At 60.9% G+C, this 56745-nt stretch carries 55 protein-coding genes and 2 tRNA genes (1 of these 57 only partly in view); 39 read left to right on the plus strand and 18 right to left on the minus strand.

Going from position 1 to position 56745, the window contains the following annotated elements; translation table 11 throughout:
* Positions 1–122: 122 nt before the first annotated feature.
* Entirely contained in the window at positions 123–842 is a 720-nt protein-coding gene (locus LVY71_RS03510; RefSeq protein ID WP_235098216.1) for an SDR family oxidoreductase, read from the plus strand.
* A 69-nt stretch (positions 843–911) separates the two neighbouring features.
* Here LVY71_RS03510 and LVY71_RS23030 read toward each other — a convergent pair whose 3' ends face one another.
* The 4 genes from LVY71_RS23030 to LVY71_RS03525 all read right to left on the minus strand — a co-directional run bounded on the left by LVY71_RS23030 (position 912) and on the right by LVY71_RS03525 (position 4665).
* The gene (locus LVY71_RS23030) at positions 912–1238 is read right to left on the minus strand and encodes a DUF1330 domain-containing protein (RefSeq protein WP_502797530.1); all 327 of its coding nucleotides are present in this window, start codon (positions 1236–1238) and stop codon (positions 912–914) included.
* A gap of 59 nt (positions 1239–1297) precedes the next feature.
* Positions 1298–3031, minus strand: coding sequence for an MFS transporter (locus LVY71_RS03515; protein WP_235098218.1), 1734 nt, complete (start codon positions 3029–3031; stop codon positions 1298–1300).
* Positions 3028–3873, minus strand: coding sequence for a fumarylacetoacetate hydrolase family protein (locus LVY71_RS03520; RefSeq protein ID WP_235098220.1), 846 nt, complete (start codon positions 3871–3873; stop codon positions 3028–3030). Before LVY71_RS03520 ends, LVY71_RS03515 begins: the two co-directional genes overlap by 4 nt.
* 87 nt (positions 3874–3960) lie before the next feature.
* The gene (locus tag LVY71_RS03525; protein ID WP_235098222.1) at positions 3961–4665 is read right to left on the minus strand and encodes a polysaccharide deacetylase family protein; all 705 of its coding nucleotides are present in this window, start codon (positions 4663–4665) and stop codon (positions 3961–3963) included.
* A 276-nt stretch (positions 4666–4941) separates the two neighbouring features.
* Here LVY71_RS03525 and LVY71_RS03530 point away from each other — a divergent pair, with 276 nt between their 5' ends.
* Positions 4942–5916: a LysR family transcriptional regulator gene (locus tag LVY71_RS03530; RefSeq protein ID WP_235098224.1), complete on the plus strand. Its 975-nt coding sequence runs from the start codon at positions 4942–4944 to the stop codon at positions 5914–5916.
* Between the two features lie 635 nt (positions 5917–6551).
* On the opposite strand, the gene LVY71_RS03535 is transcribed toward LVY71_RS03530, so the two are convergent.
* Entirely contained in the window at positions 6552–7274 is a 723-nt protein-coding gene (locus LVY71_RS03535) for an outer membrane protein (RefSeq protein WP_235098226.1), read from the minus strand.
* A 438-nt stretch (positions 7275–7712) separates the two neighbouring features.
* On the opposite strand from LVY71_RS03535, the gene LVY71_RS03540 reads away from it, so the two are divergent.
* Positions 7713–8669: a fumarylacetoacetate hydrolase family protein gene (locus LVY71_RS03540; protein ID WP_235098230.1), complete on the plus strand. Its 957-nt coding sequence runs from the start codon at positions 7713–7715 to the stop codon at positions 8667–8669.
* Between the two features lie 153 nt (positions 8670–8822).
* On the opposite strand, the gene LVY71_RS03545 is transcribed toward LVY71_RS03540, so the two are convergent.
* A complete protein-coding gene (locus LVY71_RS03545) occupies positions 8823–9383 on the minus strand; it encodes a TetR/AcrR family transcriptional regulator (RefSeq protein ID WP_235098231.1) in 561 nt (186 codons plus the stop codon).
* 773 nt (positions 9384–10156) lie between these two features.
* Here LVY71_RS03545 and LVY71_RS03550 point away from each other — a divergent pair.
* A complete protein-coding gene (locus LVY71_RS03550; protein WP_235098233.1) occupies positions 10157–11260 on the plus strand; it encodes a lipid II:glycine glycyltransferase FemX in 1104 nt (367 codons plus the stop codon).
* Between the two features lie 304 nt (positions 11261–11564).
* On the opposite strand, the gene LVY71_RS03555 is transcribed toward LVY71_RS03550, so the two are convergent.
* On the minus strand, positions 11565–12779 hold the full coding sequence (locus tag LVY71_RS03555; RefSeq protein ID WP_235098235.1) for an ABC transporter substrate-binding protein: 1215 nt from the start codon (positions 12777–12779) through the stop codon (positions 11565–11567).
* Positions 12780–12998: 219 nt separating this feature from the next.
* On the opposite strand from LVY71_RS03555, the gene LVY71_RS03560 reads away from it, so the two are divergent.
* Genes LVY71_RS03560 through badI form a run of 4 tightly spaced genes read left to right on the plus strand, consistent with a single transcriptional unit; the run spans position 12999 to position 17443 of the window.
* A complete protein-coding gene (locus tag LVY71_RS03560) occupies positions 12999–13766 on the plus strand; it encodes a glucose 1-dehydrogenase (RefSeq protein WP_235098237.1) in 768 nt (255 codons plus the stop codon).
* 15 nt (positions 13767–13781) lie between these two features.
* The gene (locus LVY71_RS03565; RefSeq protein ID WP_235098239.1) at positions 13782–14930 is read left to right on the plus strand and encodes an acyl-CoA dehydrogenase family protein; all 1149 of its coding nucleotides are present in this window, start codon (positions 13782–13784) and stop codon (positions 14928–14930) included.
* A gap of 32 nt (positions 14931–14962) precedes the next feature.
* Complete coding sequence (gene aliA / locus LVY71_RS03570; RefSeq protein ID WP_235098241.1) at positions 14963–16606, plus strand: cyclohexanecarboxylate-CoA ligase; 1644 nt, start codon at positions 14963–14965, stop codon at positions 16604–16606.
* 48 nt (positions 16607–16654) lie between these two features.
* On the plus strand, positions 16655–17443 hold the full coding sequence (badI, locus tag LVY71_RS03575; protein WP_235098243.1) for a 2-ketocyclohexanecarboxyl-CoA hydrolase: 789 nt from the start codon (positions 16655–16657) through the stop codon (positions 17441–17443).
* A gap of 101 nt (positions 17444–17544) precedes the next feature.
* On the opposite strand, the gene LVY71_RS03580 is transcribed toward badI, so the two are convergent.
* Both LVY71_RS03580 and LVY71_RS03585 read right to left on the minus strand, forming a co-directional pair.
* Complete coding sequence (locus tag LVY71_RS03580; RefSeq protein ID WP_235098244.1) at positions 17545–18021, minus strand: MarR family winged helix-turn-helix transcriptional regulator; 477 nt, start codon at positions 18019–18021, stop codon at positions 17545–17547.
* 72 nt (positions 18022–18093) lie between these two features.
* Positions 18094–19290: an alpha/beta fold hydrolase gene (locus LVY71_RS03585; RefSeq protein WP_235098247.1), complete on the minus strand. Its 1197-nt coding sequence runs from the start codon at positions 19288–19290 to the stop codon at positions 18094–18096.
* Positions 19291–19715: 425 nt separating this feature from the next.
* Here LVY71_RS03585 and LVY71_RS03590 point away from each other — a divergent pair, with 425 nt between their 5' ends.
* The 4 genes from LVY71_RS03590 (at position 19716) to LVY71_RS03605 (ending at position 25938) form a co-directional block, all read left to right on the plus strand.
* Positions 19716–20786 carry an HlyD family secretion protein gene (locus LVY71_RS03590; RefSeq protein ID WP_235098248.1) on the plus strand — a complete coding sequence of 357 codons (1071 nt, stop codon included), beginning with the start codon at positions 19716–19718 and terminating at the stop codon, positions 20784–20786.
* Positions 20783–23569, plus strand: a complete 2787-nt coding sequence (gene rbbA / locus LVY71_RS03595) for a ribosome-associated ATPase/putative transporter RbbA (RefSeq protein ID WP_235098250.1) — start codon at positions 20783–20785, stop codon at positions 23567–23569. Before LVY71_RS03590 ends, rbbA begins: the two co-directional genes overlap by 4 nt.
* A 2-nt stretch (positions 23570–23571) precedes the next feature.
* The gene (locus LVY71_RS03600; protein WP_235098252.1) at positions 23572–24684 is read left to right on the plus strand and encodes an ABC transporter permease; all 1113 of its coding nucleotides are present in this window, start codon (positions 23572–23574) and stop codon (positions 24682–24684) included.
* Between the two features lie 273 nt (positions 24685–24957).
* On the plus strand, positions 24958–25938 hold the full coding sequence (locus LVY71_RS03605; RefSeq protein ID WP_235098254.1) for a Bug family tripartite tricarboxylate transporter substrate binding protein: 981 nt from the start codon (positions 24958–24960) through the stop codon (positions 25936–25938).
* Positions 25939–26041: 103 nt separating this feature from the next.
* On the opposite strand, the gene LVY71_RS03610 is transcribed toward LVY71_RS03605, so the two are convergent.
* Positions 26042–26116 (minus strand) — tRNA-Thr (locus LVY71_RS03610).
* A 134-nt stretch (positions 26117–26250) separates the two neighbouring features.
* Positions 26251–26700, minus strand: coding sequence for a nuclear transport factor 2 family protein (locus tag LVY71_RS03615; RefSeq protein WP_235098256.1), 450 nt, complete (start codon positions 26698–26700; stop codon positions 26251–26253).
* Between the two features lie 104 nt (positions 26701–26804).
* On the opposite strand from LVY71_RS03615, the gene LVY71_RS03620 reads away from it, so the two are divergent.
* The 15 genes from LVY71_RS03620 (at position 26805) to LVY71_RS03690 (ending at position 38278) form a co-directional block, all read left to right on the plus strand.
* A complete protein-coding gene (locus LVY71_RS03620; RefSeq protein WP_235098259.1) occupies positions 26805–27023 on the plus strand; it encodes a hypothetical protein in 219 nt (72 codons plus the stop codon).
* 113 nt (positions 27024–27136) lie between these two features.
* Positions 27137–28858: an FAD-dependent oxidoreductase gene (locus LVY71_RS03625; RefSeq protein ID WP_235098261.1), complete on the plus strand. Its 1722-nt coding sequence runs from the start codon at positions 27137–27139 to the stop codon at positions 28856–28858.
* Between the two features lie 32 nt (positions 28859–28890).
* Positions 28891–29193, plus strand: a complete 303-nt coding sequence (locus LVY71_RS03630) for a UBP-type zinc finger domain-containing protein (RefSeq protein WP_235098263.1) — start codon at positions 28891–28893, stop codon at positions 29191–29193.
* Positions 29194–29275: 82 nt separating this feature from the next.
* Complete coding sequence (locus LVY71_RS03635) at positions 29276–30190, plus strand: alpha/beta fold hydrolase (protein ID WP_235098264.1); 915 nt, start codon at positions 29276–29278, stop codon at positions 30188–30190.
* A 129-nt stretch (positions 30191–30319) separates the two neighbouring features.
* Complete coding sequence (locus tag LVY71_RS03640; protein WP_235098266.1) at positions 30320–30805, plus strand: hypothetical protein; 486 nt, start codon at positions 30320–30322, stop codon at positions 30803–30805.
* A 25-nt stretch (positions 30806–30830) separates the two neighbouring features.
* Positions 30831–31490: an NAD(P)H-binding protein gene (locus LVY71_RS03645; RefSeq protein ID WP_235098268.1), complete on the plus strand. Its 660-nt coding sequence runs from the start codon at positions 30831–30833 to the stop codon at positions 31488–31490.
* 191 nt (positions 31491–31681) lie between these two features.
* The gene (gene murA / locus LVY71_RS03650) at positions 31682–32971 is read left to right on the plus strand and encodes a UDP-N-acetylglucosamine 1-carboxyvinyltransferase (protein ID WP_235098270.1); all 1290 of its coding nucleotides are present in this window, start codon (positions 31682–31684) and stop codon (positions 32969–32971) included.
* A 16-nt stretch (positions 32972–32987) separates the two neighbouring features.
* Complete coding sequence (locus LVY71_RS03655) at positions 32988–33470, plus strand: DUF2948 family protein (RefSeq protein WP_235098273.1); 483 nt, start codon at positions 32988–32990, stop codon at positions 33468–33470.
* A 111-nt stretch (positions 33471–33581) separates the two neighbouring features.
* Entirely contained in the window at positions 33582–34877 is a 1296-nt protein-coding gene (hisD, locus tag LVY71_RS03660) for a histidinol dehydrogenase (RefSeq protein ID WP_235098275.1), read from the plus strand.
* Positions 34874–35383, plus strand: coding sequence for a UPF0262 family protein (locus LVY71_RS03665; RefSeq protein WP_235098277.1), 510 nt, complete (start codon positions 34874–34876; stop codon positions 35381–35383). The genes hisD and LVY71_RS03665 overlap by 4 nt, the downstream gene beginning before the upstream one ends.
* Before the next feature lie 107 nt (positions 35384–35490).
* A complete protein-coding gene (locus LVY71_RS03670; protein ID WP_235098279.1) occupies positions 35491–35943 on the plus strand; it encodes an arsenate-mycothiol transferase ArsC in 453 nt (150 codons plus the stop codon).
* 6 nt (positions 35944–35949) lie between these two features.
* Positions 35950–37107: an AAA family ATPase gene (locus LVY71_RS03675; protein WP_235098281.1), complete on the plus strand. Its 1158-nt coding sequence runs from the start codon at positions 35950–35952 to the stop codon at positions 37105–37107.
* 132 nt (positions 37108–37239) lie between these two features.
* Positions 37240–37863, plus strand: a complete 624-nt coding sequence (locus LVY71_RS03680) for a Maf-like protein (RefSeq protein ID WP_235098283.1) — start codon at positions 37240–37242, stop codon at positions 37861–37863.
* Positions 37853–38047: a DNA gyrase inhibitor YacG gene (gene yacG / locus LVY71_RS03685; protein WP_235098285.1), complete on the plus strand. Its 195-nt coding sequence runs from the start codon at positions 37853–37855 to the stop codon at positions 38045–38047. Before LVY71_RS03680 ends, yacG begins: the two co-directional genes overlap by 11 nt.
* A 155-nt stretch (positions 38048–38202) precedes the next feature.
* Positions 38203–38278: transfer RNA gene (locus LVY71_RS03690), tRNA-Phe, on the plus strand.
* An 86-nt stretch (positions 38279–38364) separates the two neighbouring features.
* On the opposite strand, the gene LVY71_RS03695 is transcribed toward LVY71_RS03690, so the two are convergent.
* On the minus strand, positions 38365–39297 hold the full coding sequence (locus tag LVY71_RS03695) for an SDR family NAD(P)-dependent oxidoreductase (protein WP_235098286.1): 933 nt from the start codon (positions 39295–39297) through the stop codon (positions 38365–38367).
* Positions 39298–39678: 381 nt separating this feature from the next.
* Here LVY71_RS03695 and LVY71_RS03700 point away from each other — a divergent pair, with 381 nt between their 5' ends.
* From LVY71_RS03700 to LVY71_RS03710, 3 genes are read left to right on the plus strand one after another with little or no spacing between them, the layout of a single operon-like run.
* On the plus strand, positions 39679–40353 hold the full coding sequence (locus LVY71_RS03700) for a TetR/AcrR family transcriptional regulator (RefSeq protein WP_235098288.1): 675 nt from the start codon (positions 39679–39681) through the stop codon (positions 40351–40353).
* 11 nt (positions 40354–40364) lie between these two features.
* Positions 40365–41177, plus strand: a complete 813-nt coding sequence (locus LVY71_RS03705) for a crotonase/enoyl-CoA hydratase family protein (protein ID WP_235098290.1) — start codon at positions 40365–40367, stop codon at positions 41175–41177.
* Between the two features lie 60 nt (positions 41178–41237).
* On the plus strand, positions 41238–42044 hold the full coding sequence (locus LVY71_RS03710; protein WP_235098293.1) for an MBL fold metallo-hydrolase: 807 nt from the start codon (positions 41238–41240) through the stop codon (positions 42042–42044).
* Between the two features lie 10 nt (positions 42045–42054).
* Here the strand turns inward: LVY71_RS03710 and LVY71_RS03715 are convergent, their stop codons facing one another.
* Both LVY71_RS03715 and LVY71_RS03720 read right to left on the minus strand, forming a co-directional pair.
* Positions 42055–43191, minus strand: a complete 1137-nt coding sequence (locus LVY71_RS03715) for a hypothetical protein (RefSeq protein WP_235098295.1) — start codon at positions 43189–43191, stop codon at positions 42055–42057.
* Positions 43191–43982 (minus strand): thioesterase family protein, encoded by a 792-nt coding sequence (locus tag LVY71_RS03720; protein WP_235098297.1) that lies wholly within the window; start codon positions 43980–43982, stop codon positions 43191–43193. The genes LVY71_RS03715 and LVY71_RS03720 overlap by 1 nt, the downstream gene beginning before the upstream one ends.
* Before the next feature lie 283 nt (positions 43983–44265).
* On the opposite strand from LVY71_RS03720, the gene LVY71_RS03725 reads away from it, so the two are divergent.
* Complete coding sequence (locus tag LVY71_RS03725) at positions 44266–44484, plus strand: hypothetical protein (RefSeq protein WP_235098299.1); 219 nt, start codon at positions 44266–44268, stop codon at positions 44482–44484.
* A gap of 52 nt (positions 44485–44536) precedes the next feature.
* On the opposite strand, the gene LVY71_RS03730 is transcribed toward LVY71_RS03725, so the two are convergent.
* The 3 genes from LVY71_RS03730 to LVY71_RS03740 all read right to left on the minus strand — a co-directional run bounded on the left by LVY71_RS03730 (position 44537) and on the right by LVY71_RS03740 (position 47895).
* Entirely contained in the window at positions 44537–46237 is a 1701-nt protein-coding gene (locus tag LVY71_RS03730) for an MFS transporter (RefSeq protein ID WP_235098300.1), read from the minus strand.
* A 93-nt stretch (positions 46238–46330) separates the two neighbouring features.
* The gene (locus LVY71_RS03735) at positions 46331–46762 is read right to left on the minus strand and encodes a hypothetical protein (protein WP_235098302.1); all 432 of its coding nucleotides are present in this window, start codon (positions 46760–46762) and stop codon (positions 46331–46333) included.
* A 110-nt stretch (positions 46763–46872) separates the two neighbouring features.
* Positions 46873–47895 carry a Bug family tripartite tricarboxylate transporter substrate binding protein gene (locus tag LVY71_RS03740; protein ID WP_235098304.1) on the minus strand — a complete coding sequence of 341 codons (1023 nt, stop codon included), beginning with the start codon at positions 47893–47895 and terminating at the stop codon, positions 46873–46875.
* Between the two features lie 271 nt (positions 47896–48166).
* Here LVY71_RS03740 and LVY71_RS03745 point away from each other — a divergent pair, with 271 nt between their 5' ends.
* The 8 genes from LVY71_RS03745 (at position 48167) to LVY71_RS03780 (ending at position 56259) form a co-directional block, all read left to right on the plus strand.
* On the plus strand, positions 48167–49114 hold the full coding sequence (locus LVY71_RS03745) for a TAXI family TRAP transporter solute-binding subunit (RefSeq protein WP_235098305.1): 948 nt from the start codon (positions 48167–48169) through the stop codon (positions 49112–49114).
* 200 nt (positions 49115–49314) lie between these two features.
* Positions 49315–51429 carry a TRAP transporter permease gene (locus LVY71_RS03750; RefSeq protein WP_235098307.1) on the plus strand — a complete coding sequence of 705 codons (2115 nt, stop codon included), beginning with the start codon at positions 49315–49317 and terminating at the stop codon, positions 51427–51429.
* Positions 51430–51450: 21 nt separating this feature from the next.
* Positions 51451–52698: a DUF1850 domain-containing protein gene (locus tag LVY71_RS03755; protein WP_235098309.1), complete on the plus strand. Its 1248-nt coding sequence runs from the start codon at positions 51451–51453 to the stop codon at positions 52696–52698.
* A gap of 109 nt (positions 52699–52807) precedes the next feature.
* A complete protein-coding gene (locus LVY71_RS03760) occupies positions 52808–54715 on the plus strand; it encodes a propionyl-CoA synthetase (protein WP_235098311.1) in 1908 nt (635 codons plus the stop codon).
* Between the two features lie 11 nt (positions 54716–54726).
* Entirely contained in the window at positions 54727–54933 is a 207-nt protein-coding gene (locus tag LVY71_RS03765; RefSeq protein WP_235098313.1) for a DUF6494 family protein, read from the plus strand.
* 105 nt (positions 54934–55038) lie between these two features.
* The gene (locus LVY71_RS03770; protein ID WP_235098315.1) at positions 55039–55299 is read left to right on the plus strand and encodes a hypothetical protein; all 261 of its coding nucleotides are present in this window, start codon (positions 55039–55041) and stop codon (positions 55297–55299) included.
* A gap of 28 nt (positions 55300–55327) precedes the next feature.
* Positions 55328–55540 (plus strand): alkylphosphonate utilization protein, encoded by a 213-nt coding sequence (locus LVY71_RS03775; RefSeq protein ID WP_235098317.1) that lies wholly within the window; start codon positions 55328–55330, stop codon positions 55538–55540.
* A 44-nt stretch (positions 55541–55584) separates the two neighbouring features.
* Complete coding sequence (locus tag LVY71_RS03780) at positions 55585–56259, plus strand: DsbA family protein (protein ID WP_235098319.1); 675 nt, start codon at positions 55585–55587, stop codon at positions 56257–56259.
* A 346-nt stretch (positions 56260–56605) separates the two neighbouring features.
* On the opposite strand, the gene LVY71_RS03785 is transcribed toward LVY71_RS03780, so the two are convergent.
* Positions 56606–56745: the 3' end of a hypothetical protein gene (locus tag LVY71_RS03785; protein ID WP_502797531.1), read on the minus strand. Its footprint extends 166 nt past the window's final position; 140 of the gene's 306 nt are visible here — the last part of the coding sequence; its start codon lies beyond the right edge, outside the window — the gene reads right to left on this strand; the stop codon is at positions 56606–56608.

A 56745-nucleotide genomic window follows, 5' to 3' on the forward strand; every position in this document is an offset into this window, starting at 1 on the left:
CTTCAATAACGGCGTCCGGGTTCTTGCCGTTTTGTATCATTTGCTCTATAAAAAGATATAGAGCAATCGTTCTATAAATAAAATAAATGAGCTGGCAATATCCATTTGGAGGAAGGTCAAACATGACCAAGCGAACATTTTTGATCACCGGCGCCAGCAAGGGCATCGGCCGGGCGCTTTCCGAACGGCTGGCCGCCCAAGGTCACAACGTCGTCGGCTTCGCAAGAGGGGCGGACAAATCTTTTCCTGGGACGCTTTTTCCTCTCGACGTGACTGACCGCCATGCGACAGATGCCACGCTGAGGGATCTCACGGCCCGGTTTTCATTCGATGGGGTCGTGAACAACGTCGGGTTCATCCGGCTTGGACGCATCGGCGAGATCGACATCGATCAGTTCGAAGAGTCGTTTCGACGGAATCTCACGCCCGCCGTGCAGGCTGTTCAGGCCGTCCTGCCGGCCATGCGCGAAAAAAAATGGGGTCGAGTGGTGAACATCTCGAGCCTGACGATCCTCGGCGTTCCTGATCGGACAGCGTATGCGGGAGCGAAGAGTGCTATTTCAAGTTTCACGCGCACCTGGGCACTTGAACTCGCTCAAGAAGGCATAACCGTCAATGCTGTCGCACCCGGCCCCACCGAAACCGAAATGTTCCGCGAAAATACACCTGCCGGAAGCGAGGCCGAGCGCCGCTTTCTCTCCCTCATTCCATTAAAACGCCTTGGCAAGCCGGACGAGATCGCCGCACTGATCGCGTTTCTTCTGTCTGAGGATGCAGGCTTCATCACCGGCCAGACACTTTTTGCGGATGGTGGCGCATCGATCGGCAAGGCGGCGGCATAATCAGGCCCGCCGCGGCGGCTTCATCGGATTTGCGAATGCTCGGCCGCGATTTGGCGAAGGTTGTATAGGCTATGATCCCTCTGGCACGCGCGTTGCTCCTGAAGGGCTAGGCACACCGTCGATCAGCGAGAACTCCAGCGTCGCGCAACCCGACCTGAGAGGAATGAGCGCCTGGTAAGCTTCCGAGTAATAGCATCTCTCAGCTGACTCGAAGTCGGGAAACTCCGCAATGACGATGTGAGGACGGTCGGTTGCCCCCTCGAATGTGATGCTTTTGCCGCCCCGCGCGATGTGACGGCCGCCGAATTGGGCTAGTACCCCCGGCGACCGGCTTGCATATGTTTGAAAGGCTTGCCGGTCATGAATGGCAGCGCGCACAACGAAGTAAGCGGACATAAGCCTGATCCTTGATAAGCGATGAATTCATCGTTGGACGCCGGATTTCCATGCGCCGGTCAGGCGGCGTCCTTTGTTTCTTTCGCAAAGAAAATGATGATCAGCATCGACAGCGCAGCCGCCCCGATCGGGTACCAGAGCCCGGAATAGATGTTTCCCGTCGCTGCCACGATTGCGAAGGAAATAGCGGGCAGAAAGCCCCCGAACACAGCTGACCCAATGTGGTAGGGGATCGATATTGCGGTATATCGAATCCTGGTCGGAAACATTTCAACAAGCATCGTTACACCTGCCGTGAAGACAATGGCGCCAAAGGAGATCAACGCCATCAAAGTCAACAAGACCATTGGCATGTTGATTTCATCCTTATTGGCGGCACGCCCGTACCCGTGCTTAGCGGCGGTCGCGGCCAACGACGCGCCGAACTTTACGGCCTTTGCCGCGGCATCGCTGTCCGACGCGCGATAGCCCTCAATGACATCGGCCCCGATTTGAATGCGAGCAACATCTCCGGGAGCGAGCGTCTGGCTGCGATAGTTCAAGCCGGCCTTTGCCAGACTGCTGGTCACGATGTCGCACGAGCTGGTGAATTTGGCCGTGCCGGTGGGATCGAACTGGAAAGCGCACTCCTTGGGATCGGCGCTGACCACGATGGGCGCTTCCCGCTCTGCCCGTTCCAGAGCCGGGTTTGCATAGTGCGTTAACGCCTTGAACAATGGCATAGTGAACAGTGCGCCGAGCAGGCAGCCGGCAATCAGAACTTTCTTGCGGCCCACCCGATCTGACATGAGCCCGGAGACAAGATAAAGGGGCGCCGTAAGAATGGTGGCGCTGATGACCAGCAGGTTCGTTGTGGCAGCATCGACCTTCAGTGTCTTCGACAGAAAGAACATCGTGTAGAGCTGGCCATTGTAGAAAATAGTCGCGGCGCACATCATGACGCCGAATATGGCGATCAAAACCAGCTTCAGGTTATCCCATTGACCGAGCGTCTCCGAAATCGGCGATTTCGACATCTTACCTTCGGCTTTGATGCGAAGAAATTCCGGAGACTCATCGAGCTTGAGCCGTATCCAGAGAGAGAAAAGAAGGATCACGACCGAGAAAAGGAAAGGAAGACGCCATCCCCAATCGGAAAACGCGCTCTCTCCCATGAAGTACCGAAGCGGCAGCACAACCAATAGGGAAAGCAGCAAACCGCCGGCCCCCGTCGCCACAACCCAGGAAACCCTGAAGCCGCAGTCCCGCTTCGGACCATGCTCGGCGACGTAAATAAACGCGCCGCCGAACTCTCCGCCAATCGCCAATCCCTGCAGCATGCGCATGGCCACGAACAGGATCGGCGAAGCAACGCCAATCGTTTCAAATCCGGGCAACAGGCCCATGGTGAAGGTGGCGACACCCATGATCAGGATCGTCGCGAGAAACGTGCGCTTGCGGCCGATCAGATCGCCAAACCTTCCAAAAACCATGCCGCCGAACGGACGCATGACAAATCCGGCTGCGAATGAGAGCAGAGCCAGAATGAAACCGGTACTCGGATTGACGCCTGAAAAGAAATGTCGGGCAATTTCGGTGGACAATGCACCCACGAGAAAGAATTCATATAACTCGAGGACTGTACCCATCGACGAGGCAACGATGACCCGCTTTTCGACCGCCGTCATGCGACGGCGGATAACCAGCTGGTCTGCGCTCGATCCGACAATGTGCCCGCCCGACGTCGTCGCTTGATCTTTCTGCATCTCCATCCCCCATTTTTTAATTGCCTTGATGCGTGTGAAACCCGTCAATCGCGCTCCGCCATTGTCACTTGGCGCTGTTCGCCCAGCCCTTCGATTGAAAGGGTCATGACATCACCGTTTTTGAGATAGACGGGCGGCTGGCTGCCGTGACCTACGCCTTGCGGAGTGCCTGTGCACACAAGGTCGCCCGGCTCCAGCGTCATGAATCCGCTGAGATAGCTGATCGTCTCAGCAACGCTGAAGATCATGTCCGATGTGTTGCTTTTCTGAGCGATCCGACCCGAAATCTCGCATCTCAATTGCAGCGTCTGAGGATCAGATATTTCATCGCGCGTCACGATGTAGGGGCCGACAGGGCAAAACGTGTCCGCGCTCTTGCCCTTGGTCCATTGCCCCCCGCGTTCAAGCTGAAAAGAACGCTCGCTCACGTCGTTGACGACGCAATATCCCAGAACATGATCGAGCGCGGCACTGGGCGTTACCCTTTTGGCCCGGCGACCGATGACAACGCCGAGTTCCACCTCCCAGTCGCATTTGCTTGAATTGACTGGCAGGACAACGGCATCATATGGCCCCGATAGCGAACTCGACGCCTTAAGAAACACAACTGGCTCGGTGGGTATTGGCATGCCAGCTTCGATCGCGTGCGCCCTATAATTCAGCCCGATACAGACGATTTTTCCAGGCTTTGAGAGCGGCGCGCCCAGACGAGCGCCCGCGGTACCTATCGGCAGGTCGTCGATCGGCCAATCCGGTGGAGCGTTTGCAAGCGCTTCAAAAGTGTCGGGGTTGAAATCGTCGACTAGCGAAGCCAGCGATCTGATGTTGCCATCACGATCGAGCGCGGCCGGTTTCTCGAAATCCTTCTTTCCGTAACGCAGCAGCTTCACGATTGTCTCCTTGCCGCATTCAGGCTGATTGTGGTGCCGCATCTGTCCGAGCGCCCGACACGGCGATTGGCGCCGCGGCAGGCGTACTCAATTTGTGAGGGACTGGATGTCAAAGCAGACTTCTCCGCGTCTGATCGGAACGCAATCAGGAGAAAACTCCTGCAGGAATTCGTGCCCCTGAGCCTTCGCAAGCGACATGAAGCGGTCCAACTGCAGCATCGAGCGGACATCAACTCCGTCGGGGTATCCGTAAATGTCGTGGAGAACGATTGTCGTCCACGGCTTGGTCGTCAGATCCGTAAGCGCACGGTTCACCCAGGCGTCAGGGTGCTCCCAGTCACGAGGAACAGAATTGAACAAGACGCACGTGATCTTTGCGCCCCTCATCTTCTGAATGTCGGTTTTCCGGAACAGTCTGTGATCAATCAGGCCTGCGTTGCAAAACGGCCGAAACAATCGGTCGGGATGGGCCAGATCGCCAAGGGCATCGAAGGTGCGGGACACTTCTTCGTCGAAGAAGCTGTCTGTCGACGCATTCCCCAAGGATGTCCGGTGAGTGAATGAATGATTTCCAATCCAGTGACCTTCGGCACGCGCGCGCTCTACGACCGCCTTTGCTCCTGGCTTCTCAAGATTCTGCCCGATGACAAAGAATGTCGCGCGCACGTCCTGCTTGCGCAGCACGTCCAGAACCAGGGACGTCATTTCCGGTTCCGGTCCGTTGTCGAAGGTGAGAGTGATGCGCCCCATAGCTTGCCTTTGCTTCAGAATGGCGAAGTCAGGCGGCGTCAAGTCAAAGGCAAAACGTGGATCAGACCACGGGCTCGCCTCCGTTCCAGGCCACCATTGATACAGTCAGTAGATAAGCGATCTTATATTGCTATCAGCTATGCCACTTTAGGGCGCCGTACTCCTTCATCGCCAGCCATAGGCTTTAATGCAGTAACCTCCGGCGATTTGAAGCTAATCACGCCAATCGCTTCGAAGAAAATTGATTTTACGATATTCTTTCATAGATAAAATCTATGTGTATATTGACCGGAGCTGGCGAAATGGAGTCCTTGAAGCATGACCCTTACTCAACTGCGTTACGTATTGGCCGTGATCGATCACGGCGGCTTTGGACGGGCGGCCGAGCATTGTCATGTGACCCAGCCGACGATGAGCGCGCAGATCAAGAAGTTGGAAGAAGGGCTTAATGTCCTGTTGTTCGAGCGCACAGGAGCGGGTGTCCATGTGACGCCCATCGGACAGCAGATCGTTCAATTTGCGCGCGGGATGATCGAGCAAGCGCAGGCCATCAAGAGCGTAGCGCGCGGCTCTGGGGGGCTTCCAGCTGGTTCGGTTCGCCTTGGTGTCGTCACCAGCGCTGCTCCGGCGCTTCTAACGACCGCGATTCAGGCGGTACGGAAAAAGTTCGAGGGCGTGAAAATTGACGTGCATGAAGGCAGTCCGACTGACCTCATCGCGCAGCTTAAGAATTACGAAATCGATCTCATTATCGGCTCGATCCCAGCCGAGGAGCCGGGTCTCCGATGGCTTCCATTGTTCTGGGAACCATATATCGTCGCAAGCAACGGCTTCGACACGACGCAGGGGACATCGCAGTATCCCTCTTTAGAAAACAGGGCCCCACGCTATCTGCTTGATGAAGGCGCGCCTGTCGAAATTTTTGCAAATGGCGGAACGACGAATCTGGGGGTCGGACTAAGCGATCATTTGGCGTGGAAATCCGGGGGGGCGGGTAATGTTACGAGTATAGCAACGCTCGCAGCGTTGCTGAGTAGCAGTGAGTGCGCCGTCGTCGCACCGTTTACCGCAACCTTGATGATCGCGGAATCAGGTGTATCCAGAAAGCGGCTCGGTTCCCCCAATATTGGCAGGACGCTCGGCTTCGTTTGGCGGACGAGCTATCCTTGGACGCCACGCTGTTACGAGATCTACGATACCGTTCACGCAAATTTGCCCAACGGCGTAGTCGCTCTTCAGAAATTTGATCCAACGCGGATTGCCACTGACCTGAAAGAGGCCAGACTTAATTAGTCGCCACCTCCGTCCGCGTTGCGGGGAGGAAATCCGTCTCTCCGTCCATTTTTGTGCTGGATGTACGTGCGTGACATACAATTGCGTTAATCCGCTTGGGCACAAGCCCCGATGATCGTATCGGACGCCACGTTCGAAGTGAGCGCGCCAATGGTGGATTCCCAGATCGTGCAGATGGAGTCCGCGGATGTCGGCGTTCTGCTGACGATCGCAGTGCCGGAATTTGCATCGTCGTTTTCTTGCCGCTCGAATTGGAATAGCGAGAATGATGCACCGACACGATATTCCGTATAACGAGGGCAGCATATTAGCGCGTGTGCTTGAAGCGCATGGCGGACTCTAGCGATGGAAAGAATTCAAGACCGTCGAAACTGGTGAATTTGCTTGAAAGAAAGTTGGTCGGGTGCGCACGTCGGCAAACATGCATGAACGGGCAAGTTTCGCAGCGCTGTAGGAGCATCGGACCAGCGATCGTCCCTGTGTTCGGATCGGGTTGCTATCGAAACGCGCGCCGGATTGCGCGATAGGCTGATGATCTCGCTCGATGTGTCAAATTATCGAGTTACTCTGCAAGCTTTATAAAATGAAAAAAACCGGACAATTTGTCCGGGGCTTCCTTTTTGACTACGAAAAGGTCAGCGCAGCAAGCTGGACCAATCCCACTTGTAGTTGACGCCGATCTTGCCGGTGTGGACGCCGTTGACCGTGGTCGCAGCGGTGCCTGTCGGACCGAAGGTAAAGGTCTTGTCGAAGCCGAGATAGAGATACTCCGCCTTCACGCTCCATTTCGGATCGAGGGCATATTCCCAGCCCGCGCCGGCTGCGTAGCCCAGCACGAATTCGTGGCTGGAGAGGCTAGCGCCCCCGTTGTTGTAGAAGGTGTTGAAGCGGGCCAAGGCGGCGCCGCCTTTGACGTAGAGCAACGAACGGTCGTCGATGATGTAGCCCAGGCGGCCAGTCCATGCGCTGTAGAGGCCATTCGCCTCAGTCGCGGCGGATGCTGCTCCGGCAGGGTAGGCGCCTGAGCCTCGCAGGCCGAGGTAGCCGGTTTCGCCCTCGTAGCCGATCAGCCAGTTCGGCGCGATCTGCCGGTTATACCCGCCCGTGTAGCCGGCGATGACGCCCGGATTGAAAACATATGAAGCCGGCAGGCTTGCGGCGAGCGGGTCAGTGGTGCTGATGCTGTTAGCCGATGCCGCAGCGCCGACGAAGCCTCCGATATAGGAGCCTGTCCAACTAAAAGCAGGTACCGGGGGAGCCTTTCGGTAGATCGGCGCGGTGCCGAGGTCGGCTGCTGATGCGTCTTGCGCCAGACCGAGCGTCGCCCCAGCGAGAAGTGTAATTCCAAATTTTCTCATCTTTACTCTGGTGCTTCGTTGAGTTCGGAAGGTGGAACGTGCGTCTGTAATCCATCCGAGTGGATGGTCTCCTGAAGGTCGTTCCCTGACGGCGCTATGGGCAAGTCGATCGCGGATCTGAAGCACCTTCTTCTGCTTGCATCTTTGAACGATGCGATCCGCCCAGCGACACGGGTTGGCATTAATATACTAACCTAGTACATTTATCGTTGACGAGAGTCAACGATGGCCTAGAAGATATCCGAGCCTCACACATTGGGGGTCAAACGCATCGCGTGCGGTCGGAGTAAAGAATACATCGTTCTTAAGACCATCTGCGATGTTCTACTCGTCGTCAGCCAACGCATCCAAGGATCTTCCTAGTAAAAAATGGAGCACGATATGACTACTCGCAGGGACTTTATGGCGACCGCAGTTATGGCAGGTGTCGGAGGTGCCATGATTGGTCAAGCCGTTGCCGCCAAAGCAGCCGGGCCAAGCTCAGGATCAAAGCAAATGCCACGCGGACTTACATTGCTATCCATCCGTCAGCCTGACGGCAAAGAAACGCTTGGCGTGAAGACACCCGGCGGAATTCTTGATGTTGCGGCGGCCGGAAAGGCGTTCAAAATCGATGCGCCTACGACGCTTGAGGATTTGCTTTCCTCAGGCAATGTCCCGGCACTTGAGCAACTGATCGCCGCCGCAAAGGATCGGCGCGAGTTTCTGAAGGAAGAAAGCAAGATCAAGTTCGGGCGCTTGCTCACGAATCCGAGCAAGATCATTTGCGTGGGGCTGAACTACAAGGCTCACGCCGAGGAAACTGGCGCTCGTCTTCCCGCGGAGCCGGTTCTTTTCAACAAATACAACAACACTCTTGCCGCTCACAACTGCACCATCAAGCTGCCGCGGCAAGAGGTTTCGCATAAGTTCGACTACGAGACCGAGCTTGTGATCGTCATCGGAAGGAAGGCGCGCGATGTGTCCGAGGCTGACGCTTTGGGCTATGTGGCGGGATATGCTGTCGGGCACGACTTCTCGGCTAGGGATTTGCAGCTGGAAAAAGGCGGTCAATGGATGATCGGAAAGACGCTGGACGATTTTGCGCCGATTGGCCCGTATTTCGTCTCTGCCGACTTGGTCGATCCGAACAACCTGACCATTGAAACCTTCGTGAACGACGAACCGGAGCCGCGGCAATCGTCCAACACGTCGAGATTCATATTCAACCCGCAGAAAGTGATCTCCTACGCATCGAAGCTGTTCACGCTGGAGCCCGGCGATATCATCTTCACGGGCACTCCGTCGGGTGTGATCATTGGGTTACCGAAGGAAAAGCAGGTTTGGCTGAAGGCCGGCGACAAGATAACGAGCCGGATCGAGAAGCTTGGAACGCTGCGCTTCGATCTCGCGTAGAAAGACTGACGTCCTTGGTTGGCTCGGTCAGAATCACCGAGCCAACCGGCTCCCGCTAGCGGTTTGCCGTTGTGAGGCCGTCCTTAGCGGCCTTGCTGAACTCAACCGATCTGAACGCCTGGGCCAAGGTTGCGCTTTAGGCCACCATCACGTTCAGGCGACGATGTCGTCGATCAGTTCATCGATGGACGTATCGGCAATGTGGTACTCGAAGAGATTCTCCCGATTGAGCATGACAGCGCCGTGAAGGCCGGCCCAGATACGAAGCGCCCGAAGCTTGCGGGCACGGGATGGAGCTAGGGATTCAACAAGGAGGGAGAAGCTTTCTCGGGCGATGGTCTTGACCTCGTCGTTCTCCGAGGCGCCTGCAACGATACCCGAGGCAAACATGAGATTGTAGAGGCCGGGTCTGGCTTTGCCGAAGGCAACGTATGCCTTTGCCATGGCGGCCACGGCGCGTCTTCCGGAAAGACCTTCTGTCGAGTTCCGCAGCGTAACAACAAACATTTTGAAGCTCTCGGTCGCGATGGCCGTCAGCAATTGTTCCTTATCCTGGAAGTGCCTGTATGGGGCGGATTGAGAAACTCCTAGATCGCGTGCGAGCGCCGCCAGACTGACGGCTTCCGGGCCGGATTGTTCTATCTGTGATAGCGCCAAGTTCAACAACGTCTGCCGAAGGTCGCCGTGATGGTACGCTTCGACAGGCTTGGCCAAGTTTCGTCTCTTGCTCATTTTGCCACAATATCATGTTCGTGTTGACAACAAGCCTGACCGAACAACTATTTCGAAAGCGGGAGCTTGCGGCCGTCGTCGTCGCTTCGTGGCGACGTCCGTTGCTGTCGCCGATCGTCCGGCTTGTATGCCCGGCGCCGAAACCTGATGGACCGGCGCAGTATTTCATGGCGAGTGCTTGACAGTGCTCGATTGTCTTACGGCACTTCGAATGTACTATGATAGTATATCGGCCTGCAACACGCTCCGGGCAGGGACATATGCTTCAGGTTTCTAAACAGGGCAGGCCGGGAAGGGGCAGCTGGGCCATTCTCTTGACCGACGGCTTCAGGCTGGTTGATCGCGCTGACCACGGAGAATGGCGAACGAATTCTCGATGCCATCTGCGCTGACTATGGTAGCGCACGGTGGCGACACACGACAGCCATGGCCTGAGCACAGGTCGAGGAGATCAGAAATCTCTGTGCTCTGTCGAGGACCTCCCCGTTCGGACCCAACACCAGAACATTGGGCTGTGCTCCGGTGATCAAGCTAGCGGATGGTCGCATTGGGACGTTGGCCGTCTTCTCGCTGTCGCTGGAATAGAGTTGAGTAATTAAATCGCGGTTTCTGCGGTTCGTCGGGAGCCGCATCTTTGCTGCCGCTTTCGCGAACCACGGGAGCGGGGTGCGGCGTATTGTCTCATGAGAGTTCAGCTTTAGCCTTTGTTCAGCCGCGTGGTCTTGAACTCGTCGGCAAAAAGAAAGGCGTTCGGAATGGCTTCCTCGCAAGGTTTGCTCCGTGTCGTATCTGGGTCCGCAGATACATCAACAGATGTAGAAATTCGCATCGATAATGTTGCCGATGCCGATTGGCACGCGGCGATGTGTCAGTTTGCAGACCTCCACTATGAACAAACAGCGGTCTACGGCGCGCATAAAACGGGCGAAGTTGGCAGCCACTTGATGTTGTTCAAACACGGGCGGCCGATCGCCGGAGCTCGATTGGGACTTTATACTTTACCGATCATAAACAGGGGACTGGCACTTTTGCGATTTGGTCCGTTTTGGCGGCAAGCCGAAGGGCAAACCAGTATCGCGACATATACAGCTTTTGTGCAAGCGCTTGTGGACGAATACTGTACCAAGCGGAAACACTACCTCGTGGTGCGACCGCGCGCTCATCCCGAGTTCTATCCGCTGGAAAGCGCGGCGCTTTCGGACTTCGGGTTTCGCGCCGATCAGTCGACCATGCTGGATCGGTACCTCGTCGATGCATCTCTTTCTGAAGCAGAGCAGCGAAAAAGCCTGTCGAAGCGCTGGCGATATAATCTTAAAGCCGGAGAATCCCACGCCCTTGAGATAAGATTTGGCGAGTCCCCGGAGGCCATGGATATGTTCCGCTCCCTCTACGCCGACATGGTCAAGCGAAAGAATCTCAATTATCCGGGCGTCGATCACGTCGAATATATGCCGCAACTAATTTTGTTTCCCGAGCAGATGAAGTTGCGTGTCGTGCTGGCGTACAAGGATGGCGAAGCAATCGCAGGGGCCGCTTTCGGTGTCGTGGGCGATATTGCTTACTACGTTTTCGGCGCAAGCACTGACACTGGTGTCGATCTGGAAGCCGGCTACGTCCTGCAGTGGAAAATACTGAACTGGTTGCGCGAAAACTCAAACGTCCGCTGGTACGAACTTGGTGGACCGGGCGACCCCGGCATTCAACAGTTCAAAAAGGGACTGGCCGGCTCGAAGGGCTTATTAATGCCAATTCAAGAATTTCACTACTGCACAGATCTTAGCGCGGAGCTCTCAGTTAAAGGGCTTTTCAAGTTACGGGACCTTCGAAACAGCATTCAACGATGGCAACGCTCAAAATAGCCCCGCGAAAGCAGACCTGAATGATTTCAATGGCCCGGCTCAGACTACGAATCCGGGGGCGGGTTCGAATATCTTCGGGCGCGCCAAATTGCCACCATTCAGAATAAAACCGCGAACGCGATGACCCACAGATGTTGTCGGGTTCGGAATCCATTTGAATGGCGAGCCACTCAAGTCTCCGCTGCGCCCCGGTCGCGCGCGGCGACTTGGCGGAATGCCCTTGCCGGTCAACTCGGAAAGGTGACTGCTCCCGGCCACAAACAGGAGCAGTCCGGGGTCCGCGATACACGATCGGCGCCCTTCGCTACTTCGCAAGTGGGCAGGCACCCTCACTCAGCGGACGGAAGGCCTTGTCGCCCGGCATCACCGAGACGACTTTGTAATAATCCCACGGCTTCTTCGACTCGTCAGGCTTCTTCACTTCGACAAGGTACATGTCGTGGATGACCCGCCCGTCCGCGCGGACAGATGTTTTACCGAACAGCGGATCATCGAATACGCCTGCTGCGCGCAGGTTCGAGACGACAGCGGCGCCGTCTTTCGCGCTGCCTGTCTTCGCAACGGCATTCAAGTAAGCGAACGTAGCTGAGTAGCTCCCGGCCTGGCTCATCGACGGCATCTTGCCGTCCATGCGCTTGGCAAAGCGTTCGCCGAAGGTTCGCGTTTTGTCGTTAAGATCCCAATAGAAGGCGGTGGTAAGCTGGAGGCCGTGCGACGATTTCAATCCGAGCGCGTGAATATCGTTGATGAACACGATCAGGCCGACCAGCTTTTGCCCGCCGGCGACGATGCCGAATTCTCCCGCGGTCTTGATGGCGTTGATGGTGTCCGCACCGCCGTTTGCGAGGCCGATGATCTGCGCCTTCGAGTTCTGTGCCTGAAGCAGGAACGACGAGAAATCGGTCGCACCAAGCGGGTGCCGAACCGAACCGAGTATCGTGCCGCCGTTCGCTTTCACGACATCCGAAGCCTCGCGTTCCATCGTCGTTCCGAAAGTGTAGTCGGCTGTGAGAAAATACCAGCTCTTGCCACCGCTCTTCACAACGGCCTCGGCCGTCCCGTGAGAACTCGACCATGTGTCCCACACCCAGTGCAGGGTGTTCGGTGTACACGCCTTGCCCGTGATGTCTGATGTGCCCGCGGTCGTCGCGATCATCACCTTGTTTTTTTCCTTGGCGATGCCGGCGACGGCCAAAGCCACGCCGCTGGTGGGGACATCGATGATCAGGTCGACATTCTCGGTGTCGAACCAGCGCCGGGCAACCGTCGCGGCGTTATCAGGTTTGTTCTGGGGATCGGCAGATACCACTTCGACGGCGAGAGCCCGGTTCACCGCGCGAAAATCCTCGACCGCCATTCTGACTGCTTCGAGCGAGCCCGGACCGGAGAAATCGGCGTAGGGGCCAGTCATATCGCTCATCACACCAATCTTGACCGCCACCTGCGCCGTCACGCTACCGCAAGTCAGGGCCAGAGCAACGGCCGCTGAACTCAATGAAATCACTGTTTTGCTCATCATTTCCCCCGTTTTGAACGCCGCGATGTAATCCTCGCGTAAAAGAACAATATATTGTTACATAATATATAACAAGATATTGTTATATAAGAGTCTCTCATACCCAGGCTTTCTATGAGCCTTGGCCTCCGAGGCAATCAAAATAGAACAATATATTGACATATTATTGGAGCCAAAGCATACAGAGATTGATCGGCAACAACTGCAAGGCGGGAGCGAAGAATGCGCGGGCTTGGTTCGAAAATCGTCGTCGTGACAGGCGGAGGTGGCGGCATCGGTGGAGCCACCTGCCGCCGGTTTGCTGCCGAAGGCGCGACAGTCGCAGTTTTCGATATCAATGCAGCAGCGGCCGAACGGACGGTCGCCGCGATCCTCTCAGACGGTGGCAAGGCGACCGCTTTCGCATGCGACATCACCGATCATGAGGGCGTGCGGTCCACGGTTGCAAAGGTGAACGGGTCGCTCGGGCCGATCGACGTGCTCGTCAACAATGCCGGATGGGATGTTTTCCGGCCGTTTCTCAAGACCACGCCGGCCGACTGGCAGAAGCTGATCGCCATCAATCTGATCGGTGCGCTGAATATGCACCACGCTATCCTGCCGCAGATGGCCGAGCGCCGAAACGGCCGGGTGGTGAACATTGCGTCTGATGCGGCAAGGGTCGGCTCGTCAGGCGAGGCGGTTTATGCGGCCTGCAAAGCGGGCCTCCTCGCACTATCGAAGACGCTGGCGCGCGAGCACGCGCGTGACGGCATCACCTTTAACGTGGTTTGTCCGGGACCAACCGACACGCAATTGCTGGGTGACGTTCTCAATACGTCCAGCAATCCCGAGAAATTGCAGGAAGCATTCCGCCGCGCGATCCCGCTGGGACGCATAGGCAGTCCGGACGATCTGCCGGGGGCGATCTGCTTCTTCGCCAGCGACGATGCCGCATTCATCACCGGCCAGGTCCTGAGCGTGTCGGGCGGCCTGACGATGGCAGGCTGACGGGAGCCGGCAGAGATGAGTTACGATTTCACTGAAGATCAGCGGGCGTTTCAGGAAACAGCGCGGCGCTTTGCCCGCGAGAAGCTCGCGCCAGGGTATCAGCGCCGCGAAGTGGAAGGTTGCATCGATCGCGGACTGGTGCGTGAGATGGGCCGCCTTGGATTGATCGCGCCGGAATTGCCGGAGCAGTTCGGCGGTCTCGGCGCACCGAGCCTGACCAGCGGACTCATCGCCGAAGCAATCGGTTATGCCGATATCAATGCCGCCTATATCCAGATTCTTGGTTCGCTGAACGGCAAGATCATCGCTGCGCATGCATCGTCGGAACTGGCCCGACAGTGGTTGCCCCGTCTCGTTTCAGGGGATGTTATCGTAGCGATCGGTCTCACCGAACCGCGCGGCGGATCGGATGCCGCCCATCTGGCGCTGAGTGCGCGCCGCGAGGGCGACCGCTACTTTTTGAAGGGCGAAAAATCATCGATCAGCATGGCGGATCAGGCCGATGCCGTCGTGCTGTTCGCCCGGACCGGAACTCCGGACAGCGGGGCGCGGGGCGTCAGTGCTTTTCTGGTGCCGATGAATACGCCGGGTGTCACCACGTCGCGGTACAACGATCTCGGCAGCAAGGCGATCGGCCGAAGCTCGATCTTTTTCGACGATGTGGTTGTTCCGATCGAGAACCGGCTGGCGGACGAGGGCGCCGGATTTGTTCAGGTCATGCAAGGTTTCGATTTCAGCCGGGCGCTCATCGGCCTGCAGGTGCTGGGATCGGCGCAGGCTTCGCTGGACGAAAGCTGGGCCTATGTCCAGGAGCGCAAGGCATTCGGTGCGCCGCTATCAAAAAATCAGGGCGTGATCTTCCCTCTCGCTGAAGCCGAGACGATGCTCGAGGCGATCCGTCAGCTCTGCTATCGGACGCTGGCGCTCAAGGATGCGGGCAAGCCTCATACAGCCGAGGCTGCGATGTGCAAGTGGCTTGCACCGAAGACCGCGGTCGACGTCATACATCAGTGCCTGCTGACGCACGGCCACTATGGCTGGTCGCTTGATCTGCCGCATCAGCAGCGACTGCGCGACGTCATGGGTCTCGAAATCGGCGACGGCACTGCGCAGATCATGAAGCTCATCATTGCACGTGAAAAACTCAAGGGCGCTGCAAAATAAACGACAGCGCTCGAGTCAGGAGGGAATAAGCCATGGAATTCGATGCCATATTGATACCCTCGCGCCGGGCCGCCATGATCGAACAAGGCTTCTGGCGTGACAGCACGATTAACGATGATCTGGATGCCTGCGTCGCAGCGTGTCCCGATAAACTCGCGCTAACGGCAGTATCGCTGGAGAGCGGCACCGTAACGCGCTTCACTTACCGTGAAATGGCGGCGATGGCGGACCGCATTGCCATCGGCCTGTCGCGGCTGGGCGTGGGCCGCGATGACGTCGTTTCCATGCAATTGCCGAACTGGTGGCAGTTCACGCTGACTTATCTTGCGTGTTCGCGCATCGGCGCAGTCCTCAATCCGCTGATGCATATCTTCCGCGAGCGAGAACTTTCCTTCATGCTCAAGCATGGGAAGAGCAAGATCGTCATTGTGCCGAAGCTGTTTCGCGGCTTCGACCACGAGCAGATGATCACCGGTCTCAGGCCGAGCCTGCCTGATCTTCAGCACGTCATCGTCGTGGGAGGCCTTGGCGACAACAGCTTTGAGAAGAGGCTTAGCGAGCCCAGGTGGGAGGACGCGCCGGACGCAAACGACGTCCTGACGCGGCATCGTCCGGGGCCGGACGACGTCATGCAGCTTATCTACACGTCAGGCACAACAGGCGAACCAAAGGGTGTGATGCATTCGGCCAATACGACGATGGCCAACATCATCCCTTATGCAGAGCGTCTCCGGCTTGGAGCCGACGATGTGGTCCTGATGGCATCGCCGATGGCACATCAGACAGGCTTTATGTATGGGCTGATGATGCCGATCATGTTGCGCAGCAGCGCAGTGTTGCAGGATATCTGGGATCCAAACAAAGCCGTCGAACTGATCCGCTGCGAGGGCGTGACCTTTACGATGGCGTCCACGCCGTTCCTGACCGATCTTGCCAAGGCAGTCAGCGATTCCGGTGAGGGCGTTCCGACCTTGCGCACATTTCTCTGCGCTGGCGCCCCGATTCCCGGACCCCTGGTGGAGAATGCGCGCAAGGCGCTGGGTGCCAAGATCGTATCGGCCTGGGGTATGACTGAAAATGGCGCTGTGACGTTGATCAAGCTCGAAGATGACGACGAGCGCGCCTTCAACACCGCAGGCTGCCCGTTGCCCGGAGCCGAGATCCGCGTTGTCGATGCCGAGGACAGGCCTCTGCCTCATGGCGCGAGCGGCAGGCTGCTGGTACGTTCCTGCTCGAACTTCGGCGGCTATCTTCAGAGACCTCATCTCAACAACACGGATGAACAGGGCTGGTTTGATACCGGCGACCTCGCCGAGATCGACGACCGTGGCTACGTCCGGATCACCGGTCGATCGAAGGACGTGATCATAAGGGGCGGCGAGAATATTCCCGTCGTGGAGATCGAGACGCTTCTCTACAAGCATCCGGCAATCAATCAGGTCGCCATCGTGGCCTATCCCGATGAACGGCTTGGCGAACGCGGTTGCGCGGTGGTTGTGCCGAAGCCGGGACAAGCAATCGAACTCACCGGGATGATTGACTTTCTCAAATCGCACAAGGTCGCGCTCCAGTACATACCCGAGCGATTGCTGGTTCTTGACCAGATGCCGGCAACACCGTCGGGGAAGATCCAGAAGTTCAAGCTGCGCGAGATCGTCAGACAGTCAGCCGGATAGTCAGCCGAAACTTGCAATGCTCCAATATTCATCGAAATGGAGAAGAACATGACGAGCTACGAAGACATCATCTACGAGGAGCGTCCGAAGGGTGTGGCCCGCATCACTATCAACCGGCCTGATAGCTACAATGCCTTTCGGGGACAGACGGTCGAAGAACTGATTCATGCATTTCAGCGCGCAGGATGGGACAAGTCGATCGGCGTGATCGTGCTAACCGGCGCCGGTGACAAGGCCTTCTGCACGGGCGGCGATCAGGGCGCGCACGACGGACAGTACGATGGTCGCGGCACCATCGGTCTGCCCATCGACGAATTCCAGAGCGTCATTCGCGACATGCCGAAGCCGGTCATTGCCCGGGTCAACGGCTTCGCTATCGGCGGCGGCAATGTGCTTGCAACGATCTGCGATCTGACGATTGCGTCCGACAAGGCGCAGTTCGGCCAGGTCGGTCCGAAGGTCGGTTCGGTCGATCCCGGTTTCGGTACGGCCTATCTCGCACGCGTGGTCGGCGAGAAGAAGGCCCGCGAGATCTGGTACCTCAACCGGCGCTATACGGCCGCTCAGGCAGTCGAAATGGGTCTTGCCAACATCGCCGTGCCCCATGATCAACTCGATGCCGAGGTGGATCGCTGGTGTGAGGAGTTGCTTGAACGGAGTCCGACGGCTCTCGCACTGGCCAAACGTTCCTTCAACGCCGACACGGAATCGATCCGCGGCATCGCCAGCATGGGCATGGCGGCGCTCAGCCTCTATTACGATACGGAAGAATCGAAAGAGGGCGGCCGCGCGTTCCGCGAGAAGCGCAAACCGGATTTCCGGAAGTTCGTTCGCTGATCCGACCCAACACGCAACACGGGTCTGGCCGGGCCATGGATGCGCCATCCTCGGCCGGACCATCACCGTCATTCAGGCGTTCGTAGGAGCGGTTGTGCGCTCTAGACTTTCGTCAACGCTGTCTTGAGACGATCAAGCAGCCGATACAGCGCGATCTGGTCTTCCTGGCTAAACGTAGTCAGTGCGGCGGTATAAAAGGCTTCTATTGGTTCCTGCATGCCGGCCCAGATCGATGTACCGGTGCTGGTCAGACGAACACGCCGGCTGCGGCCGTCATCCTTGTCCTTAACGCGCTTGATCCAGTCGCGTGCTTCAAGTCTGTCGAGAATGATCGTGAGGTTCTGCCGGCTGACGTCGAGAAACTCGATCAGGTCTTTGACGGTCATGCCGTCTTTCTGAACCAGAGGTCGTGCAAGCGCGCCCAATACCGCCCATTGCTGTGTCGTGGTTCCGAACGCTTCAACGTAGCGAGTGCCCTGTTTGTGCATCAGATTGGATGCCTGATAGAGACGAAAGAAAATCCTGTTGGCGACGTCGAACTCGACGCCAGATTTTGCAGGTGCCGCGGCGAGTGCCATCTTTACATCCTCGGGAATCAGCCATGGCATAATATCAATACATTGATATTATGCCATGGCTAGTTTTCCAGATCATGCGCCATCGTCGGGATTCTGGCCGAGCCAATCAGCGATGCGCCGCCACGTGCCGCCAAGGACCTGAGCACCGAGAAAGAGACTCAAGTGGCCGCAGGGCTCGGTCGCCATTTCAATGAAAGCCTTTGGTGTACTGACCAGCCGCGCGGTTCCGAAAAGCTGATCGACCGAAACAAGCTCGTCGTTGTCCGCAGCGAGGAGGAATATGGGATTGTTGATTTCGGCAAGGTGGATCCGGCGCCCGAGCGCCACGAAGCTGCCTTCGGCGATCTGGTTCTCCTTGAAGAGCCCGCGGCAGACCTGCAGGTAAAACACTCCCGGTAAATCAACCGTACAGGCGTTCCATTGCCGAAAGCGCTCATGAAGCGCATCCAGCCGGACGGGGTCGATGTTGGCGGGAATCTGCAGCACATGATCGGCGCCATATGCATCGAGCGCCGGCCCCAACAGTTCGAGCATGCGATGCCCCAGCACGACGCCATCGCCAAGACCTACCAGCTCTTCGAATGCGCCGAGCGGAACACTGGCGGCCAGTCGTGACAGTGGAGATTCTCCAGCGCGAATATCGACAGGGGCTCCAACCAGGACCAGCTTGCGAACTTTTTCGGGAAACCGTGCGGCATAGACCAATGCGAGCCAGCCGCCTTGGCATAATCCGACAAGGTCAACGGGCTGATCAAGCCCATCCACGGCGACGTTGAGATCGGCGAGATAGCTGTCGATGGAAAAATAGCGCATCTCGGCCGTGGCTGAACGCCAGTCGGTGACGAAGACGCGGGACAGGCCGCCAAGCTGGAGAGCTTCGACCACGCTATGACCAGATGCAAAATCTGCGACGGTCGACCCATGCAAGGCATACGGCGCACATATCAGAGTCGGCTGCCCTTGCGCATGCGTCGAAAAATCCCGCAGCCGCATCGAAGGAAGCTCCAGAACGATCGAGTTCGAGGTCGTCCACACCAACGTGGAGACGTCCATATCGTCGCCAGATTTTATTGAGAGGGCCGCTGCGGCATTTTTGAAAAAGTGAGCGCTGGCCTGGTTCACCGATGCCGCTGCCAACAATGGCCACAAAAGCAAATTCGAAAACGGTGACGATGCTTCGGGTCGAATTGCCTGACGCTGAGCCGGCGCATTGCCTGAAGCGCTCTCCGGCGGGTTCACGGGTTTCGTCGTCTGATGTTCTGTTGTCATGATCAATTTGATCCAGGTGGCGCGAAGATCCGACTGACGGGATCGCTTGAGCGATCTTGACGAAATGCGTCGACGACAACCGTTTGTGCGACGCGCAGCAGGTGCGGAAAGGCTATGCCGTTGTGTACATGGCCACGCGGCCTGTCATGCTACGCCGCCTGATCGCGCGTGTCATGACTTTGCTCACCTCGCGTAACCGCCGCACTGAACCTGCGATGGTCGCGGCAGGACATGCTTGCTGCGCACATGCAGCCCGTTCCAAACCGGGCAATATGCATGACGCGTCACGTGGGTCATTGTCGTAATTCTTTAGGACCCGGTTGGTCCAGTCTTGCTGACATAGATCAACATGAGTTCGAGGGGCCCGAATAAAATTTTTGCAATGCAAAATCCTGAACAGACGATGGACGGCGCGAGGTTTGTTGATGTGGACGGTTGGAAAGCCATGGCTCGTTGCTATCCTCGTCGCGGCCGTTGCCGGAGGCGGCTATTTCGCGTGGCAGAAAATCGGGAAGAACAATCTTCCTGAAGGGATCGCCAGCGGGAACGGTCGCATCGAAGCGATCGAAATCGATATTTCAACCAAGATACCGGCGCGGGTCCGGGAGATATTGGCCAATGAGGGCGAGTTCGTCACAGCGGGCCAGGTGCTTGCGCTCATGGACACTGAGCAACTGGAGGCCCAGCGCCGCCAGGCCGAGGCGCAGCGCGATCGCGCGACGATCGGTATCGATACGGCCAAGAGCGTCGTAACCCAGCGAGAGGCCGAAAGAACCGCGGCGGTCGCCGTCATCGCGCAGCGCGAAGCACAACTCGACGCGCTGGACAGAAAGCTCGTACGGTCAGAGCAACTGATAAAGACCAGTGCCGTTTCCCAGCAGATTCTCGACGATGATCGGGCCAACGTGCAGGGGGCAAAGGCCGCCGTCGCGGCGGCCCAGGCTCAACTCGCTGCGTCGGAAGCTGCGATCAGCGCCGCCAAGGCTCAGGTCATCGATGCTGGTGCAGCCGTGGCTGCCGCCAAGGCCGCTATTGAAAGTATCACTGCTGACATTAACGACAGCACGCTGAAATCGCCGCGCGACGGTCGCGTGCAGTATCGCGTGGCGCAACCCGGCGAGGTGCTGTCCGCCGGCGGGCGGGTTCTCAATCTCGTCGATCTTGGCGACGTCTACATGACTTTCTTCCTGCCGACCGCGCAGGCCGGGCGCGTGGCGATCGGGACCGAGGTTCGTCTTGTGCTCGACGCTGCGCCTCAATTCGTGATCCCCGCGAAAGCGAGTTTCGTCGCCGACGTCGCGCAGTTTACGCCCAAGACGGTCGAAACCCAGGAAGAACGCCTGAAGCTGATGTTCCGGATCAAGGCGAAGATCGCGCCGGAACTCCTCCGGAAATACATCCGACAGGTCAAGACGGGACTTCCCGGCATGGCTTATGTCAAACTCGACCCGAAAGCGGAATGGCCGGCGAATCTCAACGGAACGCTGGCGCAATGAACGATGGGCTGACCAGCGATCAGCCTTCAGCCGCGGCGTTCGTTGTGCGGGTGGAAGGGGTCGGACTGTCGTATGGCAAGACCCGCGCGCTGGAGGCCGTCACGCTCGATGTGCCGGCGGGTCGTATGGTCGGGGTGATCGGGCCGGATGGTGTCGGCAAATCCACTTTGCTGTCCCTGATCGCTGGCGCGCATGTCATTCGGGAAGGCCGGATCGATGTTCTCGGCGGCAACATGGCCGATAGCCGGCACAGAAGCCTGACTTGTCCGCGGATCGCCTACATGCCGCAGGGCCTGGGCAAGAATCTCTACCCGACACTTTCCGTTCGCGAGAATGTCGATTTCTTCGGACGTCTGTTCGGTCATGACAAGCGCGAACGCGAACGCCGAATTGATGAGCTTCTGCAAAGCACGGGCCTTGCTCCGTTCGCGGACCGGCCCGCCGGCAAACTTTCCGGCGGCATGAAGCAGAAGCTCGGCCTCTGCTGCGCCCTGATCCACGATCCCGATCTTCTGATCCTCGACGAGCCGACAACCGGCGTCGATCCGTTGTCGCGCCGCCAGTTCTGGGACCTGATCGACAGTATCCGCCGCAACCGCGTGGGCATGAGCGTCATTGTGGCCACCGCCTACATGGAGGAGGCGATCCGCTTCGACTGGCTGATTGCGATGGATGCCGGCCGGGTCCTCGCTGCCGGGGCGCCTGCGGATCTTCTGCGGCAGACAGGCGCGGCCACGCTGGATGCGGCGTTCATCGCGCTGCTTCCGGAAAAAGAACGCCAGGGATATTCGCAAGTGGTCATTCCGCCCCGGCCTGCGAGTCTCGATGGCGATGCCGCCATTGAGGCTGAACATCTGACGATGCGCTTCGATGATTTTGTGGCGGTTGACGATGTCAGCTTTCGAATCGAACGCGGCGAGATCTTCGGATTTCTCGGCTCGAATGGCTGCGGCAAGACCACGACCATGAAGATGCTGACGGGGCTTCTGCCGGCCAGCGAAGGCAAGGCGAAGCTGTTCGGACACGACGTCGATCCGAATGACATGGCTGTCCGGCGCCGCGTTGGCTACATGTCGCAATCTTTCTCCCTCTACACCGAGCTGACCGTGCGGCAGAATCTCGATCTGCACGCGCGTTTGTTCGGCCTCGCGCTGCAGACCATCTCCGGCCGGATCGCGCAAATGGCGGAACGCTTCGATCTTGCCGGGGTCATGGGCGAATTGCCCGAGGCATTACCGCTCGGCATCCGCCAGCGCCTGTCGCTCGCGGTGGCCATGATCCACGCGCCCGACGTTCTGATCCTTGACGAGCCGACATCCGGCGTCGACCCGGTCGCCCGCGACGGCTTCTGGCGGATTTTGTCGGATCTGTCCCGCAACGACAATGTGACGATCTTCGTCTCCACCCATTTCATGAACGAAGCGGAGCGCTGCGACCGCATCTCGCTGATGCATGCCGGCAAGGTGCTGGTCAGCGACACGCCAGCCGCGATCGTCGCGCGCCGCTCCGCCGCCAGCCTCGAGGAAGCGTTCATCGACTATCTGCAGCACGCGATCAGTGCCGCCGGAAACCCGCCGGCACCGGACACAATGGCCGCGGCCGCATCGGCGCCCGTGGAAGCGCGGGACGGCGGCAGCGCCCGGCGCGCGCGGCGCTGGTTCGACCCGCGGCGGATGTTCGCCTACACGCAGCGCGAATCGCTTGAACTGCGCCGCGATCCGATCCGCGCCACCCTCGCCACCATCGGCAGCGTTCTTCTGCTGTTTGTGATGGGCTACGGCATCAGCATGGACCTTGAGAACCTGTCCTTTGCCGTTCTCGACCGCGACGACACCACCATCAGCCGTGACTATGCCCTGCAGATCTCCGGTTCGCGTTACTTTAGCGAGAAGGCTCCGATCACCGATTACGCCGATCTCGACGAACGCATGCGCAACGGCGAACTGAGCCTGGCAATCGAGATTCCGCCGGGCTTCGGCCGCGACGTTGCGCGCGGCCACGCCGTCCAGATTGGCGCCTGGATCGACGGCGCCATGCCGTCGCGGGCGGAGACCGCGCGCGGCTATGTGCAGGCGATGCATGCGAGCTGGCTCTCGCAGAAGGCGCGCGAACTCTACGGTACCGCCGCAACCGCCGGCTCATTCCGGCTTGAGGTCCGCTACCGTTACAACCCCGACGTCAAGAGTCTGGTTGCCATGACGCCGGGCGTGATTCCGCTCCTGCTCATGATGATCCCTTCGATGCTGGCGGCGCTCAGCGTTGTCCGCGAAAAGGAACTCGGTTCGATCGTCAATTTCTACGTTACGCCGGTGACACGGCTGGAATTCCTGGTCGGCAAACAGATTCCCTATGTGGTGCTGGCGATGCTGAATTTCATTCTGCTGACGGCATTTGCGATCCTCGTCTTCCGCGTTCCGTTCACCGGCAGCGCCGTCGCATACACCTGCGGTGCTTTCCTCTATGTGACGGTCGCGACCGCGATGGGGCTTCTCATCTCAACCTTCATGAAGAGCCAGATCGCCGCCATCTTTGGAACGTCGCTCATCACGCTGATACCCGCCATGCAGTTTTCGGGCCTGATCGATCCGGTGTCGTCGCTCCAGGGCGCCGGTGCCCTGATCGGGCGCATCTATCCGACAACTTATTTTGTTACCATTTCTCGTGGCGCGTTTTCCAAGGCACTCGACTTCCGCGATCTGGCGGGAGATTTCCTGCCACTGCTCCTTGCCCTTCCGGTGCTGCTCGGCCTCGGCGCGTTACTCCTCAAAAAACAGGCGAGCTAGCCATGCGCGTCGCCAATATCGTCCAGCTCGGCATCAAGGAATTGCGCGGCCTCGCCCGCGATCCGATGCTGCTTGTGCTGATTGTCTACGCCTTCACGATCTCGATCTATACCGGGTCGAAAGCGATGCCCGAGACGCTCAACATGGCGGCCATCGCGGTGGTCGACGAGGACCAGTCGCCGGTATCCTCGCGCATCATCGCGGCGTTCAATCCGCCCTATTTCTCGATCCCCCGCCTGATCACCCAGCGCGAGATGGACAGCCGCATGGATGCCGGACTCGACACCTTCGCGCTCGATATCCCCCCGAACTTCCAGCGCGATCTGCTGGCGGGCAAGTCGCCGGCGATTCAGCTCAACATCGACGCCACCCGCATGTCTCAAGCGTTCACCGGCGGCGGCTATATCCAGTCCATCGTCAGCGGCGAGATCGACGAGTTTCTCAGCCGTCACCGCAGTACAGCCGCAGTGCCGGTCGACCTGGCCTTGCGCGCGCGCTTCAATCCCGAGCTCAACAAGGGCTGGTTCGGTGCCATTCATGAAGTCATCGATGCCATCACCATGTTGTCGATCATCCTGACCGGCGCGGCGTTGATCCGCGAACGCGAGCACGGGACGATTGAGCATCTCCTTGTCATGCCGGTCACCCCGTTTGAACTCATGGCGAGCAAAATCTGGTCGATGGGTCTGGTCGTACTCGTTGCTTCCAGTGTGTCGCTCATATTCGTGGTCGAGGGATTGCTGTCGGTTCCCATACAGGGGTCGATGGCGCTGTTCCTGTTCGGCGCGGCCCTGCATTTGTTCGCGACGACCTGCATGGGCATTTTTCTGGCGACGATGGCCGGCACCATGCCGCAGTTTGGGCTGCTGCTGATGCTCTTTCTGATGCCGCTTCAGGTGTTGTCGGGAGGCATGACTCCGCGCGAGAGCATGCCGGATGTGATTCAGTACATCATGCTCGCTGCGCCAAATACGCACTTCGTCATTCTGGCGCAGTCAATCCTGTTCCGCGGCGCCGGACTTGATCTGGTGTGGCCGCAGTTCGCAGCCCTTTTGGGCATAGGAGCGATTCTGTTTGTCTTTTCCCTGCGTCGTTTCAGACAATTTCTGAGATAATCCGCGAGACCAACGCTATTCTTTCAGAATATCTCGCTGGTCAACGCACCCGAGCCGGTCAGGGAATCTCGCGAACATCACAAGAAGAAGACGAAGACAAAATAGCCCGGCTCAGCGCGCTCGCAACGCGCCTTGTCTCTGAAGACACGACGCCGATTCAGACAGGGAGATGACACAATGGTGGAATCAAGTCGATCAATCCATGCGCGAATGGTCCAGAGCACTGGCCGGACCATCGACCGAAAAGCCGATTCTTGCTTGCGGGGCACGGCCATGAGCGTGACGCGACGAACCCTTCTGGGCACCGCCGCTGCCGGGCTTGTCCCGGCCTCCGGCTATCGGGCTTTCGCGCAGGACAAATGGCCTTCGCGGCTTGTGCGGCTTATTTCTCCTTACGGAGCCGGCGGCGCCAACGACATTTCGCTACGAATTCTGGCCGAGCAATTGGAACGGAGCCTGGGCCAGCAGGTCATTGTCGAAAACAAGCCCGGTGCCGGTACGCGCATCGCCAACGAACTCGTCGCCCATGCTGCGCCGGACGGATACACGTTCCTTTACGCGGCAGCGCCCTATGCAACGGCGGAAGCGTTGTTCGGCAAGCTGAACTACGATCCGCGCAAGGATCTGCAGCCGGTGGCGATGGCTGTCGTGGCTCCGATCTTTCTGATCATCAGCGCAGAAGCGCCGTTCAAAACCTTGCCGGAGATGATTGCCTACGGAAAGTCGCGGCCGGACGGCCTGACCTTTGCGTCGCCGGGTCCCGGTTCGCAGCCGCATCTGGCGGCCGAATTACTGTTCCGGGACGCCGGGGTCAAAGGGCTGAATGTCCCGTTCCGTGGTGACGCCATGGCTTATACCGAATTGCTGGCCGGACGCGTTGACGGCACGCTCACCGCGATCAGCACGGCGCTGCCCTATGTCCAGAGCGGCAAGTTCCGGGTGCTGGGCGTGGCTTCGGCCGAACGCAGTCTTATCTATCCGGAGGCTCCGACCTTGCGCGAGCAGGGCTTCCCGAACGTGGTTGCTGCCGGCTGGTATGGCTTCATGGCGCAGGGGGCGACCCCGCAATCGATCGTCGATCGCCTGCAGGACGAGGTCAATCGCGCGCTGACCAATCCCGAGGTAAAACAAAAGCTGTTTGTCCAGGGGTTGGAGGTGCGCAGTGGTCGCGCCGCCGAATTCGGAAAATTCATCGATGACGAAACGCGCAAGTGGAGTGCGCTGATCCGCGAAGCAGGTCTCAAAGGTGAATAGTCTCGTGCTTCGTTGGCTGGGGCGATCTGATCGGATGTCTGCGATTAGTTCGCGCCCGGCCGGGCGCTGAATAAGTTAAAATTCAACGGTTTAGAGGAAGGGCTGGTGCTGCCAGACAGGATTGAACTGTCGACCTCTCCATTACCAATGGAGTGCTCTACCACTGAGCTACGGCAGCGAACGCCAGACGAGAAAAAGCCAAGAACGTACCGTGTACGTGAATCAGCTAAAAGCCTCTTAAGGGCGCGCGTTCCTTTGCCATAAGGCCATGGGCGGCGCAAGCACGGAGCGGCGCTGTTTGGGCGGAACAGATCAGGCCGAGGCCGCCCTGGCCGGCTTGTATTTCGCCAGTTCCGGGCCGATCCGGTCGCTCATTTGCGTGCTTAGCGCCTGCAAGGCCTTGAAAGGACGGACCATCACCTCGAATTCGATGATCTTGCCGCTGGCGTCGAATTTCACCAGATCGATCCCCTTCAGGTCCAGTTCGCCGATATTGGCGCTGAATTCCAGCGCCACATCGTGCGATCCGGCCACGAAAGTGCGGTGATAGCGGAAGTTCTCGAAAATCTGCACCACCGCGCCGAGGATCAGCAGGCTGGCCGGACGTCCCGGAATGGGCAGATGGACGAACGGCGAGCGGAACACCGTGGTTTCCGCAAAAAGCGGCCGCAGCACATCGACATTCCGGCTTTCGACAAAACGATGCCAGTTTTTGAGAGTCTCCTGCGCCGAAGGTGCAAGTCCCGGTGCCTCTGTTGTCATCGCGTTCTCCCTGTCCACATTGTCTGCCGGATCGTCGTGTCCGATACTGCCTCATAGTCCTGTACCGGCGATCCCGGTCAAGGAAACATGCAAGCGAGCCTGTCATGACGGACGATGTCAGCAACAAGGAACGGAACGCAAGGTCGGTCCGGGAGGAGCGGCTGAAAGCGGCGCTGCGCGATAATCTGAAGCGCCGCAAATCGCAGGCCCGGGGCCGCGCGGGCATGGCGATCATCACGCCGGAAGACGATGCCAGGGCCGACGCCAAGGCGCGCGACGGAACGCAGGAGGCGGCCGCCGGTTCGCGAGACCGCGATGGGTAGCGCTGGCTGCACATCTTTCTTGCTTGCTTGATTGCTGGCCGTGCAGACACGATCTAGCTGAACAGGAGACGGCCTTCGGTCGTTGTATTTTTGTTCGATAGGGCGCGAGCGGCATGGCGGCAGATACAGTCGAAGTGGAAAGCGCGCCGTCGGCGTCCGCGATGCAGGCCTTTCCGCGATATGAGCAGACATTCCCGGCCCTGACCGGCGCCGAGATCGACCGCATGCGCCGGTTCGGTGAGGTTCGGCGCTATAAGGACGGCGAGCGGCTGTTCGAGACCGGCAAGCCCGGTCCGGGCATGTTCGTCGTGCTCTCGGGGCACGTCGCCGTCGCTCAGCGCGACGGCATGGGTCATGTCACGCCGGTGATCGAGCAGGGCCCAGGCCAGTTTCTGGCGGAGGTCGGACAGCTCTCAGGCCGGCAAGCCCTGGTGGACGGCACCGCCGAGGGTGATGTGGAAACGCTGCTCATTCCATCGGACAGTCTGCGCGCGCTGCTGGTGGCCGAAGCTGATCTCGGGGAGCGCATCATGCGCGCTCTGATCCTTCGCCGCGTCAGTCTGATTGAGGGCGGCGTCGGCGGCCCGGTGCTGATCGGGTCACCGGCGCTGGGCGATGTGGTGCGGCTTCAGGGCTTTCTGTCCCGCAACGGTCACCCCTATCATCTGCTTGATCCGGCCACTGACAAGGACGCCGCCGACCTGATCGCGCGCTATTCGCCGTCGCCGGCCGACCTGCCGCTGGTGGTGTGTCCCGACGGAACAGTGCTGCGCAATCCGCCGGAAACCGAACTCGCCTACGCGATGGGAATGATCGGCGGCAGCGTCAAGGACAAGCTCTACGACGTCGCCATCGTCGGTGGTGGTCCCGCCGGGCTGGCTACGGCGGTGTATGCGGCGTCCGAGGGGTTGACGGTGGCGGTGCTCGACGCGCGCCATTTCGGCGGTCAGGCGGGCGCCAGCGCGCGCATCGAAAACTACCTCGGGTTTCCGACCGGCATCTCCGGGCAGGCGCTGGCCGGGCGCGCTTATACTCAGGCACAGAAATTCGGCGCGGACATGATGATTCCAGTCGAAGCCCGCTCGCTCGATTGCAGCAAAAGCGATGGCGCATTCGGCCTTGCCACCGAATGCGGGCATTTCCTGAAGGCGAAATCTATCGTTGTTGCCAGCGGCGCGCGTTACCGGCGGCCGGTCATCGCGAATCTCGACAGGTTCGAGGGACGTGGCGTCTGGTATTGGGCATCGCCGATCGAAGGACGGCTGTGCGCCCAGCAGGACGTTATTCTGGTTGGCGGGGGCAATTCCGCCGGACAGGCCGCGGTGTTTCTGTCCGGACACGCCAAGCGCGTCCGCATGATGATCCGCAGCGGCGGTCTGGCCGACAGCATGTCGCGCTACCTGATAGATCGCATCATGGCGACGCCAAATATCGAACTTATGATCAACACCGAGATCGTGGAGCTGGACGGCGCGGCGGACGGCGGGCTCGATCGTGTTCGCTGGCGCAACCGCCGCACCGGCATTGAGACCGAGGAAGAGGTTCGCAATGTCTTTCTGTTTGTGGGGGCCGATCCGGCCACCGCATGGCTGAAGGGGTGCGGTGTCGAACTTGATCGCACGGGCTTCGTCGTGACCGGCTCACAATGCGAGGAAGGCAAGCCGGTGTCAGGTCTTGAGACGTCGGTACCGGGTGTCTTCGCGGTCGGCGATGTGCGCGCCGGTTCGGTCAAGCGCGTCGGCGGCGCGATTGGCGAGGGCGCGCAGGTGGTGGCCGCGCTGCACGGGTTTCTTAGTGCCAAACCGGCACCGGTTGTCCAGACGGCGGAATACTGAAGCGCACAGCGCTCGCATCGAAAGGCGGTCACATGCCCTGCAAGCACATCGCCGATATCCGGGATGTCACGCCGAGCGCTCTCGGATGCGAGGAGTGCCTGAAGACCGGCGATGTCTGGCTTCATCTGCGGATTTGTCGGACCTGCGGCCATGTCGGCTGCTGTGACGATTCGCCCAACAAGCATGCGACGAAACATTTCCACGCCACTCAACATCCCGTTATCGAAGGTTATGATCCGCCGGAGGGCTGGGGCTGGTGCTATATCGATCGGGTCATGTTCGATCTGTCGAACCGGAAGACGCCGCACGACGGTCCTATCCCGCGCTATTACTAAGCTACGCTTGCTGATTATCTGCGCTTGCCAACGGCGTTTGCCGTCCTCACGCTCCCGTTTCGATTTTCAAAGGAATTTCAGAATGCGTTATCTCCGCATCACGGCGGCCTTCCTTCTGATGGTGTCGTCGCTGGTTCTGGCATCGCCGCGCGGCGCCGTCGCGCAGGCGCCGCAGAGCCGCTTTGCCGACGTGAACGGGGTGAAGCTGCATTACCTCATTGCCGGCAAGGGCGATCCCGTGGTGCTGCTGCATGGTTACGCCGAGACGGGACATATGTGGCGGCCGCTGTTTCCGGGACTTGCGAACAACCACACGGTGATCGCGCCGGACCTGCGGGGCTTCGGCAAATCCGCCGCGCCGGAGAGTGGCTACACCAAGAAGGAAATGGCGCAGGACATCCACGCGCTGGTGAAAAGCCTCGGCTATCCGAAAGTGAAGATCGTCGGTCACGACATCGGGCTCATGGTCGCCTATGCCTACGCCGCGCAATACCCCGCGGAAGTCGATCGCATCGTGCTGATGGACGCTTTTCTGCCTGGCGTCGGTGACTGGAAGAGCGTCTGGCTATTGCGCGATCTCTGGCATTTCCATTTCTACGGCAAGACGCCGCTGGCGCTGGTCAAGGGCCGCGAGCGCATCTACTTCGAACATTTCTGGAATGACTTCGCTGCCGATCCCGCGAAATCCATCCCGGAGAAGGACCGGAAATTCTACGCCCGGGCCTATGCGCAGCCGGGGCACATGAAGGCGGGCTTCGAGGTATTCCGCGCGTTCGAGAAGGATGCGGATGATTTTGCCGACTTTGCCAAAACCAAATTGCCCATGCCGATGCTGGTTCTTTCCGGCGAAAAGGCCGGCGGCGTTTTCCTGATCGAGCAGGGCAAGCTGGTCGCAACCAATGTCGATGGCGTCATCGTCAAAGGCTCGGGACACTGGCTGATGGAAGAAGCGCCGGGCCAGGTGATTCCGAAACTGGTGGATTTTCTCAACCAGTGATCGCTCTTTGTGCGACGTGCGATCCAAAAGATCATGTCATTCACACAAAACCGTTATCGGACCGTCGAAGCCCCGTTGCGCGGCTGCATGCATGCTGTAGCTTTGGAGCAGTTCTAAAGGGGACGCACCATGATTTTAGGCATGTCTTTGGCGGGTTTTACCGTTTTACACCTCATCATCAGCATGATCGCTATCGCACTCGGTTTCATCGTGGCGGGTGGCATGCTCGCATCCAACAGGCTGTCCGGCTGGACGGTCTGGTTTCTCATCCTGACAATCCTCACCAACGCGACCGGCTTCCTGTTTCCCTTCACCAAGCTGCTGCCGTCGCATATCGTTGCGATCATCTCGCTGGCGCTGCTGGCGATCGCGGTCTATGCGCTGTACGGCAAGGGCCTCGCCGGGATCTGGCGGACGGTCTATGTGGTAACCGCGATGCTTGCGCTCTGGTTCAACGTCTTCGTTCTGGTGGCGCAGTCCTTCCAGAAGGTCGCGTTGCTGAACGTCTATGCGCCGACCGGATCGGAGCCGCCGTTCGCGATCACGCAAGGGATCGTGCTGCTGTTTTTCATTTTTCTGATCGTGCTTGGCATCAGGCGATTCAAGACGGCGTGACGCGCGCCTGACAAAGGGAGCGTCGATGAAAGTCATTGTCTTCGGCGCAACTGGCATGGTCGGGCAGGGCGTTCTGCGCGAATGCCTGCTCGATCCCGACGTGGCGCAGGTTTTGACTGTCGGCCGCAGTGCCACCGGGCAGCGAAGTCCGAAGTTGCGCGAGATCGTGCACGCGGATTTGCTGGACTTCTCCACTATCGAAAAAGACATGACGGGCTATGACGCCTGCTTCTTCTGCCTCGGGATTTCCTCGCTGGGCATGAGTGAGGACGACTACCGCCGCATCACCTATGACGTCACGCTGGCGGCGGCACGGACGCTGGCCCGGCTCAATCCCGCCATGACATTTATCTACGTAACCGGCGCGGGTACCGACAGCACCGAGCAGGGCCGGGTGATGTGGGCGCGCGTCAAAGGCAAGACCGAGAACGACCTGCTCAAGCTGCCGTTCAGGGCGGCCTACATGTTCCGCCCCGGCGCGATCCAGCCGCTACACGGCGCGCGGTCCAAGACGGCCTGGGTTCATGCGATCTATCTCGCCACCGCGCCGCTGTGGGCGCTTTTGCATCGGGTCGCGCCGAAATACGTCACCACCACCGAGGAGATCGGCCGCGCCATGCTGGGCGTGGCGAAGCGCGGCTATTCCAAGACGATTCTCGAGAGCGAGGATTTCCCGAAGGTCTGACGTCCTGCATGGTCAGGCGACCATCGGGCGTGGGTCGCTCGAAAAGCCGCTCCGGCTGGCCGTATCGACACAATTCGAGCGATTTTTAAGGTATTAAGCTGATGTGCCGGGCCTTTTGGGCGTCCGGCGCGCGGTTTCCACCCCCCACGAAACGCGCTAAAAGCCATTATCCGGAACAGGGCAGGTTGGGCATGGATCGCATTCGCATCGTCGGCGGCAATAAACTCAATGGCACGATCCCCATCTCGGGCGCGAAGAACGCCGCCCTGCCGTTGATGATTGCCAGCCTGCTGACCGAAGAGACCCTGATCCTCGACAATGTACCGCGCCTGGCCGACGTCGCGCAGGTGCAGCGCATTCTCGGCAACCACGGCATCGACATCATGTCGGCGGGCAAACGCCCCGGCGACCACGAATATCAGGGCCAGACCCTGCATATTTCAGCGGCCAACATCATCGATACCACCGCGCCCTATGAACTGGTCTCCACCATGCGGGCCAGCTTCTGGGTGATCGCGCCGCTGTTGGCGCGGATGGGCGAAGCGAAGGTCTCGCTGCCCGGCGGCTGCGCCATCGGCACCCGGCCTGTCGACCTGCTGATCATGGCGCTGGAAAAGCTCGGCGCCGAAATTCAGATCGACGGCGGCTATGTGATCGCGAAAGCGCCGAAGGGCTTGATCGGCGCGGAAATCGACTTTCCGAAGGTCACGGTCAGCGGCACCCATGTGGCGCTGATGGCGGCGACGCTCGCCAAGGGCACCACGGTCATCACCAATGCCGCCTGCGAGCCCGAGATCGTCGATGTCGCCGACTGCCTGAACAAGATGGGCGCGAAGATCACTGGCGCGGGCACCTCGCGCATCGTCATCGAAGGCGTCGCCAAGCTGCACGGCGCGCGGCACACCGTGTTGCCGGATCGCATCGAGACCGGCACCTATGCCATGGCGGTGGCGATGACCGGCGGCGACGTGCAACTGGCCGGCGCGCGGCCCGAACTGCTGCAATCGGCGCTCGATGTGCTGACGCAGGCCGGCGCGACGATCACGCCGAACAATGAAGGCATCCGCGTCACCCGCAACGGCGCAGGCATCAGGCCGGTCACGGTTTCGACCGCGCCGTTCCCCGGTTTCCCGACTGACCTGCAGGCGCAACTGATGGCGCTGATGGCGTGCGCGAAGGGCTCGTCGCACATCACCGAGACGATTTTCGAAAACCGCTTCATGCACGTTCAGGAACTGGCCCGGTTTGGCGCGCGAATTCATCTCGACGGCGAGACCGCCACCATCGAGGGAATCTCGAAATTGCGCGGTGCGCCGGTGATGGCGACCGACCTGCGCGCTTCGGTGTCGCTGGTGATCGCGGGCTTGGCCGCCGAAGGCGAGACCATGGTGAACCGCATCTATCATCTGGACCGTGGTTTTGAGCGTCTGGAAGAGAAGCTGTCGGCCTGCGGCGCCACAATCGAGCGCATCAGCGGGTAAATTCAAGGCGGGGGCCATGTCTCAGAACAAAGTGTCTCAGCGCAAATCGTCTCAACGCAAGCTTGCGGCCCTCGACGAAGACGATCTCGCCGTGATCTCGGCGCATGTTCAGGACGCGGCCGTAGTCGCGGGCGATATCCTGTGGCGTCCCGCCGAGAACCGGCTCGTCATCGGCATGCGCCGCCCGGATTGCGAGGAAATTCTCGCAGGCCAGTGCGAACCGCGCCGGCTGATTTCGGCGCTCCGGTTCGACCGCGTGCTGTCGTGCCGGTCGCGCGACATCGACATGGCGGCATCGGAACTGGCGCTCACCCTGCTTGGGTTGGAGTTTTACCCGGGCAAGAAGCCCGGCGGCGAGGTGCTGCTGTTGTTTGCCAGCGGCGGGGTGCTGCGGCTGGAGGTTGAATGCCTCGAGTGCGAACTGGCCGATCTCGGCCCGGACGCGCATGTCCCCGATCCGGCGACCGGGCGCGATCTGCCTGCGGACACAGACATTTAGCCATCAATCTGGGCCGTCCCGCTCGCGGTTCGACTTCAGGAATGTTATGGGTTGACGGTGATCCGGCATCGCGCCAATCACGACGTCTTTCAAGATTTGCCGGACCCTGGAATGCCCATCCGCCTCACCAGCCACAGCGCCGATTTCACCGCGCGCTTCAACGCCTTTCTCGACATGAAGCGGGAAGTCTCCGCCGACATCGACGCGGCGGCGCGCGCCATCGTGGATGACGTGGCAAAGCACGGCGACGCGGCGCTGATCGCGGCAACCAAGAAGTTCGACCGGCTGGATATAGACGCCAAGGGTCTGCGGATCGCGCCTGCGGAAATCGATGCGGCGGTGAAATCCTGTGACGCGGCGACGCTGGACGCGTTGAAATTCGCGCGGGACCGTATCGAGACTTTCCATCGGCGACAGCTGCCGAAGGACGAGCGCTTCACCGACGCGGCCGGTGTCGATCTCGGCTGGCGCTGGAGCGCCATCGAGGCGGTGGGGCTTTATGTTCCGGGCGGCACCGCCGCCTATCCATCGTCGGTGCTGATGAACGCCGTGCCGGCGAAGGTCGCAGGCGTCGAGCGCGTGGTGATGGTGGTGCCGTCGCCCGACGGCAAGCTCAATCCGCTGGTGCTGGCGGCGGCGCAGCTTGGCGGCGTGTCCGAAATCTACCGCGTCGGCGGCGCGCAGGCGGTGGCGGCGCTGGCCTATGGCACCGCGACCATCGCTCCGGTGGCGAAGATCGTCGGTCCGGGCAACGCCTATGTGGCCGCCGCGAAACGTCTGGTGTTCGGCAAGGTCGGCATCGACATGATCGCCGGCCCGTCCGAAGTGCTGGTGATCGCGGATCGCAGCGCCAACGCCAGCTGGATCGCGGCCGATCTGCTGGCGCAGGCCGAGCACGACGTCAATGCGCAGTCGATCCTCATCACCGACGACGAGGCGCTGGCGAACGATGTCGAGCGTGCCGTCGAGGCGCAACTGACGACGCTCCCGCGCGCCGACATCGCGCGCGCCTCATGGAACGATTTTGGCGCGATCATCCTGGTGAAGGCGCTTGATGAAGCGGTGACGCTGGCTAATGCCATCGCCGCCGAACATCTGGAGATCATGACCGCAGATCCCGAGGGCATCAGCGCGCGCATCCGCAATGCGGGCGCGATTTTCCTCGGTGCGCACACGCCGGAAGCCATTGGCGACTATGTCGGCGGATCGAACCACGTGTTGCCGACGGCGCGTTCGGCGCGGTTCTCGTCGGGCCTCGGCGTGCTCGATTTCATGAAGCGGACCTCAATCCTGAAATGCGGACCGGATCAGCTCCGCGCGCTGGGACCGGCTGCGATGACGCTGGGCAAGGCCGAGGGCCTCGATGCCCATGCGCGGTCGGTTGGACTGCGGCTTAATCTGCCATGACCAAGCCCGCGCCAGGCGACGATTCCAGAAACCGCGTCGTCGCGGTGACGCTCGATGAAGAATCCATCGGGCGGTCGGGGCCTGACATCGAGCACGAGCGCGCCATCGCGATCTACGACCTGATCGAGCAGAACCTGTTTGTGCCGGAGGGAGATTTCACCGGCCCGTTCACGCTGCACATCGGCATTACCGGCAACCGGCTGATGTTCGACATCAAGCGCGAGGACGGCTCGCCGGTGGTCGTGCATCTGTTGTCGCTGACGCCGTTCCGCAGGATCGTGAAGGACTACTTCATGATCTGCGACAGCTACTATCAGGCGATCCGCACTGCGACCCCGGACAAGATCGAAGCCATCGATATGGGCCGCAAGGGCGTTCACGACGAAGGCTCGCGCACCTTGATGGAGCGGCTTGAAGGCAAGGTGCGGGTCGATTTCGAGACCGCGCGCCGCCTGTTCACGCTGATCTCGGTGCTGCACTGGAAGGGCGAGGGCGGCGGCGCATGATCCCGAAAGATGACAATCTGTTTCCGGATCGGATCTTGCGCCGTTTGAAACGCACGAGGGACGCGCACGGGGATTTCATTCGCGCCGTCCGGGGGAGCGCCTGACGGATGGCGCGTTCCCCGCAGGCCGTTCTCTTCATGTGCGGGCAGAATAGCGTCCGGTCACCGACGGCGGCGGCATTGCTGCGGCACCTGGTTCCGCGCGGGCTCTATGTACAGTCGGCGGGCGTCAGCAAGGCAGACCTCGATCCGTTCGCCGTTGCGGTGATGAAGGAAATCGGCCTCGATATTTCAAACCATAAGCCGTGGACCGTCGCGGACCTCGAAGACTGGGAGGGACTCAACTTCGATCTGATCGTCACGCTCTCCCCGGAGGCGCACCACAAGGCGCTGCAACTGACCACGACCTCGGCGACCGAGGTGGAGTACTGGCCGACGCCAGATCCGGTCGGCGTCGAGGGCCGCCGCGAATTGCAGCTCGATGCCTACCGGCATGTGCGGGACAGCCTGCGGCAGCGTATCCGCGAGCGTTTTGCGCCGCCCGGCATGGCCAACGAGTAAGCGATCATGATCACGCGGCTCGCGATCTCCGGATACCGGTCGTTGCGTGATATCCGCCTCGAACTCGGGCCGCTCAATGTGGTGACCGGCGCCAACGGCAGCGGGAAATCCAGTCTTTATCGCTCGCTCAAGCTTCTTGCTGACATTGCGCAAGGGCGGGTGATCCAGTCGCTGGCTGCCGAGGGCGGATTGCAATCCACGCTCTGGGCCGGACCGGAGAATTTCTCGCGCGGCATGAAGGCGGGCGCGCAGGCCGTGGAAGGAACGAGGCGCAGCAGGCCGGTTGGACTGAAGCTCGGATTTGCCGGCCGGGACTATGGATATGCGATCGATCTCGGATTGCCGGTTCCGGCGGAGAGTTCTTTTTTCTCCCGCGATCCGGAGATCAAGGCCGAAAGCATGTGGACCGGGGAATTGCTTGGCCGCGCAAATGCATTCGCCGAACGGCGCGGTCCGCATGTCCGTATTCGCCAGGAGAGCGGCGCATGGCGCGACACGCTTCGCAATCTGGCAACCTTCGATAGCATGATGACGCATGGCGCCGATCCGCATGACGGGCTGGAGCTTCTCGTGCTGCGCGAACGGATGCGCGACTGGCGGTTCTACGACCATTTGCGCACCGATCGCGACGCACCGTCGCGCCGTCCGCAGGTCGGGACTTACACGCCGGTGCTCGCCGGCGACGGTGCAGATCTGGCGGCGGCGATCCGGACCATTGTCGAAATCGGCGATCCCGAGGAACTGGCCGAAACGATTGCCGATGCATTTCCCGGTGCCAGCCTGAATGTAACCGTCGCCGACGGCTACTTTGAACTGGAGATGATGCAGCACGGTCTGCTCCGGACCTTGAAGACATCCGAGCTTTCCGACGGCACGCTCCGTTATCTGCTTCTTGTCGCGGCATTGCTGTCGCCACGGCCGCCCGAACTGATGATCCTGAACGAGCCCGAAACCAGCCTGCATCCGGATTTGCTGGCTCCTCTGGGCCGGCTGATCGCGCGCGCCGCCACACGCTCGCAGATCGTCGTTGTCTCGCATGCGCCAGAACTGGTTGCCGCGCTCGAAGGGGAGGAAACCAGCCGGCAGATCTTGCTGGAGAAGGAACTGGGCCAGACGGTCGTGCAAGGCGGCGATCCTCCGGCCTGGGCTTGGCCGTCACGCTAGACTTGTGGCCTGGGTGGCGCGCAAAAATCACCCGAATCCGGGACTTCCCGTGCCCGGCGCGGTTGTCGCGGCGATGGCCTTCGGATAGTTTCCGCGCCCACTGACCCCCTGACCGAAATCGATAAATCCCGCATGCTCGGCCGTCCCAAATTCGTTCTCGCCTCCGGCTCGCCGCGGCGTCTCAGCCTGCTGAACCAGGCCGGCATCGAGCCCGATGCGCTGCGCCCCGCCGACGTGGACGAGACGCCGAAACGCGGCGAGTTGCCGCGCGCCTGCGCCAACCGCCTCGCCCGCGCCAAGGCCGATGCGGCGCTGAAATCGGTGCAGCTCGATGACGAATTGCGGGGGGCGTATATTCTCGCCGCCGATACCGTGGTCGCGGTCGGGCGCCGCATTCTGCCGAAGGCCGAACTGGTGGACGAGGCGTCGCAGTGCCTGCGGCTGCTGTCGGGCCGCAACCACCGCGTCTACACCGCGATCTGCCTGGTGACGCCGCGCGAAACGTTCCGCCAGCGGCTGGTGGAAACGCGGGTGCGTTTCAAGCGGCTGAGCGAGGACGACATTCAGGCCTATATCGGCTCCGGCGAATGGCGCGGAAAGGCCGGCGGCTATGCGGTGCAGGGCATCGCGGGATCGTTCGTCGTGAAGCTGGTCGGCTCCTATACCAATGTTGTCGGATTGCCGCTTTATGAGACCACTGCGCTGATGGGCGGTGAAGGCTTCCCGATTCGCTTCGGCTGGTTGAATGCCAGTTGAGGGCGCAAAACGCTCGCAGGCCGCGAAACCCTGTCCGATCTGCGGCAAGCCGTCGGTCGAGGCGTCGAAGCCGTTCTGTTCGGAGCGCTGTCGGGATGTCGACCTGAACCGCTGGCTCTCGGGCTCCTACGCCATTCCGGCGCGCGAGACCGACGACGAGGACGATATGGACGAGCCGAAATAGGCCATCCGAGCCCGGCTGGAAGCCCTTGAATCCGGACGGGTTTTGCGAGGGCACCGCGCCCGGGATAGCAGACGGGGAAAATCCGCCGGTGGCTGGACAGCGCCGCCTGGTCTCACTATAAACCGGCGCTCTCCCCGGCCAGCGTTCGGGGCGACGCCCAGGTAGCTCAGTTGGTAGAGCATGCGACTGAAAATCGCAGTGTCGGTGGTTCGATCCCGCCCCTGGGCACCATCGCCTTCCCAAGCGATTGTTTCCACAGAACTGATGAAAAGTCAGAGGCTTATGGCTGCCGCGCCGGGCTATGGCTCTTTTTGCGCTCAGAAGGTTTCACCAACCATCCGCTCGCTGAGAGCCCACAGCGATTTCGCACGCTCGGGATCGAGCGCATAGCCTCGCACGCCGCCACCTGTGACCCAGTTCTCTTCGCTGATTTCGGCGACCGAGCAATCCTCGCAATAACGTCCGCCCACCATATCGGCCGGGGCCACGAGGGCGGCCCATAGCGAGGTCGCGGCCGCTTGGGGGATCGATTTGTTTTCGACCTCCGGTGCGCCAGCTCGGCGGTCGGCTTCGAGCGCCTCTAACAGCGCTTGCGTCGATTCGGGGGTCATATGCCGGCCGAATTCGGTGGAGACGGCGCCGGGATGGACGGCCGTCGCCCGCACGCCTCGTCCCCTGTGACGACGGTCGAACTCGACGGCGAACAGGATGCTTGCAGTCTTCGAGCGGCCGTAGGCGACAAAGGGTTTGTAAGGCGTCGCCTCGAAACCCGGATCGTCGAGATCGACGTCGGAGAAACGATGACCGCCTGACGCCAGGATGACAACCCGCCCGCCCGAACGGATCAGGGACGCGATGCGGTTCACGAAAGTGAAATGGCCAAGATAGTTTGTGCCGAACTGCGTTTCAAAGCCGTCTTCGGTCCTGCCTAACTCGGCCATCATCACCCCGGCATTGGCAATGACGACGTCGAACAGATCGCCCTTTGCGTTGAGGGCATTCGTAGCGGCGCGGATGCTGGCCAGCGAGGCGAGATCCAGCTCGATCAACTCCAGACCGGCGATTCCGGACGTCGCCATTCGCGCCTTGGCAAGGTTGCGTGCCGTGCCGACGACGTGCGCGCCATGCGCGGCGAGCGCGCGCGCGGTCTCGACCCCGAGCCCGGCCGATACGCCGGTAACGAGCACGCGTTTGCCGGTGAGATCGAGGCCCGAGAGAACGTCGTCGGTGGTAGATTTCGCATTAAACATTCAAGTCTCCTTCACGGACTCAACGAGCAAGCAATCATTCATTTTTCCGACAAGAAAATCAGCGCCTGATCGCCGTCCAAAATGTCTCATAACCGAGCGCACGATGATGATCGTATCGCTCGCATCGCGGGCGATGAAATCGAGCGTGATTTCGTTATCTAGTCTCGACCTTCGCGCTTTCCAAACGCTTTTGTAATCGCATGTGCGACCCGACCGGCCGTCCTGGTCTGCCTGGTTTAATGAGAAGTCTCTGTGGTTCATCCGGCGGCGTCGCATAACGCATCCGGCTGTCCGGCGCAGCCGACGGCGATCCTCTCCGGCGATTGACAACTATCGTTTTTTAATAATAACATTGTTATTGAACAGCAACGAGACACCGAAATGGCTCAAGTTTGGTCGCGAAGCGTCAAGACAGCGAAGCGGGAGCTGCTGCTGCGCGCCGCGCGGGAGGAATTTGCCGAAGCGGGGCTCGAAGGCGCGACCATGCGGGGAATCGCGCTGCGTGCAGGGTGCTCGACTGGCGCGATCTATCCCTTGTTCGAAAGCAAGGAAGCGATTTACGCCGACTTGCTGCAGCATTCGCTGTCCGCGCTCGATGCGCAGGTGGCGGAGGCCGTGCAATCCGCGGCGACTCCGGAGGCGCGGGTCGCGGCCGGATGTGAAGCCTTTCTCGATTACTACCTTGAAAATCGCTTCGAGGTGAATCTCGGACTTTATGCCTTTCGCGGCGTCAAGCGTCAGGGTGTCGGCAAGACGCTGGATGACGCTCTCAATCGTGCGCTGTGGGAGGTATTGGAGCGGATTGCGCAGCCGCTCGGCCAGTTGCAGGCGCGCGCAACCGCCGACGTCAGGCCATGGGTCGCACTGCTGTTCAGCCAGATGATCGGCGCGCTCGTCCTGCAGATGGCGGGCCGATTGAAATTTCTCGAAACCGATGCGCGGCTGCTGCTTCGCATGATGCTCGCCCAGCTCGGCGCGCCCAGCCCGAACCTGCCGCAAGCAAGGGCGAGCCGTCCCGGTAAAGCCGCACCAAAGCCGAAACATCAAAATAAATAGGGAGAACCAAAGTGGTCAGAATCGAAAAGCAGGGCAACGTCTGGACGATCGTTCACAGCCGGTTCGAAGCAGCGCGTAATGCGATGGACCCGGACAGCGCGGATGCGCTGGTCGATGCGTTCAAGGAATTCGACCGGGATGACTCAGCAAGTGTTGCGGTCCTGTGGGGCGAGGGTGGAGCGTTCTGCGCCGGATGGGATCTCAAATACGCCAGCACGCTATCCGACCGGGAGGCCTTCCAGCGCGACGTTGTTGAGGGTTTGGCGTTTCCAACCGGCGCGAATGATGCGCCGCGCGGGCCGCTTGGCCCGACGCGGCTCGAGCTATCGAAGCCGGTCATCGGAGCCGTTGAGGGACCGGCGGTGGCAGGCGGCATGGAGCTCGCGCTGTGGTGCGATATCCGCGTGATGGCGGAGACCGCCTATTTCGGCGTCTATTGCCGTCGCTGGGGTATCCCGCTGCTGGACGGCGGAAGCGTGCGATTGGCCAGGCTGGTCGGCCAGGGCCGGGCGATGGAAATCATTTTGACCGGGCGCAAGGTTCCGGCAGCAGAGGCGCTGCGGATCGGAATGTGTGAGCAGGTCGTCGCACCAGGCGGCGCCCGGGCCGCCGCCGAGGCGATGGCGCGAGAGATCGCGCGGTTTCCGCAGGCCGCTGTTCGCGCCGATCGCCGCTCCGTCATCGAAACCTACGGCTTGCCTGTGCGCGAGGCCATGCGATGCGAATGGGTGAATGGCGTCGAGGCTCACTTTAAGGAAGGCGCTGACGGCGCGGCGCGCTTTTCCGGCGGGCTCGGCCGTCATGGAGACTTCGCGACGATCTGAGACTTTTCCGTTCGCCGGGGATGTGATCTGCTTCATACGTAACTCTGCCAAGAGGATCGCATGAAGTGGATCGCCGGATGTGTCGCGCTTCTTCTGTCGGCTTTCACGGCATCGGCTCAGGGGAAGCCGCCGCCGAGCGAGTGCCTTGCGATGGCGCAGTCGTTGCCTCGCGCTACATTCGTCAGCTTCTCCCGTGCCGCGGCGGCGAAAGGCGAGGTGACCATCACCTATGCCGGACATTCGACCTACATCATCGAGACCGCCGGCAACGTCACCATCGCCACCGATTTCAGCGGCGCCTATACAGCCGGCAAGGCACCCGATGTCGTGACCATGAACCGTGCACATTCGACCCATTACACGCTCAATCCCGATCCGCGCATCGCCCATGTGCTTCGCGGTTGGGGCGAGGACGGCAAGCCGGCGCACCATGCGCTTAATGTTGGCGATGTGCTGATCCGTAACGTCACCACCGACATACGCGCCTTCCGGTTCGATTCCGAAGCATTGCAGAAGGACGGCAACTCGATCTTCATTTTCGAGGTGGCGGGCCTGTGCATCGGTCATCTCGGCCATCTGCATCACCCACTCGACGAGACGCACTACGCCGCGATCGGCCGCCTCGACATCGTGATGGTGCCGATTGACGGCACCTATACGCTCTCGCTCGACGGCATGTCGGAGATCACGCGGCGGCTGCGCTCCTCCATCGTGCTGCCGATGCATCGCTTCGCCACACCTTTGAGCGATTTCATGGCGCGGATGAACGGGCAGTTCGAGATGGACATCCGGACCGAACGGTCGTTCTCGGTCTCGCGCGACACCCTGCCGAGGAAGCCGACGATCATCATTCTGGATGGAGTGTAGGCGGAGGTCATCAAAACGCCGCTGCGAGGTCTTTGGCGCCCTGTAATCCGGTCTGGTTATCCATCCGGGCGTTGGTCGCCGCCAGCAGCTTCGAGACCACGTTGTTGCGGATCGCGACCGGATTGCGCTCGTAGCCGCCGCGCTGGAAGAAGTTCGATGTCGGCACGATGCTGCGCATCGCCTGCGGCATCGACACCATATCGAATCCGTTGCCATCGCCCGTCAGGTTCATCATCTCGAGTTCGGCTGCGCTGAGCGGTGCCATGTATCCTTTGCGCTTGGCGAAATTCACCGAGTCCATCAGCTTCAGCGTCTGCAAGATAGGTCCGACATCGAGATCGAGATTGAGGGCGTGGACGCCGATGCCGCGTGGCGTCACGCCGAGCTTTTCATGCTCGCTCCACTGGTTCGGCACCGTCTTGCAGAACGCCACCATGTGCTGGACGATGGCAGCCTTCCGTTCCAGTTCGGCCCTCTGCGGCCCCGAAGCCTGATGCGCCTTCTCGCGCAGCGTCTTGACGATCATGCCGCCGTGCTCGGTCAGAATGCCGATGGTGTTGGTGGTCAGTAACTGGTTGTAGCCGAGCGCGGTGGAAATCGCGCGGCCGCCGGACCCTTCCAGCCCGGCCTGCACATCGTATTTGCCGTTGCCGCCGGATTCGAAACTGTAGATGCGGACGGCCTGATCCCTGGTCAGGCCGAAACTTGAAGCGACTTTGGCGTAGGCGCGCTTGTACTCGATTTCGGTGGTGGGCTTGCGCGGGATGAATTGGAAGTGCTCCCGCGCATTGGCAAGGAAATCCGCCACAACCGGAAGCGGCTTGCGCGGTGTCGGCGGTTTCTCCGGAGCGGACGGATCGACCGGCTTTGGCGGTCCGCTATAGACCGGCGGCTGGGTCAGCACATAATCTTCGGCGACGATGGTCTCGCCGTTGCGCCGTTTGGCGTTGCGCGCCCGCCGCTTGTCGCTGATTGTGCTCCAATAGGTCGAAGCTGAATCATCAAACTGTTGACGGACGGCGGTGTATTCCGTGAGCTTGCGGCGGTATTCAGCGATCTGCTGCGGCGTCTGGGCAAGGGCGATGGACGTCAGCAGCGAAGCTGCCGCCAACGCCGTCCCGCCAACCATCGTCCATCGAAGCAGCATCACATGAACACCGCCACATTTTGCCGGGAGACCAGCACCGGCTGCCGGTCCGCATTCCACAGCGTGGTCGCCTGGCTGGAATAGCCGTCGTGGATGCTTTCGGCGCGCGTCTCCAGCAGCCACCAGCCGTCGCGCGTTTCGATCTTGTCGGTCAGGAGATCGATTGCCCATGTCATGGTGCTGATCGGCCCCGACGGTTTTTCGAACTTCACGAGCGCTGCGGGCGGCGGCGCATCCGTCAATGCAACCAGCGCCGGCATCGATGCCGGCCTCGCCGGATCGCGATGGCGCAGCCAGAGGGCGAAGCGCGGATGCTCGCTCTGGCTGAAAGGCGGATTGCCGTCGGCGAACCGGCCGTCGAAGTGCTGGACGAAGTTCAGCCCGGGAATCGGACGGAAAAAATGCGGGCAGGCGTCCGGTTCCGCCACGTCTGGCGCGGTCAGGCTGCCGTATGAGACAGCGGACGGTCGCGGCGCGCCGTAACAGAGCGTGGCCCGCGTCGCGAAGCCGGTTTCGCCGAACAGATCGACGCCGACGAACACCGTCGACTTGCCTTTGCGCAGCACCGTCGGGCGGATCATCACCGTGTCGGCCGCTGGTCCCACGAAGGAGAACTGCGCGGAACGCAGCGGCGGCAGCTGGCCCAGTTGCCGCGTTGCACTTTGAACGCAAAAGGCGGCGGAGAGACCGCCATACATGGTGCGGCCTTGCAGCCAGTCCTCGGTCGCCGTGGCCGAACAGGTGTCGCCATCGGTGGTCATTGTCGCCATCAGTTCCGTAAATTCGATCATCGTGTTGTGCCCGCTTCGAAAATTTCACACCCGATGTATAGCGTGCATGGCGGCGAGGTCGCGGTCATGGCTGCCATGATCGCAGATTCGCAGGGCTTTGCTGCTGGTCGCGGTGATACAGGGTTTTGACTCCGGATCGACTCAATCGGTCAGTAGAACTGACCGAATCAAGTTATCAACAGGCGTTTAAGCCGCACTTTCGAATCATTCTCGCTTCAAGCTACGAGATGGTTTCAACTATAGCGCTTGCGTGACTGTGGCGTTCGCGTGCGGAGCGACGATCATGAATCAGTTTGTGTCGCCTAAAGGCATTGTCTCAAGTGAGCTGTCGAAACTGTTCGGCGATGTGCCGAAACCGGATCGCGCCGAGTGGGAAAAGACACTCGCCAAGCTGAAGCCGTGGCTCAGCCCGGAAAAATTCGCGGAAACCGAAGCCATACATTGGCGCATGTTCGAGCGGGCCAACCGCTGGCATGAAGGCAAGTCGTTGCTGGACGACTGAGGTTTTCGTGGAAGTATGACTTCGCAGTCTTCGGCTTTTCAGAGAAAGCCGATCAGACGCTGCCGCCGCCCGATGCCGTGATTGAGGCATCGCTCGCCTTGCTGCGGTCCGGCGTCTCGTCCTTCCATCGCACCGAACCGAGCGGCCGTTCCAGCAGGCGATGAACCTTGATCGGCTCCGGCCCGAGGTGAAATCCGATGGCCTTGAGATGCAGATCGCGCTCGGACTGTGTCGAGCGGTTGCGCTGGCGCAGATAATCGAGCCACGTCGGGCAGTGATAACGCTCGACCCAGATTTCCGGATCGGCGATGTCGCGCGCGATCGACCAGCCATAGGCGCCGTTGCGCTGCCGCGTCGCCTGCACCTGCAACATCACCGTATAGAAGGCGCGGGCCTTGTCCGGGTTCACGCGATATTCGACCTCGACCACGATCGGTCCGCTGCGCGACGAGATCAGAAGATTGACCTCCGGCTCGGCGAGCGCATCGACCGGATCGGTGTTGGCCCCGTCGGTCGACGGCATCCGCAGCCAGATCGCCAGCACCGGCGAGACGAACATCACCGCGCCCGCCGTCAGCAGTGCGTTGTCCACACCGACCACATTGGCGAGATGTCCCCACAGCCAGCTTCCGATCGCGACGCCGCCGGCGATGGCGGCCTGATAGGCCGCAAGCGCGCGGCCCGCCACCCAGCGCGGCGTCGCGAGCTGAACGGCGATGTTGAACAGCGTCACCGACATCATCCAGCCGATACCGGCCAGCACCAGCGCGGCGCCGGTCAGCACCGGCCAGCGGCTGAGCGCCAGCACGCCAATGGCCACGCCCATCGCCAGCGCACACAGCCGCACCGCGTATTCGCCGGAGAGGCGAGCGCGAACAGTCGAAATATTGACGGCGCCCAGCACGCCGCCCATGCCGAAACATCCGAGCATGATGCCGTAGGTCTGCGCGCCGCCGTGAAGAATGTCGCGCGCCACCAGTGGCAGAAGCGCCAGCACCGAGCCGCCGGCAATGCCGGTGACCAGCGTGCGGTAGAGCACGATGCGGATCGGCGGCGAGTGGACGATGTAGCGCACCCCGGAGACCACGGCCCGGCGGAGCCGCTCGGGCGGAAGCCGCGACGGCTCGAGCGTGCGCCGCCACAGATACAGCACGACGAGAAGAGGGATGTACAACAGCACGTTGCAGACGAAGGCCGCGACCGCGCCCGCCGCGGCCACGATGATGCCGCCGAGCGCCGGGCCGAAGCTGCGCGCGATGTTGTAGCTGATGCCGTTCAGCGCCACCGCCGCGGGCAGCGTATCGGCCGGCACCTGCTCGCTGACGGAGGCCTGCCAGGCCGGGCCGAACAGCGCCATGCCGCTGCCGATCATGAAGCAGAACAGCAGCAGGCTGTTGGGCGTGATGGCGTCGAAATGAGCGAGGACGGCGAGTGTCACCGCGCCGACAAGGCCCAGCGACAGCGCGGCGAGGCCGACAATGCGCCGGTCATACATGTCGGCGATGGCGCCTGCCGCCAGCGACAGCAGCATGATCGGGAGCATCAGCGCGGTCTGCACCAGCGCAACCATGTCGGCGGACGACGTCATCTGCGTCATCGCCCATGCCGCGCCAACGCCGTTGATCATGAGACCGAGATTGGAGAGCAGGCTCGCCAGCCAGATGCGCCGGAACACGGCATGGCGCAGTGGGGCGGCGACGCCGTCCGCCGCGAACAGGGATCGTTTAGGCGGTTTGTCAGCCGTGGTGGTCAAGACGGAAATCCTCGAACCCGCGCATGAAAAGCAGATTTTGCGCAACAGCGGACAAGACTGTGTTCCCATCGAACAGGCTTGAAAAGCGATTTGCTACCAGCGCCATTGTCCCTCATCCGTCCAGCGGGAGCGATAGCCGACAAGGCGCATCCAGCGGGTGACGATCTGGTCGAATCCCGTCACGTAATCGCAGCTGGTGTCGCGCGTCAATTTTGTATCCGCCTTGACGTCGCCGAAGGTTTTCTCGCTGGCGTATGAAAACAGTTGTAGCGGCTTCGACGGATCGTTGATTTCGGCGCGGTTGGAGATCACGTCGCGATCCAGCTTGTTGTAAACCACGCATGGAGTGCTGGCATAAGTCCGGCGCTGCTCGTCGACGATGACGCGCGCGTTGTCCGGCGGCTGCACGATTTTGTAGGACAGCAGGCTCGCAGCCGCAGCGAGCAGCGCAACGAGACATACGCCGGTCAGAATCAGCCAGATCCGGCGCGGCTGTCCTGCTTCACTTGCGGCTGTCGGCGGCATCAACTCGACAATGGCATGACGGTGAAAATGTTCCGGCAAAATGGTTCAGCGAAAAGATACCAATGCTGCGGCGACGAGATGCTCGCCGCAGCGCCCGGCACACTTGATCTCTATTCAGGCTTGATCTTGGCGAATTCGGCGACCTTGCCCCACTTCTCGGTCTCGGAAATGACGAAGGCCTGCATTTCTTCGGGCGTGTTGCCGATCGGCTCGCCGCCCAGCTTGCGAATGCGCTCGATGCCTTCAGGCGATTTGATGTGCTTGATGATGCTGGCGTTGAGACGGGTGATGATGTCCTTCGGCACCTTCGCCGGCGCGGCCACGGTGAACCACGAGGCGGCATCATAGCCCTTCACGGTTTCACCGATCGGCGGAATGTTCGGCAGCAGCGGCCAGCGCTCGGCGGTGGAGACCGCGAGCGGACGCACGTTGCCATTCTCGGCGAAGGGAAGCACCGCGGGCAGGTTGTCGATCATGACATGGACGCGACCCGCCACCAGGTCGGTCAGGGCCGGGGCGCTGCCTTTATAGGGGACATGCACGATGTCGATGCCGGTCATCGACTTGAACAGTTCGGTGGCGAGATGCGCCGTGCTGCCGAGGCCGGGTGTGCCGTAGAAAAGCTGTCCGGGCTTTGATTTGGCCAGCGCGATGAATTCCGCGACGGTTTTCGCCGGCACCTCGGGGTTGACCGACATCAGGTTCGGGACGCGGGCGATGATGGTGACCGGCTGGATGTCCTTGATCGGATCGTAGGGCATGTTCTTCTGAACATACTTGTTGATCGCATGGGTACCGGGCGTGCCGACGATGAAGGTGTATCCGTCGGGGTCAGACTTCGCGACAAAATCGGCGGCGATATTGCCGCCTGCGCCCGGCTTGTTCTCGACGACGAACTGCTGACCGTATTCTTCCGAGAGTTTCTGGGCAACGAGACGCCCGAGAATGTCGGTGGTGCCGCCGGCGGCGAAAGGCACGACGAATTTGACGGGACGGTCGGGCCATCCGGCGGCCTTCGAGGCGCGGCTCAGGAATGGCGTGGCGGCAAATGCTGCTGCGCCGCCGGCAAGAACAGAGCGGCGAGTCACGTGCGCGATAGAAAGAGGTTGCGCGGAAGCGGGTCGCTTGGACATGAGTTGGAATTCTCCCAATAGAGTGCCCGAAGGCATGTTCTTCGTTGTTTCGATGAATGCTAAACGCCAATAGCGACAACTCTTACGGCATGCCCGCTGCATTGACTATTGTGCGGTGCAGCTAACTTTGGCCGCTCGTGTCGCAAGACTTCGGTTCCAGCTCATACCTAGGTCTAACAGACGGGCCGAACGGATGATTTTGCCGTTCGGCCGGGTTGACCGCGCCCGCTCGTCCGTCCACTTTCCGGCCAAATTCAAACAAGGAATCCCAATGAAAAAGAAACTACTCGCTGCCGTTGCCCTCGCTGCCACGTCGCTGTCCGCGCCAGCCGCTCATGCCCAGCAATTCATCAATATTCTGACCGGCGGAACGTCGGGCGTATACTACCCGCTCGGGGTCGCCATCGGCAAAATCTACGGCGACAAGATTTCCGGCGTGAAGACCCAGGTGCAGGCCACCAAGGCGTCGGTCGAAAATCTCAATCTGATCGAGCAGGGCCGCGGTGAACTTGCTTTCACCCTGGGCGATTCGCTGAAGGCTGCCGTGGATGGCGACGAGGAAGCGGGCTTCAAGAAGCCGCTCACCAAGCTGCGCACGCTCGGCGCGATTTATCCGAACTACATTCAGATCGTCGCCACTGCCGACAGCGGCATCAAGACGCTGGCCGATCTCAAGGGCAAGACGCTCTCGGTCGGCGCGCCGAAGTCCGGCACCGAACTCAATGCGCGCGCAATCCTGAAAGCCGCGGGACTTGAGTACAAGGATCTCGGCAAGATCGAATACCTGCCGTTCGCCGAATCCGTCGACCTGATGAAGAACCGCCAGCTCAATGCGACCTTGCAATCGGCGGGCCTCGGCGTGGCCTCGTTGAAGGATCTCTCCAGTTCGAGCGAGATCAATGTTGTGTCGGTGCCGAAAGCCGTCGTCGACAAGATCGGACCTCCTTTCGTCTCCGTCGTCATTCCGGCCAACACCTATACCGGCCAGAAGGAAGACGTGCCGACCGCGGCGGTGGTGAACTATCTCGTCACCAGTTCGGCGGTGTCCGACGATCTTGCTTATCAGATGACCAAGCTGATCTTCGAGTCGCTGCCGGAACTGGCGAACTCGCATGTCGCCGGCAAGGACATCAAGCTGGAGACCGCGGCAACTGGCAGTCCGGCGCCGCTGCATCCGGGCGCGATCCGCTACTACAAGGAAAAAGGCCTTATCAAGTAAGACTGAGATCGCGGGCGCAGGTTCGCAAGATACATTAAGGGTGTCATGGCCGGGCTTGACCCGGCCATCCATCTTTAAAAAGCATCTTACGGAATAGATGGATGCGCGGGTCAAGCCCGCGCATGACGAATTGAGGAAGTTGCCAGCGCGGTGCTTTATTGAGGTGTCGTCTGGAACGGCGGCGGTGGGGATTGACGACAATGGTTTACGAGCACGGCACCGAAGAAAAAATCAAAGTCGAACTCGACAATTTCGAGCACGGCTTTCCGGAAGGCTTCGGCCCCGGCGCGTGGGGCCATCTCGCCTATGTGGTCGGCATCTGCTTTGCGGTGTTCCAGCTCATCGTCGCGGCGTGGAATTTCCTGCCCAGCCAGGCGGTGCGCGGCATCCATGTCGGCTTCCTGCTGCTCCTGACGTTTGGCCTGATCGGCAATTTCACCGCGAAGACAAACCTGCAGCGTGCCGCCGGGTGGGCCATCGGTGCGATCGGATTCTTCTGCGGACTCTATCAGTACATTTTCTATGCCGACCTCATTCAGCGCGACGGCGATCCAACCCGGCTCGACCTGGTGGTCGGTACGGTGCTGGGCATTCTGATTTTTGAAGGCGTGCGCCGGATGATGGGGCTCGCCCTTCCTTTGATGTGCGGCGCGTGTCTGCTGTATTGGGCGTTCGGCCAGTATCTGCCATCGCCGCTGAATCACCGCGGCTACGACTTCGACCAGATCGTCACCCATCTGTCCTACGGTACCGAAGGCTTCTATGGCGTGCCGATCTATGTCTCGGCAACCTACATCTTCCTGTTCATCCTGTTCGGCTCGTTCCTCGAACGCGCCGGCATGATCAAGCTGTTCACCGACGTGTCGCTTGGCCTGTTCGGCGGCACCCGCGGCGGCCCGGCGAAAGTCGCTGTGGTCGCGTCCGGCATGATGGGCACAATCTCGGGCTCCGGCGTCGCCAACGTGGTGACTGTCGGCCAGTTCACGATCCCGCTGATGATCAAGTTCGGTTATCGCCGCGCGTTCGCCGCGGGCGTCGAGGCCACCGCCTCGATGGGCGGACAGATCATGCCGCCGGTGATGGGCGCGGTCGCCTTCATCATGGCGGAGACGCTGGGCGTCGACTACTCGGTGATCGTGAAAGCTGCCGTCATTCCGGCAGTGCTGTACTTCGCCTCCGCGTTCTGGATGGTGCATCTCGAAGCCGGCAAGCATGGCCTCACCGGCATGAAGAAGGACGAGATCCCGAGCGCTTTGAAAGCGCTGATCGATCGCTGGTATCTGGTGTTGCCGCTCGCCGCGCTGGTGTTCATGCTGTTTGAGGGTTTCACGCCGCTCTATGCGGGATCGATGGGCCTCGCGCTCACGGTGGCGCTGATCCTCGGCGCCAGCATCGTGCTCGGCTTCTCGAACCTGGCGCTGCGCTACGTGTTCTGGATCGGCCTCGCGCTGATCGCCGGATCGCTGTTCCGCAACGGCAGTTCGGTCGACATTCGTTATGTCGCGGCGGTTGTTGCGGCCCTGGTCGCCATCGCGGCGTTCACGCAAGGCGGACGCGCCACTTTGGCCGCCTGCCGCGACTCGCTGGCGGAGAGTTCGAAGTCGGCGCTGACCGTGGGCATGGCCTGCGCCATCGTCGGCACCATCATCGGCATGATGACCCAGACCGGCGTCGGCACCATTTTTGGTAGCTGGGTGATCGGCCTCGGCGAGAAGAGCCTGTTCCTCGCGCTCATCATGACCATGCTGCTGTCGATCGTGCTCGGCACCGGCATTCCGACCATCCCAACCTACATCATCGTCGCGGCGCTGGCGGCGCCCGCGCTCGCCAAGCTCGGGGTGCCGCTGATTATCAGCCACATGTTCGCGTTCTACTACGGCATCATGGCCGACCTCTCGCCGCCGGTGGCGCTGGCGGCGCTGGCCGCCGCACCCATTGCGAAGGAAAATCCCGACAAGATCGGCTGGGAAGCGATGCGCATCGCGCTGGCGGGCTACGTGATCCCGTTCATCGCGGTGTATTCGCCGGCGCTGATGTTGCAGAACGGCGATCCGATGCAGGCGAAACTCGGCTTTTACGGCGCGGTCGTCTATGCGACGGTCAAGGCGCTGGTCGCCATCGGCCTGTTCGGCATGGTCGCCATCGGCTACCTGTTCACGCGGATGACCGTGGTCGAGCGGATCGTGAGCTTTGTCGCGGCATTGTTGCTGCTGGGCGAGTTCGTCTACAGCGACGAACTCGGCTTTGTTCTCGCGATCGCCGCCGTGATCTGGCAGTGGCGCAAGAAGCCGGCACAGGTAGTGGTACCAGCCTGATCTGTCTCGTGAGGTGATCTCGTGGGTCTCTGCCTTGCCACTGCGGGCGTTGTGAAGTCGCTGGCGGTGGCGTCGTTCATGCTGTCGTGGACGCATTCGGTCGAGCAGACCGAGTGGCAGGAAGACTGGCGCGTCACGCCACAGGGCCTCGAAATCGTCGAAGCCCGGGTCAAGGGTTCGGGCGCAGGCATGGAGCCGCCGCCGGAGGCGCGGCTGATCGGCGGCTGGTTTCGCTGGAAGCCGCAATTGCCGGTGTTGCCCGAGTTAGCCCTTGGCAATTCCGGCATGGCCGGCGAGTGGCGGTTCTGCACCGGCGGCGTCTGCCGGACGTTCTCGGACATTCTCGGCACACCGGCGGGCACCAATGTCACAACCATGCGCGCCTGCGATACGCCGGAGCTCGCTCCGGGCAAGATCGACAGCGGCGCGGCCGCAGCGCCGATGGCCAACAGCGCCATTGTCGCGGAACATGTGGCCGTCGTGATCGCGCGTGCCCGCGCCAGTCATGCGAAAGGCGACTATGACCGCGCCCGTGTGGATGCCGACGAGGCCGCTCGCCTCGATCCGCGGAGCAGCGAGGCGCTGACGGTTCGTGCCGATGCGCTGGCCGGCGCAAAGCATTACGACAAGGCCATCGACGACTACGACGCGGCGATCCGGCTCGATCCCAACAACGCGCGGCTGTTCGCGCTGCGCGCGGCGGCCTTTGCGTCGATGCGTGAGCCGCGGCTTGCCGTGCGCGACTACACCGAATCCATTCGCCTGAACCCGAAGGAGATGCAGACCTATATCGAGCGCGCGGCGGTCTTCAAGAAGGTCCGGCGTTTCGATCTGGCCATCGACGACCAGTCCGAGGCCATCCGGCTCAATCCGGCATCGGCCGAACTGTACGACAGCCGGGGCCAGACCTACGCCCACAATAATGCCTACGACCGCGCCATCGCGGATTACAACGAGGCGATCCGGCTGCGTCCGGCGGCAACCTTCTACCTGAACCGCGGCATGGCCTATCAGCTCAAGGGTGATCTCGATCCCGCCATCGCCGACTACGACAAGGTGATCGAGCTCGATGGCAAGCTGGCGCTGGCCTACAACAACCGCGGAATGGCGCTGCGGGCCAAGGGCAATCGCCCGCGCGCGCTGGCGGATTTTACCACGGCCATCAGGCTCGACCCGGACCTCGACGTCGCGGTGGCGCATCGCAAGGACCTGGCGCGCGAAATCGAGCGGATCGGTGCGCAGATGCCGCTGAAGGGGAAGCAAAATTGACTCAACTCAAGACGCGGCAAACTCCTGTATGCTCAAGTTAAAAAGCTTTGCCTTCATCCCCTCCGCAAACGGGGAGAGAAGGCAGGAAGTCGCCCACCGGGAGAGAACAATGAGTAACAATTCCAGCCGCTACGCCGAGGTTCACGCGCGTTCACTGCGCGATCCCGAAGGCTTCTGGGGCGAGGCGGCGCGCGAGATCGACTGGATCGAACCGGCGAAGAAAGTGTTCGATCCCTCGATGGGTCTCTACGGCCGCTGGTTCGCGGGCGCGGTGGTCAACACCTGCTACAACGCGCTGGACCGTCATGTCGCGGGCGGCCGCGCCAATCAGATCGCGCTGATTCACGATTCGCCGCTGACCAACACGATCACCAAACTTACCTATGCGGAATTGCTGCACGAGGTACAGACACTCGCCGCCGTGATGCAGGATTTCGGCGTGGTGAAGGGCGACCGCGTCATTCTTTACATGCCGATGGTGCCGCAGGCGATGGTGGCGATGCTGGCCTGCGCGCGGATCGGCGCTATTCACTCGGTGGTGTTCGGCGGTTTCGCGGCGAAAGAACTCGCCACCCGCATCGAAGACGCGGAGCCGAAGCTCATTCTCTCCGCAAGCTGCGGCATCGAGCCCGGCCGCATCGTCAAATACAAGCCGCTGCTGGATGAGGCGATCAGTCTCTCTCGCGTCAAGCCGCAGGCCTGCATCATCCTGCAACGTCCGCAGCAGACCTGCGATCTGATCAAGGGCCGCGATCACGACTGGAACGAGTTGCGCGACGCCGCGATCAAGGCGAAGAAGTCTGCCGTCTGCGTGCCGGTGCTGGCAACCGATCCGCTCTACATTCTCTATACGTCGGGCACCACCGGAAAACCCAAGGGCGTGGTGCGCGACAACGGCGGCCATCTGGTCGCGCTGAAGTGGTCGATGTTCAATCTCTACGGCGTGAAGCCCGGCGAGGTGTGGTGGTGCGGCTCCGACATCGGCTGGGTGGTCGGCCACAGCTACATCATCTACGCGCCGCTGTTTCACGGCGCGACGTCGATCATGTACGAGGGCAAGCCGGTCGGCACGCCCGACGCCGGCGCATTCTGGCGGGTGATTTCCGAGCACAAGGCGGTGGCGCTGTTTACCGCGCCGACCGCGTTTCGCGCCATCAAGAAGGACGATCCGAACGGCGACTTCATCCGCAAGTACGATCTGCCGAAATTCCGCACGCTGTTTCTCGCCGGGGAACGCGCCGATCCGCCGACGGTGGAATGGGCCGAGCAGCAGTTGAGGGTGCCGGTGATCGATCACTGGTGGCAGACCGAAACCGGCTGGTGCATCGCCGGCAATCCGGTCGGCCTCGGCACGCTGCCGGTGAAGCACGGCTCGCCGACGGTGCCGATGCCCGGCTATCAGGTCGATGTGGTGGATGAAGCGGCGAAGCCGCTGCCGCCGAACACCATGGGCTCCATCGTCATCAAGCTGCCGCTGCCGCCCGCCAACCTGCCGACGCTGTGGCAGCAGGACGAGCGCTGCAGGGAAGCGTATTTCGACGAATTCCCCGGCTACTACAAAACCTCCGACGCCGGCTACAAGGACGAGGACGGCTATATCTTTGTGATGGGCCGCACCGACGACATCATCAATGTCGCGGGGCATCGTCTTTCCACCGGCGGCATGGAGGAGGTGCTGGCGTCGCATCCCGACGTCGCCGAATGCGCCGTGCTCGGCATCAAGGACACCGTGAAGGGCGAGGTGCCCTGCGGTTTCCTCGTGCTGAAAGCGGGGGTGACCCGGCCCGTGGCCGAAATCGAGAAGGAAATCGTGGCGCTGGTGCGCGAGAAGATAGGCCCGGTGGCGGCGTTCAAGCTCGCAATCACGGTGGCGCGGCTGCCGAAGACGCGCTCGGGCAAGATCCTGCGCGGCACCATCAAGAAGATCGCCGACGGCGAGCCGTGGTCGATGCCGGCCACCATCGAGGACCCAATGGTCTTGAACGAGATTGAGACGGCGCTCAAGGACAGAGCATAAGGGAGGCGGCAATGAACGAAGATGTCTTCAACACCAGCGTGCGAAAATTCCTCAAGCAGGTCGGTGTCACCTCGCAGCGCGAAATCGAGAAAGCTGTCCGCGAGGCCATTGCCAGTGGCCGTCTGAAGGGCAGCGAAAAGCTGCCCGCCAAGATGGTGCTCACGATCAGCGGCGTCGATCTGTCGTTCACGGTCGATGGCGAAATCGAGCTCGCCTAGGCCCGAGACCCCGGCTGTTTCGTGACGTGTTCAGCCGTGACAAGGCCATTTTGGCCTTGTAAACCGCCCGCGGGCGGGCAGCGCGGTGACAAGACAGGACGTTTCATGCTTTTGGGAAAGCCACGATTTACATTGGCGATCGCCGCCGCCCTGCTGCTCTCCGCCTGCGCGCAGTTCGAGCGTAACCAGCCGGTGTCCGTCACCGACGACGACGCCTATTGCCGGGCCAATGGCGGCGAGCCGGGCTCGTCGGCCTATGCGGCCTGCCTGAAGGACCGCGATGTCGCGGCCAGCCGCGGCGGCGGGTCTCGCATCGAACGCGCTCACCGCAATCTTGCGGAAGACATGCTCAACAATCCGCGCTAATGCTGCGCGCATCATCGAAGGACGTTTCATGGCAGTCAGGGACAGCAACGGCAACGAGCTGAAAGAGGGCGACAGCGTCGTCGTCATCAAGGATCTGAAGGTGAAAGGCTCATCCAGCGGGGTCAAGCGCGGCACCGTGGTGAAGAACATTCATCTTACCGACAATGAAGACGAGATCGAAGGCCGCACCGACAAGATCAAGGGCCTCGTGCTGCGCACGGAATTCCTGAAGAAGGCCTGAGCCGCGCGGCGCTGCGCCGCTGGCCGTTTTGAAAGCCAGATTATATGACCTTCGCAACGAGACCAGCCATTTTCAGCGCCTTCGCAGTCGCGCTGGCCGCCATCGTGCTGGCCGCCGCGCCTGCGCGAACTGCGCCCGCGCAGCCGCAGGCTCGCTCGGCCGACGAGGTGCTGACCAAGGACGCCGTGCTGCGTGACGCGGACAATCCGGTGCTGGGCAATCCGCAGGGCGACATCACCATTGTCGAGTATTTCGATTACCAGTGCCCGTTCTGCAAGAAGATTTCCCCTGTGCTCGATCAGGTGATCGCGGAGGACAAGAAGGTTCGGCTCGTGCTGAAGGACTGGCCGATCCTCGGCGAGCCGTCGGGATATGCCGCGCGGCTGGTGCTGGCCGCCAAATATCAGAACAAGTATGAGCCTGCCCATCGCGCGCTGATCGGCAAGGTTGGACGGCTCACCGAGGCCGTAATCGACGACACGCTGGCGCAGGCCGGCGTCGATGTTGCGAAAGCCAAGGCCGACCTCGCCACCAACAAGGCGACCATCGATGCGCTGCTCAGGCGCAACACCGATCAGGCGGAAGCGTTCGGCTTTCGCGGTACGCCGGCCTTCGTGGTCGGCACCTTCCGCGTCCCCGGGGGCCTCACCGCGGAGCAGTTCAAGCTGGCGATTGCCGATGCGCGCAAGGCGGCGAAGGACGGAGCGAAGGGGAAGTAAATACCCTGCGGGTACCGCTCCGCCTCGCTCCCTGCTTGACAAAGCTCCGTCTGGATTATATTCCTAATTGACTTGGTCTCTCTCCGTCTCATGAGCGGCGGGAGACGGGACGCGAAGTGACGACGGTGGAGCGCCGGGAGGCGCAGCGCCAAAGTCATTTGGCGCGCGCGGCCCTCGCAAGGCTGCGCAGGCGGGCCGATCGCAAGGTCCGCCTCACGGGTGTCTCGCAAGCACCCCGGCGCCTCCCGAGGCTCCATCGCCTTCGCGCAACGGCGCGGAGCGTGGCCCGTCTCATCCCTCGGACGCGTTGAATCGCGCCGCGAGAACGCGTCGGCGTGGGGAGCGGTTACTGCGGTTTGTCAGCGGGCTTGTCGAAGCACTCGGCGATATAGTGCGCCATGTCGCGCTTCTGAATCTTTGCGATCTTTGCCGCGTTATTGCATTCGATCAGCTTGACCTGTTCGGAGCGGCGCTTCTCGGCGGCCT

The sequence above is a fragment of the Bradyrhizobium sp. G127 genome (assembly GCF_021502575.1).
Lineage (GTDB): Bacteria > Pseudomonadota > Alphaproteobacteria > Rhizobiales > Xanthobacteraceae > Afipia.

Bases quoted from the DNA above. Each gene is read 5' to 3' on its own strand.
- LVY71_RS03745 (WP_235098305.1), top strand. From the start codon at position 48,167: ATGAAAAAGAAACTACTCGCTGCCGTTGCCCTCGCTGCCACGTCGCTG.
- LVY71_RS03585 (WP_235098247.1), bottom strand. From the start codon at position 19,290: ATGACAACAGAACATCAGACGACGAAACCCGTGAACCCGCCGGAGAGC.
- LVY71_RS03710 (WP_235098293.1), top strand. From the start codon at position 41,238: ATGAAGTGGATCGCCGGATGTGTCGCGCTTCTTCTGTCGGCTTTCACG.
- LVY71_RS03675 (WP_235098281.1), top strand. From the start codon at position 35,950: ATGATCACGCGGCTCGCGATCTCCGGATACCGGTCGTTGCGTGATATC.
- LVY71_RS03625 (WP_235098261.1), top strand. From the start codon at position 27,137: ATGGCGGCAGATACAGTCGAAGTGGAAAGCGCGCCGTCGGCGTCCGCG.
- LVY71_RS03695 (WP_235098286.1), bottom strand. From the start codon at position 39,297: ATGTTTAATGCGAAATCTACCACCGACGACGTTCTCTCGGGCCTCGAT.
- hisD (WP_235098275.1), top strand. From the start codon at position 33,582: ATGCCCATCCGCCTCACCAGCCACAGCGCCGATTTCACCGCGCGCTTC.
- LVY71_RS03580 (WP_235098244.1), bottom strand. From the start codon at position 18,021: ATGGCACTCGCCGCGGCACCTGCAAAATCTGGCGTCGAGTTCGACGTC.
- LVY71_RS03620 (WP_235098259.1), top strand. From the start codon at position 26,805: ATGACGGACGATGTCAGCAACAAGGAACGGAACGCAAGGTCGGTCCGG.
- LVY71_RS03740 (WP_235098304.1), bottom strand. From the start codon at position 47,895: ATGTCCAAGCGACCCGCTTCCGCGCAACCTCTTTCTATCGCGCACGTG.
- LVY71_RS03770 (WP_235098315.1), top strand. From the start codon at position 55,039: ATGCTTTTGGGAAAGCCACGATTTACATTGGCGATCGCCGCCGCCCTG.
- LVY71_RS03530 (WP_235098224.1), top strand. From the start codon at position 4,942: ATGACCCTTACTCAACTGCGTTACGTATTGGCCGTGATCGATCACGGC.
- LVY71_RS03670 (WP_235098279.1), top strand. From the start codon at position 35,491: ATGGCGCGTTCCCCGCAGGCCGTTCTCTTCATGTGCGGGCAGAATAGC.
- LVY71_RS03590 (WP_235098248.1), top strand. From the start codon at position 19,716: ATGTGGACGGTTGGAAAGCCATGGCTCGTTGCTATCCTCGTCGCGGCC.
- LVY71_RS03665 (WP_235098277.1), top strand. From the start codon at position 34,874: ATGACCAAGCCCGCGCCAGGCGACGATTCCAGAAACCGCGTCGTCGCG.
- LVY71_RS03555 (WP_235098235.1), bottom strand. From the start codon at position 12,779: ATGATGAGCAAAACAGTGATTTCATTGAGTTCAGCGGCCGTTGCTCTG.
- LVY71_RS03765 (WP_235098313.1), top strand. From the start codon at position 54,727: ATGAACGAAGATGTCTTCAACACCAGCGTGCGAAAATTCCTCAAGCAG.
- LVY71_RS03615 (WP_235098256.1), bottom strand. From the start codon at position 26,700: ATGACAACAGAGGCACCGGGACTTGCACCTTCGGCGCAGGAGACTCTC.
- LVY71_RS03535 (WP_235098226.1), bottom strand. From the start codon at position 7,274: ATGAGAAAATTTGGAATTACACTTCTCGCTGGGGCGACGCTCGGTCTG.
- LVY71_RS03540 (WP_235098230.1), top strand. From the start codon at position 7,713: ATGATTGGTCAAGCCGTTGCCGCCAAAGCAGCCGGGCCAAGCTCAGGA.
- LVY71_RS03780 (WP_235098319.1), top strand. From the start codon at position 55,585: ATGACCTTCGCAACGAGACCAGCCATTTTCAGCGCCTTCGCAGTCGCG.
- LVY71_RS03750 (WP_235098307.1), top strand. From the start codon at position 49,315: ATGGTTTACGAGCACGGCACCGAAGAAAAAATCAAAGTCGAACTCGAC.
- badI (WP_235098243.1), top strand. From the start codon at position 16,655: ATGACGAGCTACGAAGACATCATCTACGAGGAGCGTCCGAAGGGTGTG.
- LVY71_RS03680 (WP_235098283.1), top strand. From the start codon at position 37,240: ATGCTCGGCCGTCCCAAATTCGTTCTCGCCTCCGGCTCGCCGCGGCGT.
- rbbA (WP_235098250.1), top strand. From the start codon at position 20,783: ATGAACGATGGGCTGACCAGCGATCAGCCTTCAGCCGCGGCGTTCGTT.
- LVY71_RS03560 (WP_235098237.1), top strand. From the start codon at position 12,999: ATGCGCGGGCTTGGTTCGAAAATCGTCGTCGTGACAGGCGGAGGTGGC.
- LVY71_RS03605 (WP_235098254.1), top strand. From the start codon at position 24,958: ATGAGCGTGACGCGACGAACCCTTCTGGGCACCGCCGCTGCCGGGCTT.
- LVY71_RS03640 (WP_235098266.1), top strand. From the start codon at position 30,320: ATGATTTTAGGCATGTCTTTGGCGGGTTTTACCGTTTTACACCTCATC.
- LVY71_RS03565 (WP_235098239.1), top strand. From the start codon at position 13,782: ATGAGTTACGATTTCACTGAAGATCAGCGGGCGTTTCAGGAAACAGCG.
- aliA (WP_235098241.1), top strand. From the start codon at position 14,963: ATGGAATTCGATGCCATATTGATACCCTCGCGCCGGGCCGCCATGATC.
- LVY71_RS03735 (WP_235098302.1), bottom strand. From the start codon at position 46,762: ATGCCGCCGACAGCCGCAAGTGAAGCAGGACAGCCGCGCCGGATCTGG.
- yacG (WP_235098285.1), top strand. From the start codon at position 37,853: ATGCCAGTTGAGGGCGCAAAACGCTCGCAGGCCGCGAAACCCTGTCCG.
- LVY71_RS03700 (WP_235098288.1), top strand. From the start codon at position 39,679: ATGGCTCAAGTTTGGTCGCGAAGCGTCAAGACAGCGAAGCGGGAGCTG.
- LVY71_RS03630 (WP_235098263.1), top strand. From the start codon at position 28,891: ATGCCCTGCAAGCACATCGCCGATATCCGGGATGTCACGCCGAGCGCT.
- LVY71_RS03645 (WP_235098268.1), top strand. From the start codon at position 30,831: ATGAAAGTCATTGTCTTCGGCGCAACTGGCATGGTCGGGCAGGGCGTT.
- LVY71_RS03550 (WP_235098233.1), top strand. From the start codon at position 10,157: ATGGCTTCCTCGCAAGGTTTGCTCCGTGTCGTATCTGGGTCCGCAGAT.
- LVY71_RS03760 (WP_235098311.1), top strand. From the start codon at position 52,808: ATGAGTAACAATTCCAGCCGCTACGCCGAGGTTCACGCGCGTTCACTG.
- LVY71_RS03725 (WP_235098299.1), top strand. From the start codon at position 44,266: ATGAATCAGTTTGTGTCGCCTAAAGGCATTGTCTCAAGTGAGCTGTCG.
- LVY71_RS03720 (WP_235098297.1), bottom strand. From the start codon at position 43,982: ATGATCGAATTTACGGAACTGATGGCGACAATGACCACCGATGGCGAC.
- LVY71_RS03600 (WP_235098252.1), top strand. From the start codon at position 23,572: ATGCGCGTCGCCAATATCGTCCAGCTCGGCATCAAGGAATTGCGCGGC.
- LVY71_RS03715 (WP_235098295.1), bottom strand. From the start codon at position 43,191: ATGCTGCTTCGATGGACGATGGTTGGCGGGACGGCGTTGGCGGCAGCT.
- LVY71_RS23030 (WP_502797530.1), bottom strand. From the start codon at position 1,238: ATGTCCGCTTACTTCGTTGTGCGCGCTGCCATTCATGACCGGCAAGCC.
- LVY71_RS03635 (WP_235098264.1), top strand. From the start codon at position 29,276: ATGCGTTATCTCCGCATCACGGCGGCCTTCCTTCTGATGGTGTCGTCG.
- LVY71_RS03775 (WP_235098317.1), top strand. From the start codon at position 55,328: ATGGCAGTCAGGGACAGCAACGGCAACGAGCTGAAAGAGGGCGACAGC.
- LVY71_RS03510 (WP_235098216.1), top strand. From the start codon at position 123: ATGACCAAGCGAACATTTTTGATCACCGGCGCCAGCAAGGGCATCGGC.
- LVY71_RS03655 (WP_235098273.1), top strand. From the start codon at position 32,988: ATGTCTCAGAACAAAGTGTCTCAGCGCAAATCGTCTCAACGCAAGCTT.
- murA (WP_235098270.1), top strand. From the start codon at position 31,682: ATGGATCGCATTCGCATCGTCGGCGGCAATAAACTCAATGGCACGATC.